Origin of the sequence: Photorhabdus aballayi (genome assembly GCF_026153155.1) — a bacterium.
GTDB lineage: Bacteria > Pseudomonadota > Gammaproteobacteria > Enterobacterales > Enterobacteriaceae > Photorhabdus > Photorhabdus luminescens.
The window spans coordinates 1-57,671 of record NZ_JAPFCD010000003.1; the positions used below are offsets into that span (position 1 = coordinate 1).

Here is a 57,671-nt window from a genome sequence, read left to right on the forward strand (position 1 = left end):
AACTATCTGGCGTTCAACCGGATACATCTATTATTAGATATAAACAAACTTGGGGGTTATTAAAATCAAGAAGCAATGATATAGAGTTTGCGTTAAAAAAACAGAATGTTATGGTTCAGTCTTCACAAGGCTTGAGTTTATCAGGATTATGCTATTTTTATCTTTCCGATTTAAAATCAGCCGCAAAGTTAGTATTAACTGAAAAGAAAACATATTTGGCACTTATTCCTAACGAAGATGTTTATGAAAAGTTAGATATAACGCAGATTCAACATGTTTCAGATTGGGCCAGTTTTATTTGGCAACATGGTGGTATCGTTTTAATGATATTAGGTACGTTTGATGATCCTGGCTGTGAAATTATTGCACTGGGAAAACATGAAACTATTTCTTCTCTAACAAAAAATCACTGTGGACAATAATCACTTAAGCGTTGACCAGAATCGCTCAAGGAGTGAAGAACTGGTCAATTGTCAGGGAGATAGCAGTTGTCGTGCGACTGTCAGGGATAAATATCGGCTCAGGAACGAATAACAACTTGCTCAGGGGCTGACCAGTGCGTTGCGGTTGCCAAAGAGCTGCGGGCATTACAGGGTGATTACAGTGCCCGGATGAACGAAATCTATTCCGGGCTTAATCCCTTGATCTGATGTTCTACCCGGTAAAGTGATTGGATAAAACTCAGCGCAATATCGGCTTCCCCGTTTTGTGTTTCCCCTGCGCTTGTTTCGCTTCCACAAATTTACGGTGGGCATGGGCTATACAACCTACGAGTTGGGCTTCCGTTTCTCATATCTCTGATAACCATCCACATGCAGCCAGCCTGTAAACCCGGCAAGATACGCAACCATTTTTGTTGTAAAAGAGAAATAACGTGACGGTGGTGATAAAACCGGGTGGTAGAAATATCGGTTTGTTGGCAAAACTGCCGTATCGTCAGTGCGGATATTTTCTGCTATTAAAAGTTCTCGTCATTCGGGTTTCTATCATAATCGGGGCAAGTGAAGTCATTGTAATGAAGGGCTCGATCCTAGTGCCGGACGGATACGTTATTTGATGCATAGATGGAACACTCACGACATCATAACGTTCAGGTATTAATGTTGAATATGTCGGGGGGACTAATAACTAATTGTCTCAAAAAGAGAACAAACTGCCATTCAATATTTCCCGCTCAGAAATAGATATGTTAGCGACGGTTTAATCAAAATTCAGAAGTTAACCAGCAAAAAAATAACTTAATTGATAAGTAAAACGCATCGCGTTAGCGATCTGGCTGTTTTACTTGTCGTGATGTTGTTTTAGGCAAAATCTATCGAATAGATAATAAGGAATAGATGAAATGAAAAAACAAATTTTGAAGACCTGTGCGATAGCGGCACTGTGTCTGGGGGGGATGTCGCAGGCTATGGCGGAGGAAGTGAGTGCCGGTACTCTGGCGATAAGCTCTTCAGTGACTGCGGAGACTTGTAAGTTTGCAGCAATAGAACCTGTTAGTCTCACCGCTTTGGTGTCTGATTTTACTGGGAAGGCAGAGGGAGCAATCTTAGCTAACACGCAAAAATTCGTCACGATTAAAACGGAGAAATGCCCTCTGTGGAGTTCCGCGAAAAGCGCTAAATTGACGATTTCTGGCGCCGCAGCAGGACCAGGCGCCGCTTACTTTCAGCTTGTTAACACCACGGGTAATACTGCAATTGCCGACCATGCGGTTGGCCTGACGATAAATGATAAGCCCGTGGCACGAGGCGCTGCAATTAACCTAAAAGATCCCCAATACAGTCCCGGAGTAGCCGGTGATAATGCCATCACGCTTAAGGTGGGGTTGGTTAAGATTGGTACGGCGTCGGTGGTACAAGCAGCTGACTCCAAAGCGAACCTGACCGTGAAAGTCGCGTATGACTAATTCAACGCCGTCAGGCGTTAGAAACATATAGCCGTGGAATTGGACAGGGAGGCCCAATTCTTACTTTACGTAATACCAAATCAGACAATTTTCAGGTGTGTCAGTGAAAAGATTGATTACAGCAATGATAGTGACTGCTCTGTTAGGCTGCCCGGTCATTTCCGCGCAGGCGGAAGGCGTGGGGATCAATACTACCCGCATTATCTATCCAGCGGATAGCCGCGCGACAACCGTCTCAGTGAGCAATACCAGTAAAGAGGCTGTCTATTTGATACAGGCGACAGTCAGTTCTACTTCTGAAGGAGATAAAACCGCGCCATTTCTGGTGACGCCGCCCTTGTTTCGTATGGAACCAGATAGCCAGAATCAGGTGCGTATCATCAAAACTGGCCCGTCGCTGCCTACCGACCGGGAATCCCTGTTCTGGTTTACGGCGAAGGCCATTCCGTTAAGCTCTGAATCCGATAATCGCTCCCAGAAGAATGTCGCCGGCGGAATACAGTTTGCTATAGCTAACACAATTAAGTTGATGTATCGCCCGTCAGGGCTGTCGGTTTCGCCGGAGCAGGGATTTGGTTCGCTGCGTTTCAAACCGACTGCCGCGGGAATAACGGTTACCAATCCGTCACCCTATTACATCACCTTAACCTCCCTAAAAGTGGGTGGACAGGAGGTGATGACGCAGCAGGAAGCGAACATGGTCTCCCCATTTTCTGACCTCTCTTTACTACTCAAAGGAGGGCATTATCCAGCCAAAGTAAGTTGGACGGTGATTAATGACCTCGGCGGAGAATCCACCTATCAAGGGGAGATACTGTAGTGCGAAAACTGCGGCCCCTTATCAGACAGACAACCCTGGCTGGCCTGCTCTGTATCGCTCCTTTGCCCGGAAGCGCGAGTCCCAACACGGCAGAACTGACGTTGACGTTGACGCTGGAGCAGCCAACCTGTGAGCTCAATATGCAAACATCATCCCCGGTGGTGTTTTCATCTGTACCGCTCTCCGAGGTGCAGTACAGTACGAAACGTATTGCGGCGGCGGGCAGCAAACCCATTACGCTGGCGTTGTCAGGCTGTGCGGGGGCAGCCAGAGCCGGCCGTATTCCGGCCATTAAAATAGCCGGCGCCGCGTCAGAAGATCACCCGACGTTATTTCGGGATAAAGCCTCCACTGTAGCGGGCAATGTGGGATTTGGCCTGCGCTATCAACTGCCGGGAGGTGGGTTGGGGAGCTACCTGAAAAATGGCGATTATGTGGATTTGGCGCTATCGGGTAACGCCGCCAAAGACAGTCAAATCACCTTCCTGATGGATATGCGGCATGAATCCGGCGCGGTTGTGCCGACCCCCGGTGAACTGACCGCGCACATTCAATTTCAATTTGACTATCACTGAGTGCAGATCAGGTTTCAGGAGGCATTGTGGAAGCAGGTCGGATACGTCCAGCGTGGTACCGGTTGGCGCCATTGTTGTTCTGGCTAGGGTTAGGGATGACCGGCATAGAATCCTGTCAAGCCGCCGGTATCAGTCTGAATAAAACCCGGGTGATTTTTACCCAAGGGGAACGGGCGCAAACGCTGACGGTGATCAATACCACATCTCAGGCGTGGCTGGTGCAAGTAAGGATAACTGAGGATCAGGAGAAAAACCCTTCCGCATTTTTGATGACGCCGCCGTTGTTCAGGCTGGAGGCCCACAGTCAGAACAGCTTGCGTATTTTGCCAACGTTTAATCAACCTCCCTTTCCAGTGGATCGGGAATCGCTCGGGTATATACAGATGAACGCCATCCCTGCAACTCAGCGGGTGACGGAGGAGCCTGTTCGAGAGCAGGCGTCAATGAGTGTGGGAATGCGGATCAAGTTTTTCTGGCGACCGCATGGCTTGCCGGTGTTGCCAGATGAGGCGTATGGACAGCTTAGCTTCCAGTCGCAACATGATGGCATTAAGGCGTGCAATCCTACCCCGTATTTCCTGTCGTTGGACAGTCTCGCGCTGGATGGACAGGCGCTCGATCTAAATCGTTATCCCTCAATGATAGCGCCGCAGGATTGTGTGACCTATGCCGGGCAGGAGGGAAAAAGCTCGGTGAGCTGGTCGATGATTAATGATTACGGCGGAGCTTCAAACTTATTTACCGTCAGGGCGGCGCGTTAAATCCGCCATTGTTTTCTATGTAGGTGGGAAATTATGTAAGTGGGAAATTGTGGAGGCGGAAGAATGAAAAGAGTCAATAACAAGCATGGGCGAACACACTGGGGGTTAATGCTTTATTCCCTCGGTTTTGTCCTACTGCTAGGGAATATATTCAAGGCGCAGGCGGTTGATAATCGAGGGTTATCGTTCTCCCCGATGCAGTTGTCTTATGTGGCTAAAGATAGCCCGGGCGGCGTGACGCTCAGTATGACGAATCACACGGCGCAGAGCTATCTGGTACAGGGATTTGTCAGCCCGATGGACCCGGATACCGGTCGTTTTGACACCCAAACCGGGCAAATTGCCCCTTTTATCGTCCTGCCGCCGTTAAAACGGGTCGAGGCTGGCGAGAAGTTTTCGTTCCGTATTCGCCAGCTTGGCGGGCAGTTACCACAGGACCGGGAATCGGCCTTTGTGGTCTCGCTGCGAGCTATTCCGGGAGTCGCCGTACCGGATACCGCAGAGGTGCCGACATTAAGCCGCCAAATAGGTAAAGCATCGCAAGTGCAGGTTGCCTTACAGATGAATATCCGGCTTTTTTATCGTCCTCAAGGAGTACCTGATCGGGATAACGCCACGGTGGCTAAACAGGTGAAATTTTCCATTCATGGGATGCAATTGCGGGTGGAAAATCCCACTCCCTATTTTTTGACCTTTTCTGCCTTGAAAGTCGGCAGCCAACAGGCAGATGACCGTATCCGTCAGGCAATGGTGCCTCCAAAAGGCATGCAAACCCGGTTGTTTCAAACCCGGTTGTTTCAAACCCAGTTGTTTCAAACCCAGTTGTTTCAAACCCATTCGTTTACCGCCGGGATACTGGGGCCACTGGTCTGGCGTTTTCCCGGCGACAATCAGGATCGCCATGTTCCGTTATAACCCGTCCTCATCTGCGAGCAATGACCGGCAAAGGGGCCTCAAGATCAACAGCATAGGCTTAAGTTAGAAGCAGAGATGAGCTATGACAATAAACATTTTATTTTCGCCTGCGTTGTGGGCGGATAGCCAACGTGCGCCCGGTCAGCCGGGCAGTTTCCGGTTCCGTCCTGTATACCTATGTCTGCTATGCTCACTGACGGCGACAACCTTGTCCGTCTCTGCGCGGGAATACTTTAATCCCGCTTTCCTGATGGGGGCGACGGGGGAGCAGGAGCATATCGATCTCTCGGCGTATGAAAATGCAGGGTATATCGCACCGGGACGCTATCTGGTGGATGTCTATATGAACCAGAATAAGGTGGATAACCGCGAGATTGAATTTAGATTGGTCAACAGCCATCTGCAACCGGTATTAACGGTTGCACAGCTTGAAGAGTATGGGGTCAATATTCGCGGGTTACCGGCTTTTCAGGGAGAAGCGAGCGACAATGCCATCACGGATCTGACGAAACAGATCCCACACGCCCGTGCGATATTGGATTTTGCCCGTTTGCGTCTGGACCTCAGGGTTCCTCAGGCGGCTATGCAGCCCCACCATTCTGAGATGGTCGATCCGTCACTGTGGGATAACGGTATCCCGGCCTTTTTGATGAACTACACTATCAACGGTTCGGAAGGGCGTTACGACGGTCAGGAAACTGGCGGCGGATCACGCTCCCGCAATCTGTTTGCCTCCTTTCGTAATGGATTGAATCTAGGGCCGTGGCGTCTGCGCAGCACGCAAACTTACAGTTACAATCGCCAGCGCAATGAGCGGCCCGCCGGTTTTTCCCCTTCTACGCAGACCCAATGGCAGGTGAGTAATACCTATTTGCAACGTAATGTGCAGTCGCTGCGCAGTGAATTCACGGTGGGTGAAACCTATACCGGTGGGGATATTTTTGACAGCATCCCGTTGCGTGGCATGAAACTGGCTTCCGAGGAGGCCATGTTGCCTGACAGCCAGCGCGGTTTTGCCCCGGAGATAACCGGTGTAGCGAACTCTAATGCACAGGTGACCGTCTCCCAGAATGGTTATACCGTGTATCAAACCACGGTAGCGCCGGGGCCATTTCGTTTCACCGACCTGTACACCACCGGGGATTCTGGCGACCTGACGGTCACGATCAAAGAGGAAGATGGCAGTACCCGGGTTTCCACCCTCGCTTCTTCGTCTGTTCCAATGATGCAGCGTCCCGGCGGCATTAAATATGAATTGACGGCCGGTCAATATCACGGCGGCAACCTCACCGATGGCAGCCGTTTCCCGGTATTTGCGCTGGGCACTTTGGTCTATGGTTTGCCGCACAATATCACCCTGTACGGCGGGGGATTGGTCGCTGGCAACTACCAGTCGGGGGTATTAGGCTCGGGCGTATCACTGGGGGCATTAGGCGCATTGTCTGCGGATGTGACATTTGCTCGTGCCCAATTGCAAGGAATTAAAGGGCAGGAAAATAATCGGCAACAGGGCCAAGCTTATCGGGTGAAATACGCTAAGAACTTGATCAGTACCGGCACCGGTATTGATCTGGCCGCCTATCGTTATTCCACTCAGCATTACTACAGTTTCAGTGATGTTAACAGTATGGGGTACAGCCTGAATGAATATCAGGCGCCGTGGGCGCTTGACCGACGTCAAAGCACTTGGCAGGTGAGCGTGAATCAAACGTTAGGACGTTGGGGCAGTCTCTATGCCTCCGGGACGCGCAACGATTACTGGAATGGCCGTACCGACAACAATCTGAATCTGGGTTATAACGCGATGCTGATGGGGATCAGTTATAACCTGAGTTATAACATTTATCGTATGGAAGGGGCTGGTAACTGGTCGGAGAATCGCCAAGTGTCATTCAATATGCAGGTCCCGCTCAGTTTGTTTGGATCATCGTCTGCGCTACGAGGCGTTTACTCCCGCTATACGGTCTCGCGCGACTCGCAGGGTAACACCACTCAGCAGACTGGTATCAGCGGCATGTTATGGGATAACCGTTTGAATTATAACCTCCAGCAAGGTTGGGGGAGCAACGGCCAGCAAAACAGCCGGGCGTTATCTTTGAGTTACCAAGGCAGTCAGGGGAACGTTAATCTGGGCTACAATGACAGCGCAAATAGCTATCATTTCACTTACGGGGCTTCCGGGGCCCTCCTAATCCATCCTTACGGTATGACGCTATCACGTTCATTGGGTGATGAAGCGGTGTTGGTCCGTGCGCCCGGAGCGAAAGGGGTGACGGTCGGTGACGGCAACGTGCAGACAGACTGGCGTGGTTACGCCGTACTGCCGGGCGGATCGGTCTACCAAAAAAACACGATTAATCTGGACCCGTCCACTCTGCCGGAAGGTGTGGATATTGACCAGACCAGTAAGAACGTTTATCCGACCAGAGGAGCAGTGACGCTGGCAAACTATCAGGTTCGCTCAGGCAGCCAGTTACTGCTGACTTTGACACATAATGGCAAACCTGTGCCTTTTGGCGCTACCGCGATACTGGAAGAGAATACCGCTCAGGCTGGTAGCGGCATTGTGGGCGATAACGGCCGGGTTTATCTAAGCGGTATGCCCCCCTCCGGTCGCGTGAAAGTCAAATGGGGAAACGGGGCAACGCAACAATGTACCATCCATTATCAGGTACCGTCCGAGACCTTTGGACAACTGGTGCAGGCAGATGCTGCGTGTCTGTAAGCGATTTGAACAGATGAGTAGTTTGGAGAGAAGAAGAATGTTAAACACTGAACGTTTATGGAGCGGTAATGCAGAAAATCCTGTCTCAATCCTTATGGGTTTGGGGGTAGCATTGCTCTTTTTATTGTTGACCACTTTGCCACTCCAGGCGGCAGAGAGTTATCAAGACTGTGAGATTGAACTGGTGCAGATGGTTCGCAATGTTACCGGTTATGCAATGGCGCCAAACAACAAAGATAAGCGTGATTACTCACGTGATGAGATAGTCGGTTATACCACCAGTGGCCCTCTTGATTGGTCGACAACCTGTCGTGTTCCTGAGGGAACACAGTTTATGGCCTACACGGTCGAGTCTGGAATGAGTCTATTAATCTCTTCGTCGTCACCGAGTCGCGTCCGGGTAGGACGAGCTGGCGACTTTATGATTGATATCGGGCAATCTTCACTCTCTTGCCAGACACACGGTTTATCCGGTACGTATCGCTCAGCCAGTCTGGCTGGGGGGAATGCCGGCGTTAACATTCCCTGTATTCCCGATGCCAACGGTCTGGTTGATGTCAGTGTCCGCACTGTGACAGGGGCAATTTACCCGGACAGTGACGGCAATTTCAATGCGAAGGCAGGAGGCAGTCCCCTGTCAGTGGGCGCGATCGGCTGGACTCCAGCGGTTATGTCGGGTTCTAACGGCATGCTGAAACCACTGTGGACCACGGTTATCCTCTCGCCGGTCAAAAAGCCATCCGCCTGTGCGGTTGTCCTGACACCCTCATCGGTGGATTGGGGAACGGTGAAAAGAATCGGTAAACAGGTGGGAGGCCCACTGGCGTCGGCCAGACAAATAGGGATAAGCAGCACATGCTCCGGTGATGATGAGGTATTTCAACATTCACGTCTGCTCTACCGGATCGATGGGCCGTCTGTCCCGGGGAAACCGAATGCGCTGGCTTCGTCAATAGAGGAAGTTGCCTTTGTGTTCTCCGATTCTGCTAATAAACCTTTATCACTGAATACCGGGCACCGAGGCGCAGGGGAAAACGCGAGATACGTTAAATTCGGGGAAGATAGTTATACCGCCTCAACACAACTGTCTGTGGCGCCGATTCTGTTGAAGACTGACGGCTCCGGGGGACAGGCCAGGGCGGTTGCGATTATTTCCGTGTGGTCGGATGTTAACTTTGTCGAGCCCTCTGCTTAGAACGCTGTTTTTTGTTTCACAGAAGCACCGATTTTAAGCACAGGTGCTTCTGTGTTTGTTAGAACGTTAATTAGATGCCGTATTTGTTATACTGTATTTAACCCCGCATTTCTGTTATCTCTATTTCTTTATCGAAACGTAAATGTTCATCAGCCGCCATCGGGATTAACCAACGTAAGTTATAGATCACATTATCGGGTAATGAATTTGTTTCATAGATATTGACGATCTCTTTTTCAATAGAATTGACAGAATAGACGCGATCATCATACATATAGAGAAAATTCACCTGATAAACGTCAGGGCGAGTTAAGACAGTAAATAATCGCCACTCTTCAGGACGTGTTTCAATGCCGGCTTCTTCCGCAAATTCTCTTGCCATTGCTTGTTGAGGGCTTTCACCAGCTTCTATTTTTCCACCGATCCCATTGAGTTTCCCTTTTTGCCAACTGGGTTGTAATTTTGAAATCAGGGAGACATGTTTTTTATCTTTAGAAAACATAAACCCTGTTACATAGTTAATCATTATTTTCTCCACACTTTTATTTCATGACTAATGTCTGATTTCTGTCTGGCCCATAGGAAATATATTTGATTGGGACTCCAGCATATTCTTGAATAAAAGCTAAGAAGTCAATCAGCTCAATAGGCAGTTCCGTTAAATGGGTATATGATGAGTTAAGTGCTCCCCAGGACTTAAATGTCTTATAGATAGGTTTGATTTTATCGAGCTGCAATAATGCGTCATTGCAACAGACGAGCTTATCATCAATTTCATAGGCAATAGCAACTTTTATTTCGGGTAAATCAGCAAGAACATCAACATTCGTTATAGCGAGTTCTGTTACGCCATTGAGTTTCACCGCGTGTTTAATCAGGGATAAGTCTAACCAGCCACAACGTCTCGGCCTTTTTGAAACGGTGCCATACTCGTTTCCGCGTTCTCGAATGTAATCAGCCTGCTCTGTTAATAATTCTGTGGGGAATGGCCCGTTACCGACACGGATCATATAAGATTTCATCACACCGACAACATGCATTTTCTGTGCAGGTATTCCTATCATCGCAAAGCAGGTTTGCACTAATGTCTGATATGCCACAGTGTAAGGATAAGAACCAAAGCTATTATCTAAGAAAGTGGCTTGTGATGTTTCAAGTAAAACATCTTCTCCAGCATTAAGTAAATCACCGATAACTTCATTAGTGAACGTGAAATAAGGTTCTATTCTCTTGCCATATTGATGAGTTGTTTCTAACATCTCTTTAAAATCTAATGTAGTTTGTGCATTAAAGACATGGTTGATCTGTTTCTCTCTGATATCCCAAAGAAATTCTAATTTACTTCTTAATTTCTCTTTATCAAGCGTATCAATAAGCCGAATGCCATGACGATTGGCTTTGTCTTCAACACAGGCCCCGACGCCGACGCCAACCGAACCTATCTTTTGCGTACCTTTATATTTTTCTGATGCTCTATTTAACTCAGAGTGTAATGGCAATACGATATGGCATCGCGGATCGATAAATATATTAGAACCAATTTTTTCTTTTTGTATAAAATCGATCTCTTTAACCAGAACGGGAAGACTGATTAAAGCACCTTGGCAGATATATAAATTCTTTTTGTTGAGTGAGGCCGGTAATTGAGAAAATGAGCCTCTTAGATTACCGTGTTGCACACAATGACCCGCATTAGCGCCGCCATTGAATCGGGCAATGTTATTGATGTTGCCAGATAAATAGTCAACAAATTTTCCTTTACCTTCATCTCCAAATTGGAGTCCAACTACAGCAGTTAACATGGATCTATTCCTTAATTATTTATACCCGTCATCATTTCAAGTTGCCTCTTTGTTGGCTGCACTCACTCACCCCGGTCACATAGTTAGCTATGCTCCCGGGGATTCGCTCCTTTGCCGTCGCGATGCATCTTGAAATCCATTGGGTATATTTATTTCAAATAATAGTTAAATCATCACTTTTGATGATCATTTTTAAAATGAATAATTTGCTTTGAAATACTAAACTGCTCTTTTAAAACTAATATGCTAAATATCTATCCGTATATCGTTATAAATTATCCCTTTTTTACCAGGTTATTTTGAATAGCCTCTTTATACCCGTTATCTTTCAAGTTGCCTCTTTGTTGGCTGCACTCACTCACCCCAGTCACATAGTTATCTATGCTCTTGGGGATTTGCTCCCTTGCCGTCGCGATGCATCTTGAAATTCATAGGGTATATTATTGTTTATAGATTAAAGAATCGGCTATTAATAGCGCTTCACTTAATGTATCAACCACGGGAACGCCGGCAGTTTCAAGACTGACACGGCTATGAGTCCCTCCAGTATAAAGAATAGCATGGGTTCCCGCTGCTAATGCGGCAATTGCGTCATCGGTGGCGTCCCCAATAACCACACTTTGCTCAGGAGCAACATTGAGTTTTTTGAGATGGTTAGCTAACTGCTCTGATTTGCCGGTTATCAATAATGGCGTATTTCTACCATCTATTTGGGTAAAGAATTTGCCAATACCATGATTATCAAGCATAGGGACCAAGTCATGATGTTCCATCAGTGAACATAATGACTGAGTTGCGCCTGTTTCATAACGGGAAGCGAGGAGCTGACTGACACCTTCCGTTAAATTGGCTTTCTGAATGCCTGGTCGATAGTGAAAATTAAATATTTTTCCGATCACTGACCATTCAGAAGATGAAGGTTCACGGCCAATCACTTGTTTATAGAAAGTTTGTACTGGAACACAATAATGTTCCCGATATTGTTCCAGTGTCAGCGGTTCAATGCCAATTTCTGCTAATGCGAAATTGGTTGCACTCAGTGAAACATGGACATCATTAAGTAATGTGCCATTCCAATCCCAAATAATATGTGCTGTTGTCATAATTAATTGACCTCCCTTTTTCCAAACCGGTTTTTGCGAGCTGAACATTCAGAACATTGATATGCCAGGGCCTTAAAGGCGTCAATTGGCTGTTCATAATTCAGCGGTGTTTGTGCTTTTAGATTTAATAAAAAGCGCAATAGCTTGGCTGCCCATGTGGAGTCTGTCAGGGTGTCATGAAGGACAGATAATAAACTGTATGAATAGGCAACCCAATCCTCCGTGGTGGTATGAACATATTTATCATCAGCGAAGGGCTGATTAATTAAACGATCCAGAACCTGATGATGCCTGAAACACCAAGGCGTCAATACATCTAAAGTTTCAGGGTTGAATACACGATCAGCATGCCCATAAACGCGGCTACGTAATAATTTTTCCCAATGCAGTTCGACGGCACGGGCCTTCGGACGTTGCCCGGTTTGGGCCATGACCAGATCGGCTGCCTGACGTAAGGTGTCGCCTGTTCCGCAATTATCATCAATAATTGTCACGGTTTGCCCAAGTGGAATATTGCGCCCCCAGAGATGATTGCTTTTGCGAGACGCATCATCGTAACGGGAAACTTTCACTAAATTGAGCTCACTATCCCATGCTGCGGCTGTGACTGCCGCCGCCGCTGATCCTCCTAACATAATGCCAACAACGGAGGAGTTGGGGCATTTGTCGATTTGGGCTGCGGCCAAAGTTAACAGATGATTATCCCCTTCAATAAACGGTCTGGGCACTTTGTGTTCCGCAGATGAAGGCAATTTCAGGTCATGGATCGAAGAGGGTGAAAAGGTGAATGCTGTGCCCATCAGCGTTGAGCTGACGACTTTTGCACACTCCTTGATCCCATCAATGAATGGCACAATATCGTCGTTAACTGTCTGTGGAGAACTTAATAAGCTATCAACAATTCTGAGCAATTTTGCCAGGCTATGATCGGCCAAGATATATTTCGATGGGGCAGTACACAGCTTATCGGTACACTCAAGTTGAGAGATATATTCTGTGTAATATTTCACCGTCATCAGTAGCTCGCGACAAGGTTTTTGTTCGTAATAGGCAACACCGCGGGAACCTACGAATGCTGGCTTCTCTGTGAGTAAACCGGGCAGCGCCATCACTTCTTTCGTTAAATAGCTTGTTTTAGGTACGCTACGCAATTCGCCCAGTAAACCAATGGAGCGGAGATCCAAAGCGGGAGATAAAGATTCAGGCATATTCAACGTCTCAATGATTGTGTTGCAGCAAGGGCATCTTCGAGAGGAACCTTACCAATATGTAGCGCTTGACCAAGAATTGCGCCTTCGACGCCGATAGTGGACAGATCGGCTAAAGCGCGGAGATCATCCAGGCTTGATACACCACCGCCGGCAATGACGGGTGATGACGTTTTCGCACAAACTTCCTGTAATAGCGTAAAGTTTGGCGAACTCATCATGCCTCCTCGCTCAACATCGGTTACGACGTAGCGTTGACAACCTTGTTTGTCAAGGCGCTCGAGGACATCCCAGAGATTGCCTTTGCTGACATTCCATCCATGCGTTGCCAGTTGATAACCTTCTGATGTGCTTTTTACATCCAGAGCAATGGCGATCTTATCGCCGTATTCTGCAATAGCTCGGGCACACCAATCTGGGTTTTCTAATGCTGCGGTCCCCAAATTAACGCGTTGGCATCCGGTTGCTAATACTTTGCGCAAGATGGTTTCATCTCTGATTCCGCCGCAGACTTGTACGTTAATGTTGACCGCAGCAAGGACATCAGCAATAAGATGGCTGTTTGAGCCACGCCCTGATGCGGCATCAAGATCAACAACATGTATCCATTTTGCCCCGGCATTTTGCCAGGCGAGCGCTACTTCGGCCGGAGTACCTAAGGGTCTGCGTAATGTTGGGCTTTCACCACGAGTTAATCGAATTGCGGAATTTGATGTCATTGCTATTCCGTCAACAATATCCACAGAGGGAAATATCTCGAATGTTTCCTTACTTATCATTGAATGCATCCTAATTAATTATTTAAAAACTAATAACTATCGTAATTAATTCAATTACAAGCTTGTAACGTAACAAATAAATATATTTTTTGCTTCTTTAAAAATAAATCAGATTAAAGAGTAATAGATTGATTTAATGGGTTCAATAACCTTTCATCGATTTATAATAGTGAAAAGAAAAAATTTCTCAATAAGATTATTAGCTCGAAATGGCAATTTGGATAACTTTGTTAAGCCAGTTAATCTTATATTTACTTAATAAGAGTTATTTTAAAGGTAGGTAAATAGCGATTCATTATAAATATATAAAAAATAATTCTGCTAATGTTGATGGGAAAATATGGTGGTTGTTTATCCAATATTTTAATCATTAAAAGTAATGTGGATCTATTTTTTTAGGTAATGGATTTAAAATATATGAATTTATCTTAAATAAATGTGTTCAATTGTTGTGTTTATTAGAATTGTTAATTTTAATTATTAGGGGAATATAATTACCTAGAGTTTAAAATAGTAACTGTAATTAATATGTAATTACATTCTATTTATTTTGCGGGAATTATATATTTATATTATATATAAATATATTTCATAGATGATTTCTATAAAATAATTTGTTGTTATCATCTATAACAACAAGTTATATTTGAAAATATAATTTCATTGGTTATTTGGTATGAATATACCTAATAGATTTCGAGTTGCAGCGCGGCGGCAAGTGAACGAATCTCCGGGAGCATAGATAACGATGTGACCGGGGTGAGTGAAAGCAGCCAACAAAGCAGCAGCTTGAAAGATGAAGGGTATATATATTTACAATGATATTGATCGTAATGTTTAGATATATGATACAAGTATCAACGCAGTCTGTTGCCAGACTGCGTTTCGTTCGATCAATAACTTTCGTTTAAATTTTGGGAAAGACTAAAATATTGCTAAGGATCTGTTTCCTCCTGTTTTGCTTTCTGACGGATTTCTCTGTACCAACGAGGATAATGTTTCTTCGCCAAATTCCGTGCTAACTGTGGTGTGTCGAAAATATTCATCAGCCATTTCATCATCTTGTCTGGCATGTTCTTCGTCTTGTTCGCTGGTACGATTTGGACCAATGCCGACATAATGGAAAATATTGGCGGCGAATGTTGCAGCGAAACCCACAGCGGCAAGCGGCTTCCAAATGTCTTTCCAGAACGTTACGGTTGGGCTGATGGTTGGATTGTCGTAAACACCGATATTAAAACCCACTTCATCACGAATATCATTCCATTCCGAACAGGTCGCCTGATAGGCTTTACAGCCAATACAGGTGGTAACGTCGATCAGTTTTGCTATTTCTTCTTGATGATCACGGATACGTGGTGCCGGGGTAAAGGAATGCGTGGCGGATCGACGAATAATATCTTGAGATTGTATTGCCATGATTCGCTCCGGTTACACCTTTTCTATGTTGACCAGAAATGCCTTGTATTCTGGTGTATGCGTGTTGGCATCACCGACGGAAGGGGTGAGCGTATTGGCAAGAAAGCCTTTTTGGGTTGCCCCCGCAAAACCCCAGTGGCAAGGAATACCAATGGTTTCAACTTGCTTGCCGTTAATGGTCAATTGTTGAATTCGCTTGGTGACAACTGCTTTGGCTTTGATAAAACCGCGTTTGGAAGACACTTTTACTTCATCCCCTTGAATAATGCCTTTTTCTGCCGCCAGCTTTTCGCCGATTTCAATAAACTGTTCGGGCTGGATGACGGCATTGAGTTGGGCGTGTTTTGTCCAGTGACGGAACAGCTCCGTGATGGAATAGGTTGTTGCAACATAAGGGAATTCGTTGGCTTTCCCCATATAAGGGGCATCGGAACTAAAGATCCGCGCCACTGGATTAGAAATAACATTTGGATGAAGCGGATTTGTGTCGATCGGTGATTCAATCGGTTCATAATGTTCAGGGAATGGCCCGTCAGCCATTTTATCGATGGAGAATAGTCGTGCTACCCCTTCTGGTTGCATGATAAACGGTCCGACGTGGGTTCCCGGTTCTGCATTGCTATAGTCAACAACGTCAAAGCCGCGCCATGTATTGCCATCCCATTTAATCAGCTCACGATTTGGGTCCCACGGTTTGCCATGTGGATCAACCGAAGCTCGGTTGTAGAGTACCCGGCGGTTTTGTGGCCATGCCCATGCCCAACCGGGCGTACAGCCCAGACCGGATGGATCAGCGTTATCACGGCGAGCCATTTGGTTGCCTTGTTCGGTCCAACAACCGCTGTAGATCCAGCAGAAGCTGGAGGTGGAACCATCATCTTTCAGTTGGGAGAAGCTGGAAAGTTGCTGACCTTTTTTCAGAATGATATTGCCGTTTTCGTCTTTAATCTCTGTTAATGCTTTACCATTGGCTTCGCGGGCAATTTCTTCCGGTGTCGGATCTTCAGGATTTTGATGATCCCACGACAGATTCATGATAGGTTCAGCGTAAGCACCGCCTTCTTCACGATAAAGTTCACGCAGTCGTAGCAGTAATTTGCCCAGAATTTTACCGTCGTGCAGCGCTTCTCCCGGTGGCTGTGCGCCAGCCCAATGCCATTGTAGCCAGCGACCTGAGTTAGTAATCGATCCATTTTCTTCGGCAAAGCAGGAGGAGGGCAGGCGAAAAACTTCAGTTTGAATATCAGCCGGATTGACATCATTCATCTCGCCGTGGTTCTGCCAGAAATTAGAAGATTCCGTGATCAACGGGTCAATCACCACCAGATATTTTAGTTTGGCTAGTGCTCTACTCGACTTATTTTTATCCGGGAATGCCGCTAATGGATTAAAACCCTGAACGATGTAGCCGTTCATTTTGCCCTGAGTCATTAACTCTGTTTGCGTCATAATATCGTAGCTTTTATCCCATTTAGGTAGCCAGTCATAACCCCAATCATTTTCTGCGGTGGCGTGTTCTCCCCAGAAACTTTTTAGCAGGCTGATAAAGAAACGCGGCGTGTTTTTCCAGTAGTTAACCTGATTGGCAACCAGCGCTTTTGGTGTTGTTTGCGCCAGATAGGTTGCCAGGCTCTCCTGTTTCTCATTTGGCAGCGGCAGATAGCCGGGCAGATTCAGTGATAATAAGCCAAGATCACTATAGCCTTGAATATTAGAGTGGCCGCGCAGTGCGTTAACCCCACCACCTGGCATGCCCACATTACCTAGCAGTAGTTGCACCATTGCAGCGGCGCGGATAATCTGAGCGCCGCCCGTGTGGTGAGTCCAACCCAGTGCGTAGAGAATAGTTGCGGTACGATGGGTTACGGCGGTAGTTGCTAATTGGGAACAAATATAGAGGAAATCCGCTTCTGATGTACCACACAAGCTGGAAACTTGTTCAGGGGTATAGCGTTCAACGTGATTTTTTAATAGGTTCCAGACGCAGCGTGGATGAGATAGCGTATCATCTCGTTTGGCATACCCCTGTTCATCGGTTTCGTAATGCCATGAGGATTTGTCATAGCTCTTGGCGGCTTGATCAAAGCCGCTGAATAAGCCATCTGCGAACTGATAATCTGCTCGAACAATCAAACAGGCATTGGTGTAAGCCTTAACATATTCAGACTGGATTTTGTTGTTGAGCATTAAATAGCGGATCATACCCAGTAAGAAGGCGGTATCTGAACCGGCACGGATCGGAGCATAAAAATCGGCCACAGCAGCACTGCGGTTGAAGCGTGGGTCAACAACGATCACTTGCGCATTGTTTTTAATTTTTGCTTCAATAACCCATTTGAAACCGACTGGGTGCGCTTCAGCGGCGTTTCCACCCATGATCAGAACAATGTTAGCGTTTTTGATATCTACCCAGTTGTTGGTCATGGCGCCTCGGCCAAATGTTGGCCCCAAGGCAGATACCGTTGGGCCGTGACAAAGGCGTGCCTGACTATCGATAGCGATCATGCCCATTGCGCGGGTAAATTTCTGATCGAGAATACCGGTTTCATTACTCGCTGCGGAGGAACAGAGCATACCCGTTGTTAGCCAGCGGTTAACGGTGACATTGTTTTCATTCTTCTCAACAAAGTTGGCGTCACGGTCATCTTTCATCAAACGGGCAATGCGTTCAATCGCTTGATCCCAACTGATACGTTGCCATTGATCAGAACCGGGAGCGCGGTACTCGGGGTATTGGAGACGGTTTTTACTGCGAATATAATCAAGCACTCCAGCCCCTTTCGGGCACAGAGAACCCCGGCTGACCGGATGATCTGGATCGCCTTCGATATGAAAAATGCTTTCTTTGACGTTTTTTGCACCATCGCCCAGGCTGTACATCAGAATGCCGCAGCCAACGGAACAATAAGTGCAGTTATTACGAATTTCACGCGAGCGCAGTAGTTTGTACTGACGAGTTTCAGCCAGCGCCACAGTTGGAGCAAATCCTAGCGCGGCGACTGTTGTTCCCGCCATACCACCCGCGCAGATCTTGAAGAAAGTTCTTCTGCTAACCTGCATCGGTCTTCTCCTTATTTTTGAATGACGACATTGCTTTACTTCTGATGCAATAACACTTTGATAAATTGTGCGCAATTGATTTCATAGCCCGGCTCGTTCGTCATTCAAAACACTCCTGGGTATCGCGGAGAACCCACTGCATTGATGAGCTGTAAACTACCTGAGGTTATTATTCAATAATAGCACCCGTCAGCTTTTGAGAATTGACTTTCTTTAAATTAACAAGAGGCGCCGATTCGGGTACCTCTTGTTGTGTGTGGGGGGGAACTGGAAGAAACTACTCTGAGGAGACTGGTTGAACAATTATTTTAATCATTCAAATATCGAGTCGTTTAGTTTGCCATTTTTTCGATTTCCAGCGCCAGATATTAGTAAGCCCACGTAGCCACTCATCGCAGAAGAAACCGATCCAAATACCTAAAATGCCCATTTCCATTTTGATCCCCAAAAAGTACCCCACCGGAATAGCAATACACCACATAAAGAACATGGCCGCATATAGTGGGAAACGCGCATCACCGGAAGCGCGCAATGCGTTCACCATAACGATATTCGCGGTACGGATTGGCTCCATAAAAACGGACAGCAGAAATAGTGGTAACAGCAGTTTGATAATAGCTTCATCTTGCGTCAGAAAATGCAGAATTGGCACTCTGAAAAACCAGAAAGCAGCGACCACTACAATCGTGACGATACAACCAATTTTCAAACTATTAAGGCCACGGATATAAGCATCTTCAAATCGTTTAGCGCCGACCAGATGACCGACCATAATTTCGTTACCGATGCTGATAGAAATGCCAAATAACATCACAAACAATGATAACTGGAAATAGAGTGTTTGTGCTGCCAATGGAATTTCACCCATTAGCCCAATGAATGCTATGGCCGCCATATATTGCAGTATCCACACTACGTTTTCACCCGCAGCGGGTAAACCGATATATAAGATTTTGCCCAACATACCTTGTGACCAGCGCAGGAAACCTGCCAGCGTAAATTTGATCCGCAGGCCATAACTGAGCAGGCAGAATAATAGGATTACGGCGACAATCCGGCCAAAGACCGTAGACCAGGCGACACCTTCCAGACCATATTTAGGTAATCCGAAGAAACCATATAGGACGATCATATTACCTAGCACTGTCAGCAAGTTAGCAATCAAAGTAACATACATTGCCGCTTTCGATTTCCCATAAACCCGCAGACACGCGGCCAAAATAATCGAAATGGCTTCGGGGATCAGACAGATACCGAGAATGTGTAAATAGTTAAAGCCATCTTCCATCAGATGTTCCGGCATATTCATGATATGCAAGATTTTATAGCCGAAGAAGACAGTAATCAGCGCACAGCTAAACCCAAGCAAGAAGTTGAATGCAATAGAAATATGGATTGCCTGGCTGGCTTTATCTCGTTTACCTGCGCCAATATATTGAGCAATGACGACCGTGCATCCAACGCTGATAAAGTTGAAGATGGTGATAAACAGATCAAATACCTGATTACCGACAGCCATAGCAGCCAGATAAGAAGTAGAAACATGGCTCACCATATAAGTATTAATTAATAAAGTGGCCAGATGGAGAAGAATATCAATAAAAATCGGCCAGCTTAACGAAAAGAGCGAACGTTCAGTAACATCAGTTTGATGCATTTGAAAAACCTGCTTATTGAAAAAAGTAAATGAATTATTTCTTGAGATGCCGCGTACTCAGGAAATATTTAGGCATTGTACATGGTTTATTTATCCGTTAATAGAGATGAAATAAAGAAAGATAAAAAAATGAATTCTGTGATTGGGTCTTTTCTGTTTGAACAACTGCTTGAGATCTGAATTAAATAATGATCAATGAACATCATAAGGGGAATGATTAGCAATAAATATCGGTGTTGCTATTTATCGGATAAGTTAGAGAAATTGATAAATTTTTACTGAGCATGTTGTACATGGTGGATGTGGAATTTGAATACCAAGTGGTTTTATTATTGTCGAATGGTTGCTAAATTTAGTGCCTATTTTTCCGTTGTGGATGCGTATACTGTAACTACAGTATTATTAATAAATTTAGTTAGTATAGTACATTTGTTGTGAGGAAATGTAGATCAAAAAGTAAATAAATTTAATTGTAAATAATTAAGGTATTTAAATGATTACCTGAATTGATAAAAAATTTAAACTCCAAGTTTAAGAAAATATTTTATATAATTTCTTTAATTTATTATTAATGCTTACTGGATATCAGTTTAATCGGTTATAGATATCTTAATATGCTTATAAAGCATTAAATAAATTTATTAAAATATTATTTATTGTTTAATATTTATAAATAAATTTATTGGGTCATGAGATTTTTAGAATCGGATTATTCAATTTTTTACGATAACTTAAATGATTTATCAACGAAGTGATAAAAAATTTTTTGTGGTTAAATTTTGCTCTATAATGAATTTAAAGGAGTCGAAATATAAGGAAATGAAAATATACCATTCAGCGAGGTGATATGATGATCAATAGACTACAACACCAGTTATTTTGGTCTTTTTTAACGTTAACTTTCTTTTCTGTTTTTTCTACATCTATCCATGCTTGTGTATCGTCCCCGAGTTTTCCTATATGTGCGGCAAAATGTGTTATTTTTTCATCTCATACTGCAACATGTATTATCGGTTCTCAAGCGCCTAATCATTTAACTTCTGATGACTTAACTCCTATTGTAGCTGAAAAAAATAATTAATTGAAAATGGAATTCTATTGATATCCAGTTAGCACAATTATTGCGTTATATATTTCGTTATATATTGTGTTATACGGAATTCTTCCTCTGTTTTTTCCTATTTTCCGCCCTTTGATAAAGGGCGGGTTTTAGGGAATTTTTTTATTATTTAAAAATAGAGTAAATTGAAAAGTATATTTTGGTTATTAAGATTCTATTTTTAATTTAAATAGTCTTAGATTGAGTTTTGAAAAGATTCAAGCATTGATTAAACAGTTTTTTATAGCAATAATGGCTATTTTATGATGGTTAGATTAAAATAATCAATAATCGGTTTATCTATATTGTATTTAGTAATATAAAAATAGTATTAATCTTGGCATTGTTGTAGTGATTTTTTTCATGGGATAGTTTATACCCTTCATCTTTCAAGCTGCTGCTTTGTTGGCTGCTTTCACTCACCCCAGTCACATAGTCATCTATGCTCCTGGGGATTCGTTCATTTGCCGCCGCGCTGCAACTCGAAATCTATTAGGTATATTGTTTTATTAGGTTATTGTATTAATGGTTTATTTAATTAATGGAGCTTAATTGCATTGTTATATCTATTTGTTAAATCTGTTTTTTATTTTTCTTGATAATTTATTTAATCTATTAAATTGAATCTATATATAAAATTATATTTTTGATGTTTCCTATTTTGTGGAATTGGTCACGGATAATTTAAATATTATCTATATCTTAATGACTGATTTTAATCAGGGAATAAATTCAATCTATGATTTCTATATTTTTACTTTATCATCTTATTTGTTCTTGTAATATGCAAGCATGGTTCAATGTCGATCCCCGTATTTCTCATTTTTTCCCTGATTAGTTGTTCTGGTTATATTTAAAATTAAATCTTGTAATCACCACATTTATTCTCATGCATTTCTGGTTGTTTTTGGAAATTTGCCTGAATTATTCGGTATAGCCAACTATTGGATAAAAAATATATATGAAACGTATTCCAGAACCTTTTCGTATTAAAATGATAGAAAATATTCGCATGACTACCCGCGCAGAACGTGAAAAAGCATTGGAAGAAGCCGGATATAATCCATTCCTGTTGCCCAGTGATGCGGTTTATATTGATTTGCTGACAGATTCCGGTACCGGAGCAATGAGTGATCGCCAGTGGGCGGGCATGATGATGGGGGATGAAGCTTATGCCGGTTCCCGTAACTATTATCATCTATGTGATAAAGTTAATGAATTAATTTGTTATCCATATACTATTCCAACCCACCAAGGGCGTGGCGCGGAACAGATTTTATTCCCGACATTAATTGCCCGTAAAAAAGCGCAAGGTGGTTCAACGCATCCGGTGTTTATTTCTAATTTCCATTTTGATACGACAGCGGCTCATGTGGAATTAAATGGCGCGAAAGCGATTAATGTTGTCACGCCAAAAGCCTTTGATACCACCACTTATTATGATTGGAAAGGCGATTTTGATATTGATGAGTTGAAAAAAACGATAGTAGAACATGGCGCTGATAATGTTGTCGCGATTATTACAACTGTGACCTGTAATAGTTCCGGTGGTCAGCCTATCTCTATGGCTAATATGAAAGCTGTGTATGAGATTGCAAAGCAACATGATATTCCTGTAGTGATTGATTCAGCCCGCTTCTGTGAAAATGCCTGGTTTATTAAGCAAAGAGAAAAGGGCTATGAAAATAAATCCGTGAAACAGATCGTCAAGGAGATGTATCAATATGGCGATATGTTAACAATGTCAGCTAAAAAAGACCCTTTAGTTAATATTGGCGGTCTTTGCTGTTTCCGTGAAGATGAAGATCTCTTTAATGAAGTGCGTACCCGTTGTGTGCCAATGGAAGGGTTTGTGACTTATGGCGGTCTTGCTGGGCGTGATATGGAGGCACTAGCGATTGGTCTTGAAGAAGGAATGAATGAAGATTATCTGACATATCGTATTAATCAGGTGGCTTATTTAGGTAATAGATTAAGAGAGGCTGGTATTCCTATTCAATATCCAACCGGTGGTCATGCTGTATTTGTTGATGCTAAATTATTATTACCGCATATTCCGGGGGAACAATTCCCTGCTCATGCGCTGAATAATGAATTATATCTGGAAGCGGGAATAAGAAGTGTGGAAATTGGTTCTTTGTTATTAGGTCGTGATCCAAAAACCGGCAAACAGAAACCATCGCCAATGGAGCTTTTGCGTTTAACTATTCCTCGCCGCGTCTATACTAATGATCATATGGATTATGTTGTAGAAGCCTTTATTTCCTTGAAGGAGCGGATGCCTCAGATTAAAGGATTAACATTTACTTATGAGCCATCGGTATTACGGCATTTCGTTGCAAGACTAAAACCAATTAAATAATAAAGATCGGGATGCTCTTTATTTAAGAGTATCCCCAATTTTACTGCTTATTTGCTGCTTATTTACTGCTTATTATACCCAATGGATTTCAAGATGCATCGCGACGGCAAGGGAGCGAATCCCCGGGAGCATAGATAACGATGTGACCGGGGTGAGAGAGTGTAGCCAACAAAGAGGCAACTTGAAAGATGACGGGTATATATAAAGCCACGCTAGGGTAATACATATGGCTACTTTGCCGATAAAAAAATCGTCTCCATCTTTATTTGGCGGCGCCATGATCATTAGTGGAACGATTATTGGCGCTGGCATGTTTTCTTTACCGGTTGTCATGTCAGGAGCATGGTTTTTCTGGTCAATCGCCGCTTTAATTTTTACCTGGTTTTGCATGTTGCATTCAGGATTAATGATATTGGAAGCCAATCTTAATTATCGAATTGGTTCAAGTTTCAGTACCATCACAAAAGATCTGTTGGGCAATGGCTGGAATATCATTAATGGTATTACCCTTGCTTTTGTTTTGTATATACTGACTTACGCTTATATTTCCGCGAGCGGATCGATTATTCAACATGCTATGCGGGAGGTATCGATAGACTTTTCACCTGGGTTTGCTGGTTTTTTATTTGCTTTTGTGGTTGCATTTATTATCTGGTTAAGTACTAAAACTGTCAGCCGGATAACATCAATTATTCTTGGTGCTAAGATATTAACTTTCTTTATGACGTTTGGCGGTTTGCTTTATAACGTTAAACCCGCGGTATTGTTTAATACAACTGAAGTCAATCCGACTTACTGGCCTTATGTATTAATGACTTTACCTTTTTGTCTGGTCTCCTTTGGCTATCATGGCAATGTTCCTAGCCTGATGAAATATTATGGAAAAGAGCCAGATAAAATAAAGAGATGCCTGTTTATTGGGACATCAATGGCCTTGGTGCTTTATTTGATCTGGTTAATTGGCGCAATGGGAAATATTTCCCGGCCTGATTTTGTCGAAATCATAGCAAAAGGGGGCAATATTGATGTTTTGGTTCAATCATTAAGTGGGGGATTGAACAGTTCAGCTCTGGACTTATTATTAACTCTCTTTTCTAACTTTGCCGTTGCCAGCTCTTTCCTTGGCGTCACGCTTGGGTTGTTCGATTATCTGGCTGATCTGCTTAAATTTGATGATACCAAGTTGGGGCGTTTTAAAACGGCATTGGTGACGTTTCTTCCGCCAATGGTTGGTGGAATGATTTACCCGAATGGCTTTATTCATGCGATTGGCTTTGCTGGCCTTGCTGCGACAGTTTGGGCTGCTATTGTTCCCGCATTGCTTGCCAGAGCATCTCGTAAGCGATTTGGCAGCCCTATGTATCGAGTTTGGGGAGGTAATGTAATGCTCGGCTTGATTTTGTTATTTGGTGTATTGAATGCCATTGCGCATATCTTATCAAATTTTAATCTATTGCCGGTTTATTCATAAAAAAACTCCTGCGGTGGGTGCCGCAGGAGCCTGGTGTTGACGGAAATAAGCTCCGAAAGGGAGAAAACAAAGCAGGTATATTTATGTTTTAATTTAGTTTGTTAACTCCCAACATCTTACAGCAAGGTTATTAACAGGAAGTTCTTACGGCTTCCCTTTAAGAACACGAATAATCAACTGCTTTAATTTCTTTTAGTACAACGTTTCAACAGACACGTCGTAAATTCGTCACTGATAGAACAATAGCATTAGAATGCCCTCGTTTGGCAACTTTTTGCCTAGTCATTAATTAGTTGTATATAATCTTTCAATGTCAGTGTTGTTTTTGCAACAGTATTACCGCCAGTACTAAGCCATCATCTGCTGGTATTCATCAATCACCTGTTGGCAAAAATCAGGTGAATTCACATGATGAGGGCTTTTAATTAGTTGTCTATTTTCCGTTTCTATCAATGTGGCCTCAAAAGCTTGGATAAATGCTTGATTAGCATCGGGATTCCAGAATGGCCCATCTTTAATATCCAGAGCGGAAAAACCACCTTCTGGAATAATAAATTTTACTTTTCCTTCGCACTGATTGAGTTTTTCCGCGATCCAAATTCCCAGTTGACGGTTCTCCTCGGGTATGGTGCGCATTAATGTGACTTGCGAATTGTGTCGGTAAAATTGTCTGTATTTGTAGCGTTCTGGGATAGTATTCAGATGACCAAAGTTCACCATATCCAGCGCTCCGCAAGAGCCAATATAAGGTATTTGCGTGCGGGCGATTGCTCCCAGACGGTCAGCGTCGCAAGCAAGAACACCACCAAACAGATAGTCACAGACTTCAGTGGTCGTGATATCCAGTAGACTGTGAAGCAAACGGCTTTCGGCTAGTTTCTCCATTGTTTTGCCGCCGCTGCCGGTTGCGTGGAAAACCAGACAATCATACTGTTGTTCCAACTCTCTGGTTAAGAACTGTATGCAAGGTGTCGTCACACCAAACATTGTCAAACCAATAGCCGGTTTATCTTCAATATTGTTCTCTTCATGAAAATAGACTGCCCCTGCAATTTGGTTGGCCGCGTTTTTTAACACTTGGCGAGAGATACGGTTAAGACCGGATACATCAGTGACCGAATACAGCATAGAGATGTCGCTAACACCCACGTAGCTAGAAACATCACCGGAGGCCATAGTAGAAACCATAAGTTTTGGTATACCTACGGGTAAAGATTGCATTGCCGGTGTGATCAGTGCTGTACCGCAGGAACCTCCCAGACCTAGAATTGCTAAAACATCAGTTTGTTTTGATAAAAAGACATTGAAAGCAACTGACATCGCGGAAATGGCTTTTCCCTTATCACCACAGAAAACGACTTCTTTACCTTGCGGGTGATGTTCTGCCACTGTTTGGGCCGTAATATCCGCGCCTCTTTCCTGTGAGCCAGATTGAGTGGTCAAATCCACAGTTCGAACAGCAAGGCCAGCTTTTTTGATCAGATCCCTGACGTAGAAAATTTCTGCGCGCTTGGTATCAAAAATAGTAGCGATATAAACATAGCCTTGGTTTTTTTTCATTATAATTATGAATACTTCCCTGGTGCTGACTACTCATTCATGGACAGATTATAGTCAAGATGAGACTCAAGTATCACTGTTATATTATCAAATTGAGACTGTCATCTCATTTTATCCATAAATAAGATGAATCAATTTGATCGTTTTGTAGATAGTTGAGTAGAGTGATGATAGCGAAAAAGTATTTTAACCATAAGTGTTAATGTAGCGATTTTTATTGTGAAAGAGCTGTGGGGATGATGGACTCGAAGACAAAAACTCATTTTACCGGTACGCGGAAAAAAACTTATACATTGCTGATAAATGCGGCGTTGGAACTTTTTGAACAGAGAGCGATACCTTCGGTTTCTGAATTGGCAATGCATGCTGGTGTTTCCAGGGCAACGGCATATCGCTATTTTCCGACTCAAAGTGATTTAATTGATGCCATTGTCGGCGCCAGCCTTGGACCGATTCTTACCTGGAAGCCGACCAGTGAAAAAACTGAGGAGCGGATTATTGAGTTGTTGAATTTTGCCTATCCTCGAATGTTTCAACATGAAGGCGCATTACGAGCTGCTCTGTTGGTTTCCTTGCAACAATGGGCTCACGGATGCTTATCTGAGGATAAGCAGGAAAAGAAACTGGTACGTGGACATCGTAAAGATATCCTTGCAATGGTTGTTGAACCCTTAAAAGGGCATTTCCCGCCGGATACCTTGGAAAATGTCATTCGTTCTTTTTCCCTGATTTATGGCTCAGAAGTCTTTCTGGTGATGAAAGATATCTGGCAGATGGATAATGCAGAAATTATTGAGATCACTAAATGGATGGCGAAAGCGATTATTAATCAGGCGCACAGAGATGCTGAGTTAGCGTGATTTTTGTCATTCATTTAGTCATAAGGTGTTATTTATTAGCTTACTTTCTTAGTGTGGATATTTGTCCACGTTTTATACCCAATAGATTTCAAGATGCATCGCGACGGCAAGGGAGCGAATCCCCGGGAGCATAGAGAACTATGTGACCGGGGTGAGTGAGCGCAGCCAACAAAGAGGCAACGTGAAAGATGACGGGTATATATAACTGACGGTTATTCTTATGCAAAATACTCCTGCTTATGATGATGTTATAGCGGCTGCCCGGCGTATAGAAGGTTATGCTCACCGTACTCCGGTTCTGACTTCCCGTACTGCTGATGAAATGACTGGAGCCAAGTTATTTTTTAAATGTGAAAATTACCAAAGGATGGGGGCATTTAAATTCCGTGGCGCGTTCAATGCGTTATCGCAGTTTAATGATGAGCAACGGCGTAACGGTGTTGTGACTTATTCATCGGGTAATCATGCTCAGGCGATTTCATTGGTAGCTCGTATACTGAATATGCCGGCGACAATCATTATGCCGTTCGATGCGCCGGCGGCTAAGGTAGCGGCGACCGAAGGTTATGGTGGTAAAATTGTTTTTTATGATCGTTATACGGACGATCGTGAACAAATTAGCCGTGAATTATCAGAAAAGCAGGGATTGACCTTAATTCCTCCTTATGATCACCCGCATATTATTGCCGGGCAGGGAACTGCGGCAAAAGAGCTGTTTGAAGAGGTTGGTGAGCTGAACGCATTATTTGTCTGTCTCGGTGGCGGTGGTTTGCTTTCAGGGAGTGCGCTTGCTACCCGCCATCTTTCTCCTGAATGTAAAATTTATGGTGTAGAGCCGGAAGCGGGTAATGATGCTCAACAATCATTCCGTCAGGGGAAAATTATCCATATTGATACGCCAAGAACCATTGCTGATGGTGCGCAAACTCAACACCTTGGTCAATACACTTTCGATATTATCCGAAGAAACGTTGATGATATTCTCACGGTTTCTGATGAAGAATTGGTGGATACAATGCATTTTTACGCAGAAAGAATGAAGATGATTGTTGAACCAACCGGTTGCCTAAGTTTTGCTGCTGCCCGCCAGATGAGTCAATCACTGAGAGGCCAAAGGGTAGGGATTATTGTCAGTGGCGGTAATGTGGATATCGAACGCTACTGTACTTTGCTGGCAAAATAACCTTAGACATAATAAGTCGCCTAGAAAGGTTTTTTTGATATTCACAGAACTTATAATATTGTTTTGCAATGTAATTATTGCTTTTCAGTTGTTGATTTTTGTATTTAGATATTAACTGTGGGGCTAATATTATGTATTAGCCACTACATATTTAATGTTAATATTTCCCTATGTTATATTCACATTGATACATGTTATATTAATCATATGCATCCTAATTAATTTATTTGGATGTATTGGATAATATATATGTTTCCTTCAACTTATTTCTAAGTTGGCAATAGAGAAAAATATATACCCAATGGATTTCAAGATGCATCGCGACGGCAAAGGAGCGAATCCCCGGGAGCATAGATAACTATGTGACCGGGGTGAGTGAGTGCAGCCAACAAAGAGGCAACTTGAAAGATGACGGGTATAAATTATTCTAGTTATTAACTTCATATTATTGAATTAATATGATGGCGGTAGCTATTATTTAATACGCTTACCTTAATAACATATTTTTAATAACTTCAAACATAGGTGATTATATGTCTACAGAAAATAGTATTGTTAATGATTTTAATGGGAAAACGAAGACTCTTGGATGGGATATTATTGCTGCCTATGATAGAACTAAAATAAATATGCTGTTTGAACAGCAATATGTGCGAAAAGTGAGTGAAGGTACACATTTTTCGCCTATTTTCTGGGAAAGCGAAAGTAAAAAGATAAAATTTGACAACTTGATATTGGGAGTGCCGTTAATTTCCTTTGAAAATTCATCAATTGAAGGTTCTCAGGCGACGGTAAAATTAAATTTTATTTCCGGCACGATAGTAGAGCTTTATGATGATGGTAGAGTAAAGAATTATCAAAGAATTACGCCGAATAATGATTACTATATGACCATAACTGTTGACTTGATTGCGGCAACAGGATCTGTTGGTAATGATGGTAAAGTTGTCGTTGAGTTTAAAAAAGGGACTTTGGGGGAAGTTAATGTTATTGACAATGCGCCAGCAGAAGTAAAGGAGTTTTTCCGTAATTTGCTCAAGGATAGTAATGTCACTTATGAGTTAGGTATCTTGAAGTTGAATAATACGGATGGGTTAGTACCAACAATGTTTAAAATCAGAACGCAACCTGCACCTGGTGCCAATTCATATGGTTCTGATAATTATGGTCATGGGGCGGTGTTGTTATTTATTGCAACAAACTATAATCCTAATGGCGGAGTATTGCCAACTAACTCAAGTAATTTTCCTTATTTGATACCGGATAATCGTTCTGCGGTGTTAATTATTAGTAATAAGACACTTTTTGAGAATATTCTTAAGCCCCAATATGAATATTTATTACCGAGTTCGACTGGAGTAGAATTAGAGCTGGTCAGCCTCAATGGTCAACAAGATGATTCAGCCAAATATTTGAATATAAAAAGCGGATATTCTGAAAGCGATGAGCCTGTACAATATAAAAGGGGAAAATATACAGTATGGACTGGATTGGTTAAATATAATGGCGCCACGAGCATTTGGCCTGAAAAGGTGAAAATTCCTTATTCTAGAATGTATATTAAACCTGGGAAGGAAAAGATTATCTTTTCTGGAGTAGGTAATAATAGTCAACCTTATCATTTTTCTCAAAGCGTTGGCGTATTGGAAGATAGTTTAATAACTGGTCATTATTCTAAAAATAAAATTGATTTCTATGTTGATGGTTCGATAGATATTACGCCTACAGTTATATCTAATGATGAAATTAAGTTGGAATCACATTATGGAATGAGTACCCGTTATGATAAACAAGGCGCATCTGGATGGGGAGGTCTTATAGGCCCTGATTTTGAATCAGAGTTTATTGATAAAACAGCAGAAATTGTTAAAGGTGTCGTTGAAACGGATTTAGCCAACGTAGCAAAAATTCAATTAAATAGCATTAGCCTATTTGCAGTTAAGAACCTTCTATTCCCTGAAAGCAATTGTATTCAATTTGACAAAGTGTATGTGCCTGGGGATATGGTGCTATTTGGTGATATTGCTCCAACATCAACTGCTTTTAAAATTAATGATCTTCAATTAACGATGCCGGTGAATACTAAGCATAAATTTACAACCAATATCAATGCAACGGTAAATTGGTCTATTACTCCAGCAGAATTGGGGAGTATTGATGCGAATACTGGCGATTATACGGCACCGACTAAGATAAAAGGGAATAGCCAAATTGTGACAATTACTGCGACAGACTCAAAAACAAACGCTAAAGCTTCAGCGGTTGTAACTCTGTTGCCTTCCTCAGTATCGGTTAGCCCTTCTTTCGTTGTTATCAATGAAAATGATGTTAATAAGAATGTCAATTTTACTGTTTATGGTAATAAGAAAGTGAATTGGAGTGTAGAAACGGGTACTGGCTATGGCGTTGTTGATGCGAATGGCAAATATACGCCTCCGGCTTCTTTCCCGGCCGGATATAATATGGTTACGGTGACGGCTGTTGCTGATAATGGCGATTTAGATAAAGTTAATATTTTGCTTATCAGTAAAAACACGCAAGCTGAGTTCAGGATTGATCCTGGCTATAGCAGAGATTCATTAATACCAGATGGAAATATAGATTTTTCTTCTACAGGTAACTCAGATTTTTCTCCAAGTGAATGGAGCCTTATGCCAGAAAGGGGAGATATTAAGGTGGGGAAACCCGAAATTGTAGGAAAAGATGAGTTTGACAATCCTATCGAAAAATATACTGCAACTTATACTGCGCCAAGTGATATTACGCGTTCAGAAATTGTTTTACTCAGAGTAACACATAAAAATAAACCCAATCGTGCGGGATATGCTCTGATTACACTTGAGCCGAAAATCAGTTAATAATTAGCTACTTTAAATAATCATCAGATGATGCAATAAATTCCTTATTGTTTATTGCATCTCTGTTCTCAAATCTATTCTCGTTGTTAGGTAAAACCTCCATTCATATATTTCCAATAAATAAAGGTCATCCTATGAATAATGATATTAGCCCATTGCTAGAGAAATTAGGTAATAAGTATAATTTTACCGATAAGATAATTGAGTCAGGTTATAAATCTATTTTTGATATTATAAGAACGCCTCGTAATCTATTTTTAGCGAAGTATAATTCAGAACATCAGGCAGCAGATATTTATGATACAGCAAACAGCTATGCTATACAAATAGCGCGTAAATTTCGTCAGCAGCATTATACTCATCATACATATGCCCGGAATTATTCTTCTCTTTCATTAAAAGGAGGTCCTCAATATCAATCTTTATTCCAGGATAACTGGCAGCAATATTGTCCAAATGGCGCGCCAGAAGCGAATAATTCGCCGGTTGCTTATTTAGCAGAGATTTATAAATTAGCTATGGATATTGAACTCAATGCCGAAGCTGAAGCAATTAAAATTGATAAACGCCGACCTGATTTAGCTCACTTAATTCTGGATGATGTGAGTATTAATCAGGAAATTACAACACTGTCATTGGTTAATACCATGCTCAGTCAGCGTTTAGAAGATACGTTAAAACAGCAAGGAAAAGCCAATTTATCCAGTTATGATCTTTTGACTAATGTACGTTATCCATTCCAGCTCCCTTATGATTATGCGCAGAACCAAATTAACCTAACATTTGATAATAAAAAACTTTTTTGTCTGGATATGATGCACCAGACAGATAAGAGTTATCCTTATTTTATTAAGTCTAATCTGAATACTGCTCATGGAGAATTTGTAGTCCCTTTGGCAAATCAGCTAGGAACTTCTCAGCAAAAAATAATTAATGAGCCATTAAACCCGTCTAATAGCCAATTCTATCAGGATAATTACGGTGTTAATAATGAGAAATTACTGGAATTATTATCAACTTTTACTACACAAACTTCTCTCTCTGTAGCAGAAGTTGAGCAATTATTATGTATAAAAGGAATATCTACCAATAAGGGGGCTGCATTAGAACAAAATAACGTGAGATTATCGCAAAATGTACGTAATTTAAATATACCTGCGGCGCCTTATAGTTATGGCGCTGTTTTTATTAATGGGCCAAATGCAAAAGAGAGTGATTTTTTACATTTGTATCGTGAATTTGTTTCAAATGTTAATTTGCCACAAGAAGTAAATAAATTATCAGGTGTGAATCATGGACGCTTTGATAGATTAAATCGCATGATACGGTTGTGGAAATGGATGCGTTTGCCGGTAGATAAAATTGATCTATTGGTGACTGCAACTATGCGGGCAGAAGGGGATAAAAATAAACAATTACAGATGAATGATAATACCTTACGTATGTTAGGTATTTTCCATCATTGGAGTAAAAAATATCATATTTCACCTGATGATTTTGCCGCATTGATATATCAGATTACCCCTTTTTCGACGGGTGTCGCTACTCCTTTCTTTGATCAGATATTTAATTCATCTGCGTTATTTGATGCGCCATTGGTAATTGATGATAGTGAGTTTTATTCGGAGACAAAACAGGACGATATTATTATTAGTAAGTTATGTGTTGGATTGAAAATTGAAGCGAAGGATTTTGCTCTATTAGCGCCATTAGTTGCTGAATCGATGGGTAAAAAGAGTTTGACATGTTCACTTCTTGTTATCTCTGCGTTTTATCGTATTGTGCAATTATCGAGAATTTTGGGATTAACACCACAGGAAGGTGTGGTTCTTTTAACGCTGATAGGTGGAAATAAAGTATTAAAACAGGTCGCTGGTATTCCTTATTTATCGCAATCGGGAAATAATAGGAAAACAGATATCTTGGATATTATGATTGCAATGGAGCAAGCCACAGAATGGCTGGCAAAAAATAAATTATCTGTTGGTACTCTTCAACTATTCTTATTACCGGAAAACGAAGTCGTTATGACCGGAAATGCAGCGCAGGTGGCCTTTATTAATCAAGTTGGACTGCATCGTAATTCAGAAAGCTTAACCCTGGAAAGTTTATCGTCGAATACCTTGCCAGCATTAGATAATAATGGTGATTTGATTAATTGGCTAACTCCACGTCAAACGGTCTTAAATGCGGTATCGCATCAAAAATATGGCTTAGTTAAACCTGATGTTAATATCACTGATGAAATTAATAAAGCGATAAAAAGTATATTACTTGACGAAAAAGTCAAAGTATCTATTACTGCGCAATGGGCTGCAATTATTATTCAAACTCAATCAGCACAAAATGCAATATCGGCTAGTATGTTGGCTAATGCATTTCAGTTATCACAACCATTTCCGTTATTTATTTTAAACTGGATCGGAACAAGTAGTTATGATTTTTTATTGAAGTCATTTGAATTGTTTGATAATAAAAATTTACAGCCAGAGGTGATCGACCAGGATTATTTGATACTGATGTATGATTTATCGCGATATATTGCAGTGATTAAGACCTTCCAATTGAGTACTGTGATGTTGAATCATTTTTCTGAACATCCTGAATGGTTCGGTTGCCAAAATACACAACTTTCTTTATCGGTTGTTTATTATTTCAGTCGCTATCGGGATTGGATGCAATTAGCAGCTCCTTTAAATAACGCGGAAGATAAAATATTGCGTTATTTACAGTTAGTTAATACAGATGGTAAAAATAACGATAAAGCTAATATAGTGAAAATATTGACTGAACTATTATCATGGCAGCGTGATGAAGTGCTATTGGCTAATTCATATGTTGTTGGCAAGGAAGATAATACAGCAAAAACATTGGCCGAAATAGATACCATGATGAGACTTAAAGTTTGGTCTGAGGAAATGGCGCTTTCCATGCGTTCATTGTTAGCGACAATAAATATTAATGCTCATTCCTCTTATGAGGATTATAAACAGGTTGGTATAGCGATGATCTCAACTTTGTAAATATAACTGTCATGGTGGAATAACAAATTTTTAATAGAGGTTCAGAATATGAAAAATATTGTTTCTAAAAAATTAGCTGAGAATGTTCGTGATGGATTGGTGAGTTATTATTTGGGGCATATTGCAAAAACAGCTAATGTGCCAGATTTAAAAACGCCAGATGATTTGTATCAATATTTACTTATTGATAATCAGGTATCTAGTCAGGTTAATACCAGTGTTGTTGCACAAGCTATTTCCAGTGTTCAGCAATATATTAATGGCATTATGCTTAACATGGAACCAGGGTATGATTATCAATATGAAGATAAAGTAGAAAAATGGAATAATGTTTTAAGCCAATATAACATTTGGGCTGGTTTTCAACAATTATGGAATTATCCAGAGAATTACATTAGCCCTATATTACGTCAGGGAAAAACAAGTGATTTTAAGGAGTTGGAGGATAATTTAAATAAAGGGAAATTGAGTGACGAGGTTGTTCAGGAAGCCATATTAAATTATTTAAATAAATTTGAAGAGATAAGTAACTTAGAGTTAATGAGTGGCTATATCAATACGACTAAAAAATTGGCTCCCGCTCAAGCTGAATATTATTTCATTGGTAAGATGAATATCACGCCAGGTCAATATTACTGGCGATCGCTGAATATGGCTAATCGAAATATGCAAGATGTCATTAATCCTACGGCTTGGAAAGAATGGGAGAAAATTGGCATTCCTGCTACCGGGGAAGTAATTAAGATCCGGCCAATTGTTATTGATGGTCGTCTTCATATTGTCTGGTTGGCATATGAAGCTGATAATAATAAACAAGAAAATTATTATAGTATTAATTTGATCTATCGAAAATTTAATGGTGAATGGAGCCTTCCAAATAAATTACGTACTTTTACTGGTGATAAAAATAAAGTTAATGATGGCTTTGAATTAATTGCATTAATGGATTTGCGAGCTGAACCTGTATTAGTTATTTCTGCTATTTATGAAACAGAAAAATCAAATAATAATATATCAAAAGAAGATCATCATCCGTACTCTTGTAATTTACTGTTTAACGAAGTTCCTATGCCTTTGGTTGGTGATAAGTCATTAGATCTCTATGTTTATCAACAGATTAAATCTAATCCTACGGAAGATCTTACACAATCAAATATGTTGTCAGCTTATTTTGGCGATACTTATAAATTAGTTGATAAACCGGTCTATCAGGAATCAGGAAGTCACCCCGGGCTTGCGACAGGGAAAATGACGCTATTTGCCGAAATGGGTAGTAGCAAACTGCGTCTTAGTGGTAATAATAGTTTATCAATTGGGAAAGAGGTTATTAAGTCTGTAACATGTGATATTGATCTTAAAAGTAAATCGAGTGAAGCAGGAAAGGTTAATATTTCACTCGCCGATGACGCTAAAGAAAATAATGGAAAAATAACCGTTTCTGTCGCGGTGACTATCAATGATAATGGTTATGCAGCAGGTGACTATTTTTATATTATGTTTAATTCCAGTCAGAGTGGTTATCCTGAGCTGAACGTTAATTTTCCTGAATGGGGGAAAAAGCAGGGTAATACTTATCATTTTACCAAAGAAATGGAAGTGCCGCTGTCTGGATTACAAGAAGCTAAAGTATTTAGTTCAGAACTCAATAAATCTGGTGGTAAACTTGTTGCTTCTGGAGATGGAACGCCAAAAGTAGATATTGATTATTCAGGTTATAGGGAGGCTGATTTCTGTTTATGGAATACTAAAGGGGGAAGCGATAGTCTGTTATATTCAGAACGCCAATTACTCAATGGAAATAGTTTTATTCCTACGGTAGAACTTGATCTCGATGAAATAAATGGTAATGATTCAAGTGTATTTTTAAAATTAGGTTATAAAAAAGAGGGGGAAGATGCGGACTTAGGTTATAACTATTATGAAGTTAAATTAAGTAAAACTCCCTATCCTAATTTTTTATTGGCTTATGATAAAAAAACGCAAGCACAGTATCTGGATATGACTGAATTACAATTTAAATATCGGTCTATCAGATTAAATACCTTATTTGGCAAGGAGCTTATTGCGCGGGCTAACCATTCTATTGCAGATGTATTGAGTTGGGAGGCGCAACATATTAAAGAGCCGCCTATTCCGGGGAATGGTGAAAATAATGATTCGGCGCTTAACGGAGCGAATAGTATTTATTTTTGGGAGCTTTTCTTTCATGTGCCTTATTTAGTTGCTTATCAACTCAATGCGTCACAGCAATATCAGGATGCTCAAAATTGGTTGCATTATATTTTCAACCCAGGAGTAAAAAATAAGGTTAATGGTAGTCCAAACTATTGGAATTGCAGCTTGTTAGAGGTTTCCCAAGATAGCTCAGTACAACTAAAAGGATTACAAGATCCAGATGCGATAGCTTATGCAGATCCGGTACATTATAAGAAAGCCATATTTCAAATGTATGTGCAGAACTTAATTGATTTTGGTGATAGTTTTTATCGCTTTCTGACCAATGACGGACTTAATAATGCTAAATTACGCTATCTTCAAGCACGGCAATTACTGGGTCCCAGACCTGATTTTGATTTGGTTAGTCATTGGCTACCGATTGAATTGGTAGATGTCACCTCTTCAAAGAATAATAAATTACGCGAATTTGAGAGTAATATTGATCCAGATATATTAATTGATCTTCCAGCCACTAAAGTCGGTGCTCATACGGCGGTGGATAATGCTATTTTCCGAGTTCCTTTGAACAATGATTTATTGTGGTATTGGGATATTTTATCTAGCAGATTTTATAATTTGCGCCATAACTTAACTTTAGATGGTAAACCTTTGTCGTTACCATTATATGCAACACCGGTTGATCCAAAAAATTTGCTTGCTTTACTGGCAAACGGTGGATCATTATTGGCAGCAGGTAGTACGGGTATTTTGAATATACCGCCTTATCGTTTCCGGGCATTATTACCCAGTGTTTATCATGCGGTAGATACATTAAGTCATTTTGGTGATTTACTCTTGAGTGCGCAAGAACGTAAAGATCGCGCAGAACAGGAAGAGTTGAATCAATTACATTTGAATGAGTTAGCTATTTTTGCTATTTCATTGCAGAAAGATGCTGTCTCAATTGCTGAAAAAGGGAAAGAGGCATTATTAAAAAGTCAGCAGACATTACAACAGCGAATTGATCATTATAAGAAGCTTTATGATGAAAATATTTCTACAGATGAAACTAATGCGCTGAATTTACAAGGTACGGCAAAAATTATTTCTTCTGTTGAGGAAGGAATGTTAACTGCCGCCGGTGCCGCTTCGTTGATACCTAGCATTGCGGGAACCTCATTTGGTGGACAACGATGGCATATGCCGCTTGTTTGTTCTGCGGGTATTACACGTACTGCATCATTAATCATGCAAATGGCGAGTGATACATTGAGTGTTAAAGCGGGTTATAACCGGCGACGTGAAGAGTGGGAGATTCAATATAAACAGGCGGAAAGCGAGCTGGAAATGTTGAAAAAACAGCTTGAACAGCAAGAGGCGCAAATCTCCGCCGCGAATACAACGCTACAGCAATCTCAGGCTCAACTGCAAAAAGAGCAGGATATGTATCAGTTTCTTACTGTGACCAGAGTAACGAAATCTTCTCTTTATCAATGGCTGAATGATCAGATGATGTCATTATATCGTCAGGCTTACGATGCAGTGCTTTCGCTATGTTTAAATGCACAAGCATGCTGGCAATATGAAATGGGGGATTTTGCCACACAATTTATTGTGCAAAATGGTTGGGATGATAACCATAATGGTTTATTGGTAGGTGAAAAGATTAAATTGAATCTACTGAAAATGGAGTCAGCTTATTTGAATCGTAATGAACGTCGTTTAGAGTTAACTAAAACAATCTCGTTAAAAAATCTATTATCTGATACCAAAAAATGGTCAGATATTCAATCTGGGCTTAAAACCGGTGAAGGAATCACATTTGTACTGAATGAAAAGTTATTTGATCAAGATTATGCCGGGCATTATTTACGTCAAATCACTTCTGTATCGGTCACGCTGCCGACATTAATTGGCCCTTATCAGGATATTAAAGCGACCTTAACTCAAACGAAAAGTTATACGTTGAAAACGCCGGATATTAATGGTGTGAAATATTTACTGTCAAATAAGGAGGGCGATAATAAGCAAATTGTCACCAATTTGAGAGCGAGTCAACAAATCGCACTGTCATCAGGTATTAATGATAGCGGTACATTTAATCTTAATTTCGCTGATGATCGCTATTTACCTTTTGAAGGAACCGGGGCGGTTTCTGACTGGAAACTCACCTTCCCATCAGCGGCAACAGACAGTATACAGCGAGATATTCTGGATAATTTGACCGATATTATTTTGCATGTACGTTATACCGCGAAGGATGGAGGAGAGGCATTTGCCGGTCAGGTAAGAGAACTACTTAAATAATATGTTTATTTGTCGCTGTTTTTGTATTTAATATTTAATCAGGAATCTGGTAAATTTATTTCCATTATTTGCCAGGTTATTGCTGTTTTAATTGGGGATTGAGATATGATGAACAGTACATTAAAAATTGCCGGCCATGTGGCTGTTGTCACTTTTGACCTAGAAATAGAGATGTTTCGCGGTGAGTTTGTCGGGTTAAGTGGTGATGCTGACTTTTACGCTTATAACATTGGTGAGTTGAAGGAAGAGGGCGTTAAATCTCTGGTTATCTTCTTTGATGAGTGTAAAAAAGATGGCATAGAACCTTACAAATTGTATAGCGGTAATGAAATCAGGGGCTTTTAAGTAAAAGTGAAATTCAGCATGCTAAGCACTGGATCTCACTTTTGAGAGAGAGTTAAACGGCAGGTAATGCGGTTAAAGCGACTTCTGGCATATGCCGGATATACACACCTGCATGAGCCATCATCGCAATCAGTTTATCCACACTGAAAAGCTGTATTTTCCCCCTGGCAAGCTCTGAAATACGGGGTTGGGTAACCCCTAGCATTCTGGCGGCTTCAACTTGGGTAAATTCCCGTTTTGTTATCCATTCATTCAGCATATTCATTAGCTGCGCTCGGATTTTCATGTTTTCGGCTTGTTCCGGTGTATCACTGATCGCGTCCCATACGCTTTCAAAAGTCTGCATTTTCTCTTGTATTAAGTGTTTTAAAACGTTTTCTGGTAAGCTCCGTATCCTGCTTGTTGGTTGTCTTTTTTTCTTTTGGAAGCAGTGCAGTACTTAAATTGCGAGCCTGAATTTTAGTTTCAAGTTTTTTGGTTAAATCACCGTTAGAAATACCAGCCTCTTCCAGCTCTTTGGCAAAGCCAAGCATTTCGTTCAATTTAGTGCTCACTTTCACCTCTACTAAAAGTCTTGGTTCGAGCATTTTTTTATCATCATACTTCAAAAGTTCTGCGGTAATGTCTTTTTTTCATTATACAGGCCACCACTTGGCGGCCTTTTGATCGGAAAGTCAGGATTTTTTGCAATCAAATTAACGGCTGCTTTGCTCTGCCAAAATAAACATCCCAAACGGATGAATTTCCAGATAGTAATTATCGCCGACATTGGGTTGCAATTGGGTGGCGTTAATCTGCAATAACAGCGTTTGCCCTTGCCAATCTACGGTGACTTCATATTGTGGCCCCATGTAAGCTACATGGCTGATGGTGCAGCGTTGGCTGATATTTCCATCCCGGTTCAGGGTAATGGCTTCCGGTCTGACGCCTACCGTTACCGATTGTCGGTTGGTGGTAAAGTTTGCTGGCCGTGGCAGGCGATATTGGAAAATCTCGACATAATCAGCACTTAAAGTCGCCGGGAAGATATTGGCATCTCCCATAAAACTTGCCATAAACTCAGATGCTGGCTGGCGATAGAGTGTTTGTGGCGTGCCAATTTGCATGATTTTACCTTTATTCATCACCAGTACCGCATCGGAAACGGCAAATGCTTCACTTTGATCATGAGTAACATATAGCGAGGTGATATTAAATTGTTGCTGTAATTCGCGGATTTTCTCGCGCATGCTGCGGCGCAGATTGGCGTCAAGGTTACTCAGCGGTTCATCGAAAAGTAAGACTTTTGGTTTGAGAATCAGTGCGCGAGCGAGAGCGACACGCTGTTGCTGACCACCAGAGATTTGGTCTACATAACGATCTTCAAAACCGCCTAAGTCCACCAGCTCCAGTGCCTCTTTAACCCGATCGCGTATTTCCGTTTTAGGTCGTCCTAGCATTTTCAGCCCGTAGCCAATATTTTCCCCTAGCGACATATGCGGGAACAGGGCGTAGGACTGAAATACCATGCAGATATCCCGTTGCTGGATAGAGCGATCCGTAACGTCTTCACCATCAATGAAAATCTTACCTTCACTCGGTTTTTCCAGCCCGGCAACCAGACGTAATACGGTGGTTTTACCGCAGCCGGATGGCCCTAACAGTGTGACCATATGTCCCTGTGGAATAGATAGTTCCAGATTATCGATCACGGTGTTGCTACCGAACCGTTTGGTTACATTTTTCAGTTCGACAAAATTTTGTTGTGTCATGTCGTCACTCCGTGATTACTGTGTATTTTTGGTTTTGGAACGAGAAATCCGCGCTTCGCCAATCAGATAGTCAAATAAGAAAATAATCGCCAGCATAACCACAATCAGGATCGAGCCATAAGCGATAGCAACCCCGTATTCACCATCTTCCACTCGATTCAGAATATAGGAGGTGGCTACGCGGGTGTCTGGCGTCACCAGGAAGACAATCGCGCTGACGGTGGTAATCGCACGCACGAAGCTGTAGATCAGTGCGGATAAAATCGCCGGGCGCAGTAAGGGCAACAGTATATGGAAGATGGTTTTCATCGATCCGGCGCGTAAGCTGAGCGAGGCTTCATCCAGTGATTTATCAATTTGTCCAAGACCAGCAATACCGGCACGGATACCTACCGGCACATTGCGCATGGTCATGGAGATAATGACGATGGCTGCGGTTCCGGTGAGATAAAAAGGTGAATCGTTGAAAGCCAGAATGTAGGAAACCCCGGCGACGGTACCCGGTACAGCAAAGCACAGCATGGTAGTGAATTCGATAGTTTTTTTGCCGCGAAATTCTTGGCGTACAACAATGTAAGCAATCAACAGACCGAGGAGTGCGGTAATGGGGGCGGCGATACCGGCGTAGAGCAGGGTATCCAGTAATGATGGCCATGCGCCATCGTGCAGACCTTGACCGAACAGTTTGATGAAGTTATCTAAGGTCAGTGTGTAATCTACTCCCCAATTGACGGTGAAACTGCCGTAGAAGATGCTGCCGTACAACAGAATGTTAAACACAACCCAGATAAATAGGGTGGCGCAGACACCCCAAACCAGTGAAGTTGGCAACGGTTGTACATCACCACGATAGGATTTGCCGGAAACCGTGACATAGGAACGTTTACCAATCCATAGGTACTGAACGCAGAAGATCAATAGCGAGAAGACCAGCAGCGAAGCGCCGAGAGTGCTGGCGGCTTGATAGTCGAGTTGAGAACCGGTGATATAGAAATAGATCTGGGTCGCCAGTACGTCAAAGCTACCGCCCAGTACCAATGGATTACTGAAATCGGCCAGCGACTGGACAATCACAATCAGGAAAGAGTTCGCCAGTGCCGGTTTCAACAGCGGAATAAAAACATTGAAGAACGTCTGATAGCGGTTAGCGCGTAGAGTGTAAGAAGCTTCTTCCAATGAAGGATGGATGGTTTTGATGGCGCCATCAAGGATCATAAATGCCATTGGTGTAAAGGCTAGAACTTGCGCCAGCCAGATCCCGGTAAAGCCATACAGCCAGTTAGTATTGGTTAAGCCAAACCAAGTTGCCATAAATTCAGTGATGTAACCGGAACGGCCCATCATCAGGGTGACGCCTAAACCGACCACAAACGGCGGCGTGACGATAGGTAAGATGGAAAATACCCGGCCAATAATGGCGGAACGGCGGGCGATTCTGGCGGTATAAATTGCCAGCACCAGCCCGAAGAAGGTGCAACCTGCGCCAACCGCCAGAGAGAGCAAAACGGAGTTGATGATAACCTGAATAATATGTGCCTGCCCCAGGATCGATATAAAAGCAAATGGAGCAAACTGACCGGCATCATCCGTAAACATCGGAATAAAGATGGCAATACTGGGATAAAGGATAAATATGCCGATTAGGGCAATAACCGTGACTAATGAACCGATAACAAAACTATCGCCGCCTAGCCACTCAAGGCGAGACAGGGCCAGAGTAATAATCGCGCCCAGCGAGATAAACAGGAAAATCGTAGAGTAGCCCAGTCCGCGACCGATAATAGCGGCACTGATAACGACAAATAGCGCGCATAATAAGGCATAACCTGCGTCAAAATAGTGGCGGTGAGGTTGATTGCGGTTTGCTGGCGTGAATGGACGTAGCAGCAGCACTGAGGGTAATAGGAACCACAGTAAGCTGATGTTTAACCCGTTCCAGCCATAGGCGGCGAGAAGTTCATCTTGAGTAGAGTCGAAAAGGCCGTAATCCAGGCTCCATGATGGCAGAAGCGCGAAAGCCAGCCACATCAGGGCAATCCACCAGAACACGGCATCCTGCTTCTGTCTGATAGGCAAGGTAAAAGCGTGAGACATAATTTCCCTCTGTTTTATTATTATTGTGTGGTAGCAGCAGTAAGAAGCTATCCTCATAAGGCGTTATTGGCGCGGGAAAAATAGGGCAGCCTGATGGTAGCTTCTAAGGGCGGGGGTGATCCGCCCTTGACTGACTTTATTTAGCCATTTTCACTTCTGTCACCCATTTGGTAATTAACTCTTTGCGTACATCACTGGCGCCATATTTATCCATGTCGTAATTGATTAGTTTTAGATCGGATAATTTAAGCGCCAAAGGAGACGCTTTTGCTTTAGTGTTGGTCAGAATCTGATAAGCTTTTCCTTTCTTCCAACTCAATTCCTGAGCTTCTTTGGATAACACCCAGTCAACAAACAGTTTAGCGTTGTCCATATTGCGAGCATTTTTGATGATACTTACGCCGCCGATTTCATAACCGGTACTTTCACATGGCGCGATAAGTTTTAGTGGCGCGCCATTTTCGACTTCCAGTGAATAATCATGCAGGAAACCGATACCAATTGCAGATTCGCCACGGGCGGCATTTCGTGCCGGTGCAATGCCGGATTTGGTGTACTGAGAAATATTGGCGTTCAGTTTTTTCAGGTAATCAAATGCCTGATCTTTGCCCCATAGCTGAACAAAGGTTGCTAACGCGGTGTAAGCGGTGCCTGAACTTTGAGGATCAGCAATCTGAATTTCGCCTTTGTATATCGGTTTGGTGAGATCTTTCCAGCAGGTTGGAATCGGCAGATTTTTCTCTTTTAGACGTTCAGTGTTGACGCCATAGCCGAGAATGCCGACGTAAACGGCGGAGCTGTAGTTGCCTTTACGTTTGGCCGGGTCGCGAAATTGCGGCATGATTTGCGCCAGATTAGGAGATTTATAAGGTTCTAGCAGATCCATCTCTCCCGCTTGAGATTGAGGGTCTAGGGTGCCACCGTACCAGACGTCAGCTTGTGGGTTGCGTTTTTCGGCTTCAATTTTTGCCAAGGTGCTGCCTGAACCATTGCGGACAAAAGTGGTTTTTACATTGTATTTTTCTCCGAATGCTCTGGTTTCAGCTTCACACAGGGCGTTAGTGGCGCTGCAATAAACGATTAAACGTCCGGCGGCTTGAGCGCTGTTGGTAAATGCGGCAACCACCAGACCGGCTGCGATAAGTGTAGAGAGAGGTTTCAGTTTCATTATTTTATCCTTAGTATTCAAAACTGCTTATTATTGGAAAGTGGCGATGCTACCCCTGCCATATGTTCCCTTTTACCAACGTCTGCCATTAACAGTGGCATCAACAGCAAACCCATCATGGCGGCTGCGGCCGTGAGCAGGGCAAACATTCCCGACCAGCCATAATGGGCAACCACCTGACTTAGCGGCCAGCCTGCGATTGCTGCGCCCAGGTAGGCGTACAATCCTAGATAACCTGTGACGGTGCCGGCAGCTTGTTTATGGCAATATTCTGTTGCTGCCAACCCAATTAGCATTTGCGGGCCAAATACAAAAAAACCGATACTGAAAAAACAGACTGCCAGCAGCGCGTAGTGATGAATGGGAGTGAGCCACAATGCGGTGACAGTCATAAATAGCCCAAGCGCAAACAGTAGAATCATTGGGGCGCGTTGGCCGCGGAACAGTAAATCAGATCCCCAACCAGAAAACAGAGCGCCGATTAAACCACCGAGTTCAAACAACGAGATCGTCGCATTAGCACTGAGCAGATTGGCGCCATGTGTTTCCGACAACCACAGGTTTCCCCAATCGTTAATCGCCATTCTGATGAGATAGACCAGAATGTAGGAGAATCCTAGCAACCAGATAGTTCTGTTAGTTAAGATCGTATCCCGCAATATCTGCATCATCGGCATGGGGGGCGATAGCTGTTCGTGCCGAAGCTCCAGTGAGTCCTGCCGCCATTGCCCCACACTGGGCAAACCTTGCTGTTGTGGTGTGCCGCATAACTGATGACAGAGCCAGACGCCCAATAAAATGCCGATAATTCCCGGCATCATCAACGCTGTTTGCCAGCCATAAGTTGTCGCCAGAAAAGCAGACAACATCGGGACAGTAATGCCGACGATATTAATGGAGGTATTCCAGTATCCCCACCAGAAGCCTCGCTCATTGCGGGAATACCAATGCGTCAGCAATCTGGCGCAGGGCGGCCATCCCCAGCCTTGAAAGAAGCCGTTCAGTGTCCAGATGATCAATAGTGCGGAAAATGATGAACAGAAAGCGAAGATAATGTTTAACACACCTGTCATCACTAATCCGGCGCCCATAAACCAGCGATAGCCGGTGTGATCGTGAAATACGCCAGAAATAAATTTTGAGCTGCCGTAGGACAGATAAAACAAAGTGGTTATCCAGCCAATATGTCCTTTATCCAATCCCAGTTCCAACTGCATAACCGGCATGACAAAGTTGAAGCTTTTTCGCGTCAGATAAAATGCGGCATAGCCAATGATCATGGAAATCAGCAAACGGCTGCGCCAGCGGCGATAGTGTTGTGAAATCTGTTCCTGGCTGGTGGTTTGCATATCCGGCTCCTCCATGAAAAGGAATATAAAGAAACGCTAATGAGAATGGATGGGATAAGGTTTTAGGCCACTAGGAATAATTCCTAGTTATGCTTGATTTTCATCAGAATTTGTGGGCAGCTTAACAATTATACGCGTACCGTTATCATTACTTAATTGCCAATCTCCACCTAACGCACGGATACGTTCTTCAATGCCCTGGAGGCCCAATCCGCCTTTTCTTTTATCTTCTGTAATGCCGATACCGTTATCACTGATTCTGAGTTCAATCACATCCCGGTGTTGCCGCAGGATGATGGCGATTCGAGTCGCTTTGGCATGTTTGCTGATGTTATTCAGTAACTCCTGCACCAGACGGTAAAGGGTAAAAACCACCGTTTCGTTGGTTGGATTTTGAGGAAGCTGGTAATTCAACTGGCAATCAATATCTCGTTCTTTAAACGCAAATTCATGGATCAGATGGTGAAGCGCTTTTTCTAAGGACATCTCTTCCAAAACCGGTGGGCGCAATTGGCGTAATAATTGGCGAGTAGATTGGTGGATCTGTTGGGCTAGGTTATTGATTTGTCCTGCGATCATTTCTGTTGCCGAGGTGGTGGCGGTACGTTTGATCAGCGTTGCCTGAATTTGAATGGCAGTAATATTCTGACCAATTTCATCATGTAACTCGCGAGCAATACTTTTACAAACGTCTTCTTCTGTGTGAACCAGTTGCTTCATCAGATTATGGCGGGCGGTTAACTCCTGCTCTAAGAGTTCACGGTAACGTTGCAAATTCTCAGCGAGCTGTTGTTGACGGCTGATTGCTATTCCCAGACCTATGCCTAATAACGCCTGAATGGTCAGGAACATTTCCAGTTCGCTTAAATCGTTAAAAGCGCCATTGAATTGCCGCGCTGACGTGATCATCAGACTCCCTAGCAAAGCCGCCAGTACGCCGCCTTGCCAGCCATAACGGTAGGCCATAAAGACATTAGGGATAAAGATTAGAATCACCAAAAGATTCTCAATTTCTGGTGACATAAAGATCTGGGCGCTCAGCCCTAGCAAGCAGAATAGACAACACCACATCAACAAAGAAGGGCGTAACTGCGGATCGGGATTGCTCGGTTGCAGTATGTTTTTTAAATGTTGCTGACGTAGATATTCATAGATCAGATAAACAAACGGTGACAGTAAAACACCACCGGTTAACGAGGTGAGAAACAGGTGGCTGGCGCCGGCAGTCAGCGTAAATCCCAGACAAACAGCCTGCAACATGCTATTGGCGGCTACGCCAGCCAACAAAATCGAGAGCCGCTGCCAATATAGGGTATAGCGCCACCAGAATTGTTGCACGATAAAGGTGGGTATTAGGCTGAGAAAGGGGGATAACAGAATGATATTGTGGGTAATAAGTTGTTCGCTGCCAAGCCATAGCAAAATGATAATCTCAGTGGCTAATAAGGTTGGCAAGTAACGACGTCCCAGTAGAATAAACAGTGCCAGCCGTAAACCTTGTGGCAAAAGTAGTGCAGCTTGTTGCCCATTGTCATTCAGGTAGAAGCTGATGGTCCACAGAGCAAGCCAGCTCAGTGAATAAAAAATCAGCAGAAAGAGTGATAACAGGCCGAATCGTGATCCTCCGTTCATGGGTTCCCCATCAGAATCTGGTGTTGCAGGGCGTAATGAACCAGATCAATGGTGCTATCACACTGGAGTTTGCTAAGAATATTGGCGCGATGAACATGAACCGTTTTATGACTGAGATAGAGTTGTTCTGCGATAGTTTTAACATTAATGCCATTGATAAGCAGATCAAATATTTCCCGTTCTCTGGGGGTTAGAACTTGCAGTGCTGTAACTTTCTGTGAGGTTTGACGCAGTGCTTTTAGCGCATCAGCACACAAATAGCATCCCCCTTGATGTACGGAGCGTACTGCCTGTACCAACTCTTCCGGGCCGCATCGTTTGGTGAGATAGCCGCAGGCGCCGGCATCCAGCGCGCTTTGGACAAATGCGGTGGTGTCATAAATGCTGAGAATAATAGTGCGAAAATCAGGCCGTTTTTGCCGTAACCGGGTGAGCAGGTGCAAACCGCTTTCATCGGGCATGGCGATATCCATCACGGCAACGTCAATCGGGTTTCTGAGTAAACCTGACCAAGCTTCGCTGGCACTGGCGTATTGCCCGGCAATTTCAAGATCATTTTCAAGCGTCAGTAATTGGGCAAAACCGGAACGGACGACTACGTGGTCGTCAATAAGTGCAACTCTAATCATAATTTTTTTAATGAATAATGCTAGGTACAATAAGTTGCATGATGTGCAGGAAAGGCAGGTTGTGCAAATTAATAAGTTGAATTTGTAAGAAAGCTAACAAATTTAGTGAGTTGTCGGATGGCTAAGTAGATGGAGGGGGTTGTTTCAGGCCAGTTGCTTCGCGTATTGCTTTCACATCAATTTCCGTGAAAGTGTAAACGTGTTCCGGTTTTGGCGTCAGCTCACCTTTTTCAATTTTCACCATTTCTTCCGCACTGGCTAGCAGATCGGCAAATAATTCATGTTTCATAAATACCTCGGTTGGCTATTTCAGTAAATCACATATGATATTTTCATCACATAGTTTAACCTTGCTTGTTATTTCAACAATTAATTTAATCCAAAAAATTTAACTGATTGGAAAAAAAACCGATATCCATCTATAAATTAATGACTATTAAGCCACACTCCGTCAATCAATTACTTTATGGAGCCAATTATTCGTGAATATTATTAAAATTCCCCCCATACCTAATCCATTCCCGTATATGTCACATCCATTAGTTAATGCGGAAGATCCGGAAAATTGTGAGATTGAAGCAGCTTCGCGTGAATATGCGGATCGCTTTCGCTTATATAGTGATGAAACACAAAGGCGACGTTTATGGCAAATGGGAAGCGCGCGGTTGGCGGGGTTAATGTATCCAAAGGGGAGCAAGGAATTGCTACAAGTGGGCTCAGATTTCGTAATGTGGGGTTTTGCCTATGATGATGAATATTGTGATGAAGGGCCATTAAGCGTAAATCCCGCCGCTTTTATCCATAATGCGGCTCAGCTACAGCGTGCTCTTGAATCTCCTGAATATCCCGTCAACAATGACCGTTACGCTAGGGCAATGCGCGACTTGCGTATTCGATTAGATCGCTATGCATCCCCTACTCTAGCAGGCCGTTTTTTTGAAGGAATGCGTACTTACATCATGGCTGAAATGTGGAAAGCGGTGGAACCAAAACCTTTGCTCGACGATTATTTGGTGATGCGTATGTATGGTGGGGGTAGTTGGGCATATCCTGTGCTCAACCATATTATTGCAGGTATTAATATTAGCCAAGATGAGTTTAAAGATCGCCGAGTTTGTGCATTGTCAGAGATGATAAGCAGCTTAACTGCATGGGATATCGAGCTCTACGCCTATATTAAGGAGCAAGCACGGGCGGTGGATGATAAGCAGCACAATGTAATTAGTGTCATGTGTCGACAATATGGTTATACGGTTGAACAGAGCATGGAGCATTATTGGGAACTGCGTTGGCGGGTAGTGAGCTTGTTCTTGCGGTTACAAAAAGAGGTATTGGTTACCTCATCTCTTGAAGTTCGTGATTACATTAATGGATTGACTACCTATTACAGTGGCTGTTTGCTTTGGGTTCGGACTTGTAAGCGCTATTGTTCTATCAGTGGTCTTTCCTATGATGATGTATTTGAAGGGGGAGAATTCACCGATATTCTGCCGCCGGAAAGTTTCGAATCGCTAGGACTTCCTTCCTTTGAATGGTGGTGGGAATATGATCCGGTTCGTAAAACTCACATAAATTAACCTGCGAGATCATGACAAGATGGTCTACACCACACTATCAGGACAACTTTTGCTGACCGAACTGAGCGCGGTGCAACCCAACTGCCAATCAGGCGCTATTTCGACGTCGATATAAAAAACTTCGCCCCGGAGATAAATCACCGCTTGCCAGTGATTGTTAATATGCTTCCACTTCTTATTGCGTGCGAAACCCTTTGTCTGCAAGGGACAATGAGCGGAGAATATCATTAGTGAAAGCATATCAACAGACAGTATCGGAATGGTTGCACCTTGTTGGTGAGCGCCAAGGCGTGGCTTTGAGCCTTGGCGGCGATGGTCACTGTACCGTGCCTTTCGGACAAGGTGGAGAGTGCATCGTTGAAGTACCGGATAATGACGATGTTCAGGCATTTTATCTCTATATTCCTTTGTTGCGATTGCCTGTAGATGAACTGGGCCAGTTGATGCTGACTCGGGCTGCCCTTGAGCTGAATATGTTCGGTCTTACCACCGGCGGCAGTCAGATCAGTTTGGACAGTCGTACTAATTATCTGGTGTTGAGCTTCTCTGCGTTGATCGAGATGTTCGACGAAACCGCATTTATGCAGACTCTGGGTGAGTTTCTCGATCTTGGAGTCAGCTTGCAGGCCCAGTTTCAGGTGATCAACACCCAGCAGAACGGAGCATCATCTGCGCTGCATCCATTACCCGGCTCAGCCATCGTATGCTGAATTTCGGTCATCTGAATAACCAAGGAGAATAATAAGATGTCTATTCAAGGTATTGGGCACACTCCCAACGTCACGGCATTGGCGCCCCTTTCGAACGGAGAAGTACAGACGCCGTCTCGCAATAACAATGTGCATCATCAGCTTGCTTCCCATTACACCAGCACTGGTCTTAGTACTCAGGTGTCGCCGGGCAAGGTGCTGACTACCACACTGAAATATCTGACATTGAGTGCCCCAGCCCGCAAGATTGGCACTGCCATACAGGGAGGACATGACTCTCATGCGCAGAGCGCCAAAGGTAAGGCGCGTTACTGGACTGGGGCTATTATCAAGGGTTTGGCTAATATTACTGGCGGCGCCAGTAGCGTAACAAGTGGCGCGATTTCGGTCGGGGTTGCAGGCGTTAAAAATCTGGCGGAATCCACAGGGCGTTTGCTGGCATCCTCTACTTTGGGGCTGGCTGGAGCGGGAGCGAAGGGAATCTCGCGCCTACCGCTTGGCGCGTCCGATCGTTTGCAGGCTGGAACGCGTGCCGAGCAATTGCTGAATTCTGCCAAGGTGATCGCCAAACCCGCATTTGTGGCTAAGGCGGAACAAGAGCCGTTGAATGCTGTGGGAGCTAAAGCAGTGATGGATGCGGCTCAATTGGCGAGAATCAGTTGCTCCAGTAGCTATCGGGATATGCCAGCAGGTTACAGTCATGCTACTTTGGCTGATATCCCGTCTTCAATACTGGCTCGCCGGGAGGATGGCACTGGCGGGACCGGCAGTGAGTTAACTCTGCATGTTCGCCCCGGCAAGGGGGCGAATGATCCTTTAATCCTTGAGGGAGATGCTTGGTCTGCGCTCAAAGTCGCGGTCTACAAGCGCGAAGATACGATGGTGCTTTCCTTTGTAGGCACCCAGCCAACCAAGCGCCCAGGTACTGTGAAGAGCGATGTCGGCGCTGCTTTAGGAATCAAGGATAGCGCGTTTCAGGATGCTGACCGCTTGGTCAAAGCTTTTACCAAACAATATGGCGGCAAGGTTGAAGTTCTGGGCCACTCTTTGGGCGGCGGGCTGGCGCAATATGCGGGTATCAAACATGGGATCAAGGTCACCGCATTCAACAGCATGGGATTGCATGTAGGATTGCGGGATCGGTTGGCCGACAAGTTGGATAGCGCCAACGTCACCCACGTCAATACCAGTAGCGATCCGCTGAGTCAAAAGGTCGAACATGGCGTTTGGGGGTTGGATGCTTCTTCTCAGGTAGGCAAGCGTTATGTGATTGAGCATTCAGGTGGTCACCGTATGGAGTCGGTGACCGCAGGTTTGGAAGCCTTACTGGCTTGACGACTCGATATGTCATGGACAACGCCTCCCAAGGAGGCGTTGTCGCAGCCAACAGACACTGTATTTAACGCAATCAAGCGTTATTTCAGCGCCTTGAGGATTTGCCAGGCCGCTTTGATACGTGCCTCGTTGGGGTAGTTTTTGTTGGCTAGCAGCACAATCCCCATTTGCTCTTGCGGCACAAATGCGACATACGCGCCGAAGCCATTGGTGGAACCGGTTTTATTGATAAAGAGCGCATCCGTTGCCGGCTCTGGCGGCGATAGTTCCGTGGCTTTATTGGCCTGATAAGCGATCTGCGCTGAGTTGCCGCTCAGTACCTGCTCAAGGGTAACGGGCCAGTGATAAAGCTCCCAGCCCAGTCCTTGCGTCATCTCACCCACCCGGTAATAGCCGGTATGGGTTGCCCGAATGGCCTGCGCCAACTTGCTGTCACCTACGCGGGAAGGATCGATATTCGCATCAACGAAGCCGATCAGCTCCTGTGCGCTGGTTTTCAGACCATAGGCTTCCTCATCCAGCACGCCCGGGGTTATGCGAATCGGTTTATTCTCTTTTGAATAACCTAAAGCATAATTTTTCATCTCCTGAGTGGGCACGTTAAACCAAGTATGGTGCAGACCAAGCGGTGAAAGGATCTGGTTTTCCATCAGTATTGAGTAAGGTTTTTCAAGGCGTTGGGCAACGATATAGCCCGCAAGGCCAATGCTGGGATTGGAATACTGGCGGTAGGTTCCGGGTGTGTACTTTGGCTGCCAGTGCTGAAACCAGTTCACCATTTTGCTATTGCTGTCGATCTCATCAGGGAATTGTAACGGCAGGCCGCCCGCGGTATAGGTGGCAATATTCAGCAAGTTTATGTTGTCAAAGGCGCTGCCTGCAAGTGGTTGAAAATGTTGGCTGGCCTTATCGGAGAAGGAAATGGCTCCCGTCACCTGCGCCCAAGAAATCAGGCTGCCGGTAAAGGTTTTGCTGATCGAACCTAATTCAAAGATTGTCTCTTTGGTGACCGGCGTGTTGCTCTCTTTTGACGCGTCCCCGTATTGGTAGAAAAAATGTTGACCGCGGAAAGTCACTGCAATCGCCATTCCTGGAATGTCATATTCCTGCATTAGGGAGTGTATGGTCTTATCAACAGTATTTGTCAGACGGGTCTGATCGGGTGTATTCGAGGCTTGAGCGCCGAGAGAAGCGGCAAGCAGCAGCCCGCCAGTCAGCACTGAAAATCGTTTTGTCATGTGGCGTGTCCTTAATTACAGTGAGATCTTTCGGTTCTGGATATTATCAGGATTTTTACATTTAATCTTAAAGTTGTGATCCTTATCACCTGACGAAATAAAACTTTGTACTTGGTGCTTGAAAAGCAAGCGCTTTCGTTTATTTATATCAATGATTATCCAAAAGTCGGATAAAAACTGATTTTTGAGCAAATAGTCAGTAACCAGAGAATTTGGTATTTCCTTTCGTTTTGTTTCCAATCGAAACCTTTTATGCCGATTTTTGTCTATATAATAGACTGTAATAGCGATCACAATTTCATTTAATTGCTTTTGCTGTAATTAAATCGAAAGAGAGAGAAAGCAATTCATCACAGGTAACGTAGGTTTGTTGCTAAAAATCTGAGGAGTATAGCGGAATGGCTGTGGATACCGTAAAGCGACGTGAACAGATTATCGACTTGCTGTGTCATGAGGGCAGCGTGCGTGTTGAGCATCTGAGCACCCATTTTGGGGTTTCCAGCGTCACTATCCGTAATGACCTGCGTTATCTGGAGCAAAAAGGTTGTGCATTGCGTTCTTATGGCGGCGCCATGTTGAATCAGCAATTCGCCTTTGATCGCCCCTTGCAAGATAAAGGCCGGATAAATCGTGATGTGAAATCGCGCATTGCGGCCAGGGCGGCACAGTTTGTTCAGGATGGAGATGCCCTGATCCTTGATTCCGGTTCGACTACTACGCAAATCGTGCCATTTCTTAAAGAGCGGCGTGATTTGGTGGTCATGACTAATGCGTTGAATATCGCCTATGAACTGGCGGGGTTTGACCGGATGGAGGTGATGGTGCTTGGCGGGAGTGTGCGTCAGAACTCCTACTCGCTCTATGGTCCGGCTGCGGAACAGCAATTGCGTCAATATCGCTTTGACACCCTATTTCTTGGCGTCGATGGTTTTGATCTGGAAGCAGGGATAACCACGCCACACCCCGGAGAAGCCCACCTGAATCGCGTAATGTGTGAGGTGGCGCATGAAATTATCGCTGTGGTGGATGCCAGTAAATTTGGGCGCAGAAGTTTTTGCATGATCCGTCAAGCCGGACAGATTCATCGGCTGATTACTGACAGTCGGATCCCCGATAACTACAGGCGGGCATTAATTGAACTCGGCGTGGATGTGATTATTGCCGACGAATAGCGCTGACAGAGATTCTTGCCCGCATGGGAGACACCATGCAGTCACTATTACAACTTATCCGTCGTCACAAATCAGGTGAAGCAGTGGGGATCTATTCGGTCTGTTCCGCTCATCCTTGGGTATTGGAAAGCGCTTTGCGCTTCGCTAAAGAGCGTAAAACCTCGGTGCTGATTGAAGCAACCTCTAATCAGGTCAATCAGTTTGGCGGTTATACCGGGATGCAACCAGCTCAATTCCGGGATGCAGTTTGGCAACAGGCCGATCGCATCGGTTTACCGCGTGATCGTGTTTGGTTAGGAGGCGATCATCTTGGGCCGAATGCTTGGCAGGATCTTCCCGCTGAACAGGCAATGAAACTAGCTGAAACGTTGATACACGATTATGTGGCGGCGGGGTTTCGTAAGATACATCTCGATTGTTCGATGTCTTGTCTGGATGATCCAACACCGCTTGGCGACAGGGAGGTGGCGGTACGTGCAGCGCGTTTGTGTCAGGTGGCGGAACGTTGCTGGCAGCAGGTGGGGGGAGAACCACCGGTTTATGTGATCGGTACCGAAGTGCCGGTACCGGGCGGAGCTAAAGAAGCATTGGCTGGAATGCAAGTCACGACGCCTCAGGCAGCGGCTACAACGTTGAGTGTACATCAACAAGCCTGGCAATTGGCTGGATTGGAGCCGATATGGCCGCGGGTGATTGCATTGGTGGTGCAACCGGGTGTGGAGTTCGATCACCATCATATCGAACATTATCAACCTGAACGTGCAGCGGCACTGAGTCAATATATTGAATCTCAACCCTATTTAGTCTACGAAGCCCATTCCACTGATTATCAAACAGCGCAAGCTTACCGTGAATTGGTGCGTGATCACTTTGCCATTCTGAAAGTCGGTCCGGCTTTGACTTTTGCCCTACGTGAGGCGCTGTTCGCACTCGATAAAATCGATGGTGAATGGAATGGGGAACCGGACGCGGCTCATCTGTGCGCCACGTTAGAACAGGTCATGCTTGAGCAGCCGGAGCACTGGAACCGTTATTATCATGGTACACCGCATCAACAGTTTATTGATCGTCAATACAGTTTGAGTGATCGCGTTCGTTACTACTGGCCGCATCCGCAAGTACAACAGGCAGTGAATACCTTGATGGATAACCTGCGTTGTCGCCCGGTTTCCCTTTCACTACTGAGTCAGTACCTGCCTGAACAGGCGCAGGCGGTTAATGCCGGAAGGTTGGATAATGACCCACACGCTTGGGTGCTCGATAAAATTCGTTCTGTGCTTTTGAGCTATGCGCAGGCTTGTGAGCCTGAGGTACAAGGAGTTTTAGCATGAATGAGCTGTTTTCCTATACCGAAGTCTGGTTGCGTGAGCATCATGCGTTGCATACTGCCAGAGAGATTCATCAACAGCCTGAGCTTTGGCGTCAGTTATATCAAAATCTGCAACGTGAGGAAGCGTCGTGGCGACCCTTTTTGCAGCCTTTGTTATCGGCTCCCGAGTTACAGATAGTGCTATGTGGCGCAGGTTCCTCCGCATTTATCGGGCGCACGCTGGCGCCTTGGTTGCGTGAGCAGTGCGGACTGAATGTGGTTGCGTACAGCACGACAGATATTGTGCCTTCTCCTTTGCAATATCTCGATCCGACACGTTCAACCTTGCTGATTTCTTATGGGCGATCGGGCAATAGCCCGGAGAGCTTGGCGGCGGTAAAACTGGCGGATCAGCTCCTGCCACGCTGTTATCACTTGATGCTGACCTGTAATCCCGGTGGCGCATTGGCGCGTTATGCCGAAGGGCGCGCTCATGTCTGTTCGTTGAATATGCCACAGGGTTCTCATGACCAGAGTTTTGCTATGACGTCCAGTTTCAGTTGTATGACGTTAGCAACGGTGTTGCTGCTAGGGCCGTTGACGTTGGAACAGCATGGGGCGTCGTTGATGGAGATGATTGCGTTGTGTGAGCGGGAAAGGGGACATTGGCAGACACAGATTAAGCGGCTGGCCGGCAGTGGTTTTAAACGCATGATGTGTCTGGGTTCCAGTTGTTTTACTGGAATAGCAGAGGAGGGGGCGCTCAAGATGTTGGAGTTGACCGCCGGGCATGTCGCTACCCGTTACGATTCGTCAATGGGAGTGCGTCATGGGCCGAAGTTTATGATTGAACGGGATACGCTGGTGGTCATGATGCTCTCTGCTGATCAGTATCGTCGTCGTTATGATCTCGATCTATGGCATGAACTGAATCATGACGGATTGGCGTGTCAAATTGTTGCACTGAGCGGCACTCAGGGGAAAGGGTTCACGGTGGTTAACAGTGAACAAGACGATATCTGGCTGTTATTCCCCTATTTGATATTTTTGCAGATGTTAGCGTTTGAAACCTCGCTGGCACTGGGCATAACGCCAGACAATCCATGTCCGACAGGGGAAGTCAATCGTGTGGTGAAGGGGGTAGAAATTTATCCCTATCATCCACCGTATTCACAAAGAATAAAATGTAGCAGGAGTGATTATGTCGATACCGAATATTTTAATGACCCGAATTGATAACCGGTTGGTGCATGGTCAAGTCGGTGTGACCTGGACCAATTCCCTGGGGGCCAATTTGGTATTGGTGGCTAACGATCACGTTGCCGGTGATTTGATGCAGCAAAATCTGATGGATATGGTGGTTTCTGATGGGGTTCAGACGCGTTATTTCACCCTGCAAAAAACCATTGATGTGATTCATAAAGCGGCTGAGCGCCAGAAAATTTTCATTGTCTGTAAAACGCCGCAGGATGTACTGACGTTAGTAAAAGGCGGGGTACCGATCCGCTTCGTTAACGTGGGTAATATGCATTTTGCTGAGGGAAAGCGTCAAATCCATAAGACGGTTTCGGTTGATGACAGTGACGTGGTGGTGTTTCGTGAATTGGAGCGACTGGGCGTCACTTGTGAAATACGGAGAGTGCCTGACGAAGCGGGAGAACCTATCACTAAGTTACTGGCTTGAGGGGTGAGTTATGCTGATTGATGCGATATTGATTGGGTTACTGGCTGGATTGGCCGGAGTGGATCTGTTCGATGGCTTGACTCATTTTCATCGTCCAGTCGTGATTGGGCCGTTGGTTGGGCTGATTTTAGGGGATGTACAGACGGGTTTGTTGGTCGGAGGGTCACTGGAGCTGGTCTGGATGGGCATGGTGCCGCTGGCAGGCGCTCAGCCGCCAAATGTGGTGATTGGTGGTGTGATTGGTACGGCATTCGCTATTTTGACTCATGCTGATCCTAAAGTCGCGATTGGCATAGCGGTGCCATTTTCCATTGCGGTGCAAGGCTGCATCACCCTGCTGTTTACGGTGTTCTCACCCATGATGCATAAATGCGATCAGATGGTGAAAGCGTTGAACTGGCGCGGTGTAGAGCGTGTGAATTATCTGGGTATCACCATTCTGTTTTGTTTCTACTTTGTCGTGGCATTTCTACCGATCTATTTCGGTGCCGGTGCTGCCAGCGTCATGGTACAGAAGGCGCCGCAATGGTTGTTGGATGGTCTGGCGGTTGCGGGGGGCATGATGCCGGCGATCGGTTTTTCTATGCTAATGAAGATCATGATGAAAAAGACTTATATCGCTTATTTCATTTTGGGTTTCATTTCAGTCACATTCCTTAATATGCCGATTATTGCTGTAGCGCTTGGCGCTTTTGCGATTGCATTGATCGATTTCTTTAACCGTTCCCGTATGGAAGAGGCCGCTGAACGCAGCGTATCTACTACTCAATCTCACACTCAATCTCAGGAGATGGAAGATGGCATTTAACGACACCGATGCGGCTATGGCAGCTAAAGCTGAGAACAGGATGGCGCAGGCGCTGGCAACCAGTC

At 43.8% G+C, this 57,671-nt stretch carries 45 protein-coding genes and 2 pseudogenes (1 of these 47 running past the window's edge); 26 read left to right on the forward strand and 21 right to left on the reverse strand.

Annotation, left to right across the window (positions count from 1 at the left end; translation table 11 throughout):
- The 8 genes from OO184_RS02420 to OO184_RS02460 all read left to right on the forward strand — a co-directional run.
- Nucleotides 1-422, forward strand: a 422-nt coding sequence (locus OO184_RS02420; protein WP_265377826.1) for a hypothetical protein, incomplete at its 5' end; no start/stop codon positions are given.
- Nucleotides 423-1,342: 920 nt separating this feature from the next.
- A complete protein-coding gene (locus OO184_RS02430) occupies nucleotides 1,343-1,906 on the forward strand; it encodes a fimbrial protein (RefSeq protein ID WP_265377827.1) in 564 nt (187 codons plus the stop codon).
- A 103-nt stretch (nucleotides 1,907-2,009) separates the two neighbouring features.
- Nucleotides 2,010-2,726, forward strand: coding sequence for a fimbrial biogenesis chaperone (locus OO184_RS02435; protein WP_265377828.1), 717 nt, complete (start codon nucleotides 2,010-2,012; stop codon nucleotides 2,724-2,726).
- Nucleotides 2,726-3,301: a fimbrial protein gene (locus tag OO184_RS02440; protein WP_265377829.1), complete on the forward strand. Its 576-nt coding sequence runs from the start codon at nucleotides 2,726-2,728 to the stop codon at nucleotides 3,299-3,301. The genes OO184_RS02435 and OO184_RS02440 overlap by 1 nt, the downstream gene beginning before the upstream one ends.
- 26 nt (nucleotides 3,302-3,327) lie before the next feature.
- Nucleotides 3,328-4,062: a fimbrial biogenesis chaperone gene (locus tag OO184_RS02445; RefSeq protein ID WP_265377830.1), complete on the forward strand. Its 735-nt coding sequence runs from the start codon at nucleotides 3,328-3,330 to the stop codon at nucleotides 4,060-4,062.
- A gap of 63 nt (nucleotides 4,063-4,125) precedes the next feature.
- On the forward strand, nucleotides 4,126-4,977 hold the full coding sequence (locus OO184_RS02450) for a fimbrial biogenesis chaperone (RefSeq protein ID WP_265377831.1): 852 nt from the start codon (nucleotides 4,126-4,128) through the stop codon (nucleotides 4,975-4,977).
- An 82-nt stretch (nucleotides 4,978-5,059) separates the two neighbouring features.
- Nucleotides 5,060-7,702 (forward strand): fimbria/pilus outer membrane usher protein, encoded by a 2,643-nt coding sequence (locus OO184_RS02455; RefSeq protein ID WP_265377832.1) that lies wholly within the window; start codon nucleotides 5,060-5,062, stop codon nucleotides 7,700-7,702.
- A 37-nt stretch (nucleotides 7,703-7,739) separates the two neighbouring features.
- Complete coding sequence (locus tag OO184_RS02460) at nucleotides 7,740-8,897, forward strand: hypothetical protein (RefSeq protein WP_265377833.1); 1,158 nt, start codon at nucleotides 7,740-7,742, stop codon at nucleotides 8,895-8,897.
- Between the two features lie 97 nt (nucleotides 8,898-8,994).
- On the opposite strand, the gene OO184_RS02465 is transcribed toward OO184_RS02460, so the two are convergent.
- From OO184_RS02465 to OO184_RS02500, 9 genes and pseudogenes are all read right to left on the reverse strand, one after another.
- Nucleotides 8,995-9,423, reverse strand: coding sequence for an NUDIX domain-containing protein (locus tag OO184_RS02465; protein WP_139655144.1), 429 nt, complete (start codon nucleotides 9,421-9,423; stop codon nucleotides 8,995-8,997).
- A gap of 16 nt (nucleotides 9,424-9,439) precedes the next feature.
- Nucleotides 9,440-10,699, reverse strand: coding sequence for an adenylosuccinate synthase (locus tag OO184_RS02470; RefSeq protein WP_265377834.1), 1,260 nt, complete (start codon nucleotides 10,697-10,699; stop codon nucleotides 9,440-9,442).
- Between the two features lie 440 nt (nucleotides 10,700-11,139).
- Nucleotides 11,140-11,802: an HAD family hydrolase gene (locus OO184_RS02475; RefSeq protein WP_265377835.1), complete on the reverse strand. Its 663-nt coding sequence runs from the start codon at nucleotides 11,800-11,802 to the stop codon at nucleotides 11,140-11,142.
- A 2-nt stretch (nucleotides 11,803-11,804) separates the two neighbouring features.
- The gene (locus tag OO184_RS02480) at nucleotides 11,805-13,010 is read right to left on the reverse strand and encodes a phosphoribosyltransferase (protein WP_265377836.1); all 1,206 of its coding nucleotides are present in this window, start codon (nucleotides 13,008-13,010) and stop codon (nucleotides 11,805-11,807) included.
- Between the two features lie 2 nt (nucleotides 13,011-13,012).
- Nucleotides 13,013-13,789, reverse strand: a complete 777-nt coding sequence (locus OO184_RS02485) for a HisA/HisF-related TIM barrel protein (protein WP_265377837.1) — start codon at nucleotides 13,787-13,789, stop codon at nucleotides 13,013-13,015.
- Between the two features lie 924 nt (nucleotides 13,790-14,713).
- The gene (locus OO184_RS25430; protein ID WP_446500467.1) at nucleotides 14,714-15,022 is read right to left on the reverse strand and encodes a formate dehydrogenase N subunit beta transmembrane domain-containing protein; all 309 of its coding nucleotides are present in this window, start codon (nucleotides 15,020-15,022) and stop codon (nucleotides 14,714-14,716) included.
- Nucleotides 15,002-15,208 (reverse strand): annotated as a pseudogene (locus OO184_RS25435) (formate dehydrogenase subunit beta); the annotation flags it as partial. The pseudogene OO184_RS25435 and the gene OO184_RS25430, both read right to left, overlap by 21 nt.
- A gap of 12 nt (nucleotides 15,209-15,220) precedes the next feature.
- On the reverse strand, nucleotides 15,221-18,268 hold the full coding sequence (gene fdnG / locus OO184_RS02495) for a formate dehydrogenase-N subunit alpha (RefSeq protein ID WP_265377839.1): 3,048 nt from the start codon (nucleotides 18,266-18,268) through the stop codon (nucleotides 15,221-15,223).
- 316 nt (nucleotides 18,269-18,584) lie between these two features.
- Nucleotides 18,585-19,925 carry an MATE family efflux transporter gene (locus OO184_RS02500; RefSeq protein WP_049583321.1) on the reverse strand — a complete coding sequence of 447 codons (1,341 nt, stop codon included), beginning with the start codon at nucleotides 19,923-19,925 and terminating at the stop codon, nucleotides 18,585-18,587.
- A 1,838-nt stretch (nucleotides 19,926-21,763) separates the two neighbouring features.
- Here OO184_RS02500 and tnaC point away from each other — a divergent pair.
- The 3 genes from tnaC to mtr all read left to right on the forward strand — a co-directional run bounded on the left by tnaC (nucleotide 21,764) and on the right by mtr (nucleotide 24,857).
- Entirely contained in the window at nucleotides 21,764-21,862 is a 99-nt protein-coding gene (gene tnaC, locus OO184_RS25150) for a tryptophanase leader peptide (protein ID WP_376712537.1), read from the forward strand.
- 123 nt (nucleotides 21,863-21,985) lie between these two features.
- Nucleotides 21,986-23,386 carry a tryptophanase gene (gene tnaA, locus OO184_RS02505; RefSeq protein WP_265377840.1) on the forward strand — a complete coding sequence of 467 codons (1,401 nt, stop codon included), beginning with the start codon at nucleotides 21,986-21,988 and terminating at the stop codon, nucleotides 23,384-23,386.
- A 226-nt stretch (nucleotides 23,387-23,612) separates the two neighbouring features.
- Nucleotides 23,613-24,857 (forward strand): tryptophan permease, encoded by a 1,245-nt coding sequence (mtr, locus tag OO184_RS02510; protein WP_265377841.1) that lies wholly within the window; start codon nucleotides 23,613-23,615, stop codon nucleotides 24,855-24,857.
- Nucleotides 24,858-25,205: 348 nt separating this feature from the next.
- Here the strand turns inward: mtr and OO184_RS02515 are convergent, their stop codons facing one another.
- On the reverse strand, nucleotides 25,206-26,417 hold the full coding sequence (locus OO184_RS02515) for a Tm-1-like ATP-binding domain-containing protein (protein ID WP_265377842.1): 1,212 nt from the start codon (nucleotides 26,415-26,417) through the stop codon (nucleotides 25,206-25,208).
- Between the two features lie 236 nt (nucleotides 26,418-26,653).
- Between OO184_RS02515 and OO184_RS02520 the strand changes: the two genes are divergently transcribed.
- Complete coding sequence (locus tag OO184_RS02520; RefSeq protein ID WP_265377843.1) at nucleotides 26,654-27,277, forward strand: TetR/AcrR family transcriptional regulator; 624 nt, start codon at nucleotides 26,654-26,656, stop codon at nucleotides 27,275-27,277.
- An 88-nt stretch (nucleotides 27,278-27,365) separates the two neighbouring features.
- Here OO184_RS02520 and OO184_RS02525 read toward each other — a convergent pair whose 3' ends face one another.
- A complete protein-coding gene (locus OO184_RS02525; RefSeq protein ID WP_265377844.1) occupies nucleotides 27,366-27,503 on the reverse strand; it encodes a hypothetical protein in 138 nt (45 codons plus the stop codon).
- Between OO184_RS02525 and OO184_RS02530 the strand changes: the two genes are divergently transcribed.
- The 5 genes from OO184_RS02530 (at nucleotide 27,498) to OO184_RS02550 (ending at nucleotide 39,150) form a co-directional block, all read left to right on the forward strand.
- Nucleotides 27,498-28,460: a threo-3-hydroxy-L-aspartate ammonia-lyase gene (locus OO184_RS02530; RefSeq protein WP_265377845.1), complete on the forward strand. Its 963-nt coding sequence runs from the start codon at nucleotides 27,498-27,500 to the stop codon at nucleotides 28,458-28,460. The two genes, OO184_RS02525 and OO184_RS02530, sit on opposite strands and share 6 nt — an antisense overlap.
- 533 nt (nucleotides 28,461-28,993) lie before the next feature.
- Nucleotides 28,994-31,318 (forward strand): hypothetical protein, encoded by a 2,325-nt coding sequence (locus OO184_RS02535; protein ID WP_265377846.1) that lies wholly within the window; start codon nucleotides 28,994-28,996, stop codon nucleotides 31,316-31,318.
- A 134-nt stretch (nucleotides 31,319-31,452) separates the two neighbouring features.
- Nucleotides 31,453-34,341, forward strand: coding sequence for a Tc toxin subunit A (locus tag OO184_RS02540; RefSeq protein ID WP_265377847.1), 2,889 nt, complete (start codon nucleotides 31,453-31,455; stop codon nucleotides 34,339-34,341).
- Between the two features lie 48 nt (nucleotides 34,342-34,389).
- Nucleotides 34,390-38,805, forward strand: a complete 4,416-nt coding sequence (locus OO184_RS02545; RefSeq protein WP_265377848.1) for a Tc toxin subunit A-related protein — start codon at nucleotides 34,390-34,392, stop codon at nucleotides 38,803-38,805.
- Nucleotides 38,806-38,910: 105 nt separating this feature from the next.
- Nucleotides 38,911-39,150: a type II toxin-antitoxin system HicB family antitoxin gene (locus OO184_RS02550; protein ID WP_265377849.1), complete on the forward strand. Its 240-nt coding sequence runs from the start codon at nucleotides 38,911-38,913 to the stop codon at nucleotides 39,148-39,150.
- A 52-nt stretch (nucleotides 39,151-39,202) separates the two neighbouring features.
- Here the strand turns inward: OO184_RS02550 and OO184_RS02555 are convergent, their stop codons facing one another.
- The 9 genes and pseudogenes from OO184_RS02555 to OO184_RS02595 form a co-directional block, all read right to left on the reverse strand.
- On the reverse strand, nucleotides 39,203-39,496 hold the full coding sequence (locus OO184_RS02555) for a helix-turn-helix domain-containing protein (protein ID WP_265377850.1): 294 nt from the start codon (nucleotides 39,494-39,496) through the stop codon (nucleotides 39,203-39,205).
- Nucleotides 39,483-39,758 (reverse strand): hypothetical protein, encoded by a 276-nt coding sequence (locus tag OO184_RS02560; protein ID WP_265377851.1) that lies wholly within the window; start codon nucleotides 39,756-39,758, stop codon nucleotides 39,483-39,485. The genes OO184_RS02555 and OO184_RS02560 overlap by 14 nt, the downstream gene beginning before the upstream one ends.
- Before the next feature lie 87 nt (nucleotides 39,759-39,845).
- Nucleotides 39,846-40,901 (reverse strand): ferric ABC transporter ATP-binding protein, encoded by a 1,056-nt coding sequence (gene fbpC / locus OO184_RS02565; protein ID WP_265377852.1) that lies wholly within the window; start codon nucleotides 40,899-40,901, stop codon nucleotides 39,846-39,848.
- Nucleotides 40,902-40,916: 15 nt separating this feature from the next.
- Complete coding sequence (locus OO184_RS02570) at nucleotides 40,917-42,995, reverse strand: ABC transporter permease (protein ID WP_265377853.1); 2,079 nt, start codon at nucleotides 42,993-42,995, stop codon at nucleotides 40,917-40,919.
- Between the two features lie 136 nt (nucleotides 42,996-43,131).
- On the reverse strand, nucleotides 43,132-44,163 hold the full coding sequence (locus OO184_RS02575; protein WP_139655160.1) for an ABC transporter substrate-binding protein: 1,032 nt from the start codon (nucleotides 44,161-44,163) through the stop codon (nucleotides 43,132-43,134).
- 17 nt (nucleotides 44,164-44,180) lie between these two features.
- On the reverse strand, nucleotides 44,181-45,527 hold the full coding sequence (gene uhpC, locus OO184_RS02580) for an MFS transporter family glucose-6-phosphate receptor UhpC (protein ID WP_265377854.1): 1,347 nt from the start codon (nucleotides 45,525-45,527) through the stop codon (nucleotides 44,181-44,183).
- Nucleotides 45,528-45,599: 72 nt separating this feature from the next.
- Nucleotides 45,600-47,144: an MASE1 domain-containing sensor histidine kinase gene (locus tag OO184_RS02585; RefSeq protein ID WP_265377855.1), complete on the reverse strand. Its 1,545-nt coding sequence runs from the start codon at nucleotides 47,142-47,144 to the stop codon at nucleotides 45,600-45,602.
- Nucleotides 47,141-47,773: a response regulator transcription factor gene (locus OO184_RS02590; RefSeq protein ID WP_265377856.1), complete on the reverse strand. Its 633-nt coding sequence runs from the start codon at nucleotides 47,771-47,773 to the stop codon at nucleotides 47,141-47,143. The genes OO184_RS02585 and OO184_RS02590 overlap by 4 nt, the downstream gene beginning before the upstream one ends.
- 139 nt (nucleotides 47,774-47,912) lie before the next feature.
- A pseudogene (locus tag OO184_RS02595) lies at nucleotides 47,913-48,062 on the reverse strand (NadS family protein); the annotation flags it as partial.
- A gap of 193 nt (nucleotides 48,063-48,255) precedes the next feature.
- Here OO184_RS02595 and OO184_RS02600 point away from each other — a divergent pair.
- The 3 genes from OO184_RS02600 (at nucleotide 48,256) to OO184_RS02610 (ending at nucleotide 51,395) form a co-directional block, all read left to right on the forward strand.
- Entirely contained in the window at nucleotides 48,256-49,350 is a 1,095-nt protein-coding gene (locus tag OO184_RS02600) for a terpene synthase family protein (protein WP_265377857.1), read from the forward strand.
- A 230-nt stretch (nucleotides 49,351-49,580) separates the two neighbouring features.
- Nucleotides 49,581-50,060, forward strand: coding sequence for a CesT family type III secretion system chaperone (locus tag OO184_RS02605; protein WP_265377858.1), 480 nt, complete (start codon nucleotides 49,581-49,583; stop codon nucleotides 50,058-50,060).
- A gap of 36 nt (nucleotides 50,061-50,096) precedes the next feature.
- A complete protein-coding gene (locus tag OO184_RS02610) occupies nucleotides 50,097-51,395 on the forward strand; it encodes a Tle-like phospholipase domain-containing protein (protein ID WP_265377859.1) in 1,299 nt (432 codons plus the stop codon).
- Between the two features lie 80 nt (nucleotides 51,396-51,475).
- Here OO184_RS02610 and ampC read toward each other — a convergent pair whose 3' ends face one another.
- Nucleotides 51,476-52,633, reverse strand: a complete 1,158-nt coding sequence (gene ampC, locus OO184_RS02615; protein WP_265377860.1) for a class C beta-lactamase — start codon at nucleotides 52,631-52,633, stop codon at nucleotides 51,476-51,478.
- A gap of 398 nt (nucleotides 52,634-53,031) precedes the next feature.
- Between ampC and agaR the strand changes: the two genes are divergently transcribed.
- The 6 genes in view from agaR to OO184_RS02645 are tightly spaced (at most 35 nt apart) and all read left to right on the forward strand, a layout consistent with a single transcriptional unit that may run on beyond the window.
- On the forward strand, nucleotides 53,032-53,805 hold the full coding sequence (gene agaR / locus OO184_RS02620; protein ID WP_265377861.1) for a transcriptional repressor AgaR: 774 nt from the start codon (nucleotides 53,032-53,034) through the stop codon (nucleotides 53,803-53,805).
- A 35-nt stretch (nucleotides 53,806-53,840) separates the two neighbouring features.
- Nucleotides 53,841-55,136 (forward strand): D-tagatose-bisphosphate aldolase, class II, non-catalytic subunit, encoded by a 1,296-nt coding sequence (locus OO184_RS02625; RefSeq protein WP_265377862.1) that lies wholly within the window; start codon nucleotides 53,841-53,843, stop codon nucleotides 55,134-55,136.
- The gene (locus OO184_RS02630) at nucleotides 55,133-56,350 is read left to right on the forward strand and encodes an AgaS family sugar isomerase (protein WP_265377863.1); all 1,218 of its coding nucleotides are present in this window, start codon (nucleotides 55,133-55,135) and stop codon (nucleotides 56,348-56,350) included. Before OO184_RS02625 ends, OO184_RS02630 begins: the two co-directional genes overlap by 4 nt.
- Entirely contained in the window at nucleotides 56,316-56,798 is a 483-nt protein-coding gene (gene agaV / locus OO184_RS02635; protein ID WP_265377864.1) for a PTS N-acetylgalactosamine transporter subunit IIB, read from the forward strand. Before OO184_RS02630 ends, agaV begins: the two co-directional genes overlap by 35 nt.
- A gap of 10 nt (nucleotides 56,799-56,808) precedes the next feature.
- Nucleotides 56,809-57,606: a PTS N-acetylgalactosamine transporter subunit IIC gene (gene agaW / locus OO184_RS02640; RefSeq protein ID WP_265377865.1), complete on the forward strand. Its 798-nt coding sequence runs from the start codon at nucleotides 56,809-56,811 to the stop codon at nucleotides 57,604-57,606.
- On the forward strand, nucleotides 57,596-57,671 hold the beginning of the coding sequence (locus OO184_RS02645; RefSeq protein WP_132343838.1) for a PTS system mannose/fructose/sorbose family transporter subunit IID. The gene runs 818 nt beyond the window's last position; only the first 76 of its 894 coding nucleotides appear in the window; the start codon lies at nucleotides 57,596-57,598; its stop codon lies off the right edge, out of view. Before agaW ends, OO184_RS02645 begins: the two co-directional genes overlap by 11 nt.

Coding starts and splice junctions, on each gene's coding strand:
- OO184_RS02430 (WP_265377827.1), top strand. CDS start 1,343: ATGAAAAAACAAATTTTGAAGACCTGTGCGATAGCGGCACTGTGTCTG.
- OO184_RS02450 (WP_265377831.1), top strand. CDS start 4,126: ATGAAAAGAGTCAATAACAAGCATGGGCGAACACACTGGGGGTTAATG.
- OO184_RS02455 (WP_265377832.1), top strand. CDS start 5,060: ATGACAATAAACATTTTATTTTCGCCTGCGTTGTGGGCGGATAGCCAA.
- OO184_RS02460 (WP_265377833.1), top strand. CDS start 7,740: ATGTTAAACACTGAACGTTTATGGAGCGGTAATGCAGAAAATCCTGTC.
- OO184_RS02465 (WP_139655144.1), bottom strand. CDS start 9,423: ATGATTAACTATGTAACAGGGTTTATGTTTTCTAAAGATAAAAAACAT.
- OO184_RS02470 (WP_265377834.1), bottom strand. CDS start 10,699: ATGTTAACTGCTGTAGTTGGACTCCAATTTGGAGATGAAGGTAAAGGA.
- OO184_RS02475 (WP_265377835.1), bottom strand. CDS start 11,802: ATGACAACAGCACATATTATTTGGGATTGGAATGGCACATTACTTAAT.
- OO184_RS02480 (WP_265377836.1), bottom strand. CDS start 13,010: ATGCCTGAATCTTTATCTCCCGCTTTGGATCTCCGCTCCATTGGTTTA.
- OO184_RS02485 (WP_265377837.1), bottom strand. CDS start 13,789: ATGATAAGTAAGGAAACATTCGAGATATTTCCCTCTGTGGATATTGTT.
- fdnG (WP_265377839.1), bottom strand. CDS start 18,268: ATGCAGGTTAGCAGAAGAACTTTCTTCAAGATCTGCGCGGGTGGTATG.
- OO184_RS02500 (WP_049583321.1), bottom strand. CDS start 19,925: ATGCATCAAACTGATGTTACTGAACGTTCGCTCTTTTCGTTAAGCTGG.
- tnaC (WP_376712537.1), top strand. CDS start 21,764: ATGATTTCTATATTTTTACTTTATCATCTTATTTGTTCTTGTAATATG.
- tnaA (WP_265377840.1), top strand. CDS start 21,986: ATGAAACGTATTCCAGAACCTTTTCGTATTAAAATGATAGAAAATATT.
- mtr (WP_265377841.1), top strand. CDS start 23,613: ATGGCTACTTTGCCGATAAAAAAATCGTCTCCATCTTTATTTGGCGGC.
- OO184_RS02515 (WP_265377842.1), bottom strand. CDS start 26,417: ATGAAAAAAAACCAAGGCTATGTTTATATCGCTACTATTTTTGATACC.
- OO184_RS02520 (WP_265377843.1), top strand. CDS start 26,654: ATGATGGACTCGAAGACAAAAACTCATTTTACCGGTACGCGGAAAAAA.
- OO184_RS02530 (WP_265377845.1), top strand. CDS start 27,498: ATGCAAAATACTCCTGCTTATGATGATGTTATAGCGGCTGCCCGGCGT.
- OO184_RS02535 (WP_265377846.1), top strand. CDS start 28,994: ATGTCTACAGAAAATAGTATTGTTAATGATTTTAATGGGAAAACGAAG.
- OO184_RS02540 (WP_265377847.1), top strand. CDS start 31,453: ATGAATAATGATATTAGCCCATTGCTAGAGAAATTAGGTAATAAGTAT.
- OO184_RS02545 (WP_265377848.1), top strand. CDS start 34,390: ATGAAAAATATTGTTTCTAAAAAATTAGCTGAGAATGTTCGTGATGGA.
- OO184_RS02550 (WP_265377849.1), top strand. CDS start 38,911: ATGATGAACAGTACATTAAAAATTGCCGGCCATGTGGCTGTTGTCACT.
- OO184_RS02555 (WP_265377850.1), bottom strand. CDS start 39,496: ATGCAGACTTTTGAAAGCGTATGGGACGCGATCAGTGATACACCGGAA.
- fbpC (WP_265377852.1), bottom strand. CDS start 40,901: ATGACACAACAAAATTTTGTCGAACTGAAAAATGTAACCAAACGGTTC.
- OO184_RS02570 (WP_265377853.1), bottom strand. CDS start 42,995: ATGTCTCACGCTTTTACCTTGCCTATCAGACAGAAGCAGGATGCCGTG.
- OO184_RS02575 (WP_139655160.1), bottom strand. CDS start 44,163: ATGAAACTGAAACCTCTCTCTACACTTATCGCAGCCGGTCTGGTGGTT.
- uhpC (WP_265377854.1), bottom strand. CDS start 45,527: ATGGAGGAGCCGGATATGCAAACCACCAGCCAGGAACAGATTTCACAA.
- OO184_RS02585 (WP_265377855.1), bottom strand. CDS start 47,144: ATGAACGGAGGATCACGATTCGGCCTGTTATCACTCTTTCTGCTGATT.
- OO184_RS02590 (WP_265377856.1), bottom strand. CDS start 47,773: ATGATTAGAGTTGCACTTATTGACGACCACGTAGTCGTCCGTTCCGGT.
- OO184_RS02610 (WP_265377859.1), top strand. CDS start 50,097: ATGTCTATTCAAGGTATTGGGCACACTCCCAACGTCACGGCATTGGCG.
- ampC (WP_265377860.1), bottom strand. CDS start 52,633: ATGACAAAACGATTTTCAGTGCTGACTGGCGGGCTGCTGCTTGCCGCT.
- agaR (WP_265377861.1), top strand. CDS start 53,032: ATGGCTGTGGATACCGTAAAGCGACGTGAACAGATTATCGACTTGCTG.
- OO184_RS02625 (WP_265377862.1), top strand. CDS start 53,841: ATGCAGTCACTATTACAACTTATCCGTCGTCACAAATCAGGTGAAGCA.
- OO184_RS02630 (WP_265377863.1), top strand. CDS start 55,133: ATGAATGAGCTGTTTTCCTATACCGAAGTCTGGTTGCGTGAGCATCAT.
- agaV (WP_265377864.1), top strand. CDS start 56,316: ATGTCGATACCGAATATTTTAATGACCCGAATTGATAACCGGTTGGTG.
- agaW (WP_265377865.1), top strand. CDS start 56,809: ATGCTGATTGATGCGATATTGATTGGGTTACTGGCTGGATTGGCCGGA.